The sequence below is a fragment of the Flavobacterium sp. GNP011 genome (assembly GCF_056428925.1).
Map to the genome: position 1 here is coordinate 57,672 of NZ_JBWJVJ010000002.1, position 57,671 is coordinate 115,342.

Here is a 57,671-nt window from a genome sequence, read left to right on the forward strand (position 1 = left end):
TAATTATGCTTTACGAATGCATTTGTTTTGGTGTTAGCATGCATTAGAATAATGATGTATTATTTAGGATTAAATAATGACCAACTCCTTGACAATTTGTTTTGTTATTTCATTTGGTTTCATTGTATTTATCAATTCTAAATTCTTGCTCTAAAATCCAATTTATTCTTTCTGCTACAACATTTTCATAGTTCCTGAATTTTGAGTCATAAAGCATTAAACCTCATTTTTAACAAGTTCTTCATGATATTTATTAGCACAATAATACATACCTCAATCTTGATGATGTATCAATGATTAACCACAATTCTTTCTCTGTTAAAGTGCCATTTTGAATGCCATTACACTACTTTGAATATTTAAATTGTCAGCTACATAATACCCCATTATTTTTTAGAATATGCATAAGTTACCAAACTTAAGTAGGACAGATTAACTCTTTTTCTAATAAAAGTATTATCAGATACTAAAACTTGTTCTGTTTTATTTATTTCTAAATTCAAAATTAGATCCTTATGTTTTCTAAAGCGATGATGAGAGTTGGTTGTGATTTGGCAAGAACGTTTTGGATATATTAATAAATGATTAGCTCTAAGAATATCCAAGAATTTATCTCTTCCTATTTTCATAGGCTGTAGTTAACTCTCCAAAAGTTAAAAGAGTTTTCGAGTACCTATACTAGGCATTGATTTTCTAATAACTGCAATCATTGTAACGACATGTTCCCCTTTACTTTGCTTAACTGTATTTCTATAAATGTTTTGATAATAAACCTTTCTATCTATCCCGAATAAATAATAGGTAAAAGTTACTGTTTGTTGCTCTTTTTCTTTAAAATAGTCGATTGCTCGGGTACAGCGTTTTTTCGGATATCAATATGATAGTCTTGTTCAGCTAAATCAATCATCATATCAAACAAGATATCTTTCTTATCAGTAATAAAGGCCTGGCGTTCTAAAAAAGCTTTTTGTTTCTCTAAAAGCTTGACTTGAGCTTCAAGTTCCATGATCTTTTGTTCTGGTAATTTTGCCATAGTCAAAAAATTTGGTTCTACCAATCAAAGTTACCAAATTTTTTAAGCCACTCCAGAACTGTCTTTCTACATTGAATACTATAATTTTTTGAAGCTTCTTTACTGGTGAGTTGACCATTTTCTATTTCTTAAACAATTTGTATTTTAAAAGAAATCGAGTAGTCTTTTTGAGTACTCTTTACATAGCGACTTTCTTGATGATCCACCATAACGATACTTTTTGTGTTTCGCTATTTCAGGAAACACCCTATAAACGAAAAACCCTCCAACACATATGTGTTAGAGGGTTTTTCTATGTACTCAGAGCGGGACTTGAACCCGCACGAACATTGCTGTTCACTGGATTTTAAGTCCAGCGTGTCTACCAATTTCACCATCCGAGCTGGTTGTGGTACCTCCAGGGATCGAACCAGGGACACATGGATTTTCAGTCCATTGCTCTACCATCTGAGCTAAGGTACCTTACTTGTAAAAAGTAAATGATAAAAAAAAGCCCATCCGATTAGAATGGGCTTTCAAAGAAAGGCGACGACATACTCTCCCACATAACTGCAGTACCATCTGCGCAGGCGGGCTTAACTACTCTGTTCGGGATGGGAAGAGGTGAGCCCCGCCGCAATAACCACCTTAAGATTATTGTTTAAGGAGTTTCAAGTTTTTATAGTTTCAGGTTTTTCAACCTGTAACATTAAACATCAAACTTTAAACGCAGCTTTGCTGCAATATCTTAACATACTGAGATAAAGAATATAAAAAGTGTATTAGAAAGTTTCTCCCTCCCGATTACTCGGGAGGAAAAGGGTGTACATAAGCTTACGGGTTATTAGTACTACTCGACTATGACATTACTGCCTTTACATCTATAGCCTATCAACGTGGTCATCTCCCACGACCCTTAAAAGAAATCTCATCTTGTGGTGGGTTTCGCGCTTATATGCTTTCAGCGCTTATCCCTTCCAAACGTAGCTACTCTGCGGTGCCACTGGCGTGACAACAGATACACTAGAGGTTTGTCCAATTCGGTCCTCTCGTACTAGAATCAGATCCACTCAAATTTCTTGCGCCCACAGTAGATAGAGACCGAACTGTCTCACGACGTTCTGAACCCAGCTCGCGTGCCACTTTAATGGGCGAACAGCCCAACCCTTGGGACCTTCTCCAGCCCCAGGATGTGACGAGCCGACATCGAGGTGCCAAACCCCCCCGTCGATATGAGCTCTTGGGGGAGATCAGCCTGTTATCCCCGGCGTACCTTTTATCCTTTGAGCGATGGCCCTTCCATGCGGAACCACCGGATCACTATGCTCTACTTTCGTACCTGATCGACCTGTATGTCTCTCAGTCAAGCTCCCTTATGCCATTGCACTCTACGCACGGTTACCAAGCGTACTGAGGGAACCTTTAGAAGCCTCCGTTACTCTTTTGGAGGCGACCACCCCAGTCAAACTACCCACCAAGCAATGTCCCCCACATTATGGGGTTAGGCCTCAGATAAACAAAGGGTTGTATTTCAACAATGACTCCACAACGCCTAGCGACGCCACTTCACAGTCTCCAACCTATCCTACACATCATTTATCCAAGGTCAATACTAAGCTATAGTAAAGGTGCACAGGGTCTTTTCGTCCCACTGCGGGTAAGCGGCATCTTCACCGCTACTACAATTTCACCGAGCTCATGGCTGAGACAGTGTCCAGATCGTTACACCATTCGTGCAGGTCGGAACTTACCCGACAAGGAATTTCGCTACCTTAGGACCGTTATAGTTACGGCCGCCGTTTACTGGGGCTTCAATTCAATGCTTCTCCGAAGATAACATCTCCTCTTAACCTTCCAGCACCGGGCAGGTGTCAGGCCCTATACTTCATCTTACGATTTTGCAGAGCCCTGTGTTTTTGATAAACAGTCGCCTGGACCTCTTCACTGCGGCCAGCATTGCTGCTGGCGACCCTTCTCCCGAAGTTACGGGTCTATTTTGCCTAATTCCTTAGCCATGAATCTCTCGAGCACCTTAGGATTCTCTCCTCGACTACCTGTGTCGGTTTGCGGTACGGGTACTTATTACCTGAAGTTTAGAGGTTTTTCTTGGAAGCCCTTAGGCGCACTATCTCTTCTACCGAAGTATCCGAGTACTATCGTATTTCCCCAAAACCCGTGGATTTGCCTGCGGGTCTTATAGGTAGGTACTTCAACGAACTATTCCGTCAGTTCGCGGCGCTTTCATCACTCCGTCACCCCATCACAGTAATAACTAGTACGGGAATATTAACCCGTTGTCCATCGACTGTCCCTTTCGGGTTCGCCTTAGGTCCCGACTAACCCACAGCTGATTAGCATAGCTGTGGAAACCTTAGTCTTTCGGTGTGCGGGTTTCTCGCCCGCATTATCGTTACTTATGCCTACATTTTCTTTTCTAACCAGTCCAGCATGCCTTACGACACACCTTCAACCCTGTTAGAATGCTCCCCTACCACTCCATAATTTAATATGAAATCCATAGCTTCGGTAATACGCTTATGCCCGATTATTATCCATGCTCGTCCGCTCGACTAGTGAGCTGTTACGCACTCTTTAAATGAATGGCTGCTTCCAAGCCAACATCCTAGCTGTCTGGGCAGACAAACCTCGTTCTTTCAACTTAGCGTATATTTGGGGACCTTAGCTGATGGTCTGGGTTCTTTCCCTCTCGGACTTGGACCTTAGCACCCAAGCCCTCACTGCACGGAAACATTATATAGCATTCGGAGTTTGTCAGGAATTGGTAGGCGGTGAAGCCCCCGCATCCAATCAGTAGCTCTACCTCTATATAACTTTATGCCGTGCGCTGCACCTAAATGCATTTCGGGGAGTACGAGCTATTTCCGAGTTTGATTGGCCTTTCACCCCTACCCACAGGTCATCCGAAGACTTTTCAACGTCAACCGGTTCGGACCTCCACACTGTGTTACCAGCGCTTCATCCTGCCCATGGGTAGATCACACGGTTTCGCGTCTAACACTACTGACTAAAGCGCCCTATTCAGACTCGCTTTCGCTACGGATCCGTGGCTTAACCACTTATCCTTGCCAGCAACGTTAACTCGTAGGCTCATTATGCAAAAGGCACGCCGTCACCCCACGAAAGGGCTCCGACCGCTTGTAAGCGTATGGTTTCAGGATCTATTTCACTCCGTTATTCACGGTTCTTTTCACCTTTCCCTCACGGTACTGGTTCACTATCGGTCTCTCAGGAGTATTTAGCCTTAGCGGATGGTCCCGCCAAATTCAGACAGGGTTTCACGTGCCCCGCCCTACTCAGGATACCACTATTCATTATACTCGTTACCCATACGGGACTATCACCCTCTATAGTGTCACTTTCCAGTAACTTCCGGTTCCTTGTACATAAAATATCGTGGTCCTACAACCCCAACATTGCCGTAACAACATTGGTTTGGGCTAATCCGCGTTCGCTCGCCACTACTTACGGAATCACTTTTGTTTTCTTCTCCTCCGCCTACTTAGATGTTTCAGTTCAGCGGGTTTGCCCACCTATCGGTGTACTATCTCTTCAAGATAGTGGGTTGCCCCATTCAGGTATTTACGGATCAACGCATGTGTGCTGCTCCCCGTAACTTTTCGCAGCTTATCACGCCTTTCATCGCCTCTGAGAGCCAAGGCATCCCCCATACGCCCTTATTTTGCTTATTGTACCAATCTTAAATTTAATTAAGACCGTTTTCTTTGTCTTTTACTATAAATAGTAAAAAACGCTTTCTACTTTTTATTATTTCTTATCTCAATATGTCAATGAACTTTATTTAGGTCGAAAGTTATAAAGTCTAAGGTCATAAAGTCATACTTTTGACTTTCAGACTTTAGTCTTTCGACTAAATTTGTGGAGAATAACGGAGTCGAACCGTTGACCTCCTGCGTGCAAGGCAGGCGCTCTAGCCAGCTGAGCTAATCCCCCGTTTTTAGTTGGCAGTTATCAGTCGCAGTTCGCAGTTGGATAACGTGCTCACTTTAACGTGATTTCACTCTTCTTCTAAAATTTCCTTATTTAAGTCTAAATAGTTGTCTCGGACAGACTCGAACTGTCGACCCCTACATTATCAGTGTAGTACTCTAACCAGCTGAGCTACGAGACACTCTTATTCTTAAATTTTTATTCTTTTTTTTTAAATTAACAGCAAGAGTAATAAAATGTTGGTATCTGTTTCCAACTTGAACTTTCGTCTTCTTTCCCTAGCGTGTATTACTACTAACACTAAGGCTCTAGAAAGGAGGTGTTCCAGCCGCACCTTCCGGTACGGCTACCTTGTTACGACTTAGCCCTAGTTACCAGTTTTACCCTAGGCAGCTCCTTGCGGTCACCGACTTCAGGCACCCCCAGCTTCCATGGCTTGACGGGCGGTGTGTACAAGGCCCGGGAACGTATTCACCGGATCATGGCTGATATCCGATTACTAGCGATTCCAGCTTCACGGAGTCGAGTTGCAGACTCCGATCCGAACTGTGACCGGTTTTATAGATTCGCTCCTGGTCGCCCAGTGGCTGCTCTCTGTACCGGCCATTGTAGCACGTGTGTAGCCCAAGGCGTAAGGGCCGTGATGATTTGACGTCATCCCCACCTTCCTCACAGTTTGCACTGGCAGTCTTGTTAGAGTTCCCGACTTGACTCGCTGGCAACTAACAACAGGGGTTGCGCTCGTTATAGGACTTAACCTGACACCTCACGGCACGAGCTGACGACAACCATGCAGCACCTTGTAAATTGTCTTGCGAAAAGTCTGTTTCCAAACCGGTCAATCTACATTTAAGCCTTGGTAAGGTTCCTCGCGTATCATCGAATTAAACCACATGCTCCACCGCTTGTGCGGGCCCCCGTCAATTCCTTTGAGTTTCATTCTTGCGAACGTACTCCCCAGGTGGGATACTTATCACTTTCGCTTAGCCACTGAACTTGCGCCCAACAGCTAGTATCCATCGTTTACGGCGTGGACTACCAGGGTATCTAATCCTGTTCGCTACCCACGCTTTCGTCCATCAGCGTCAATCCATTAGTAGTAACCTGCCTTCGCAATTGGTATTCCATGTAATCTCTAAGCATTTCACCGCTACACTACATATTCTAGTTACTTCCTAATAATTCAAGTCAGACAGTATCAATGGCCGTTCCACCGTTGAGCGATGGGCTTTCACCACTGACTTATCTGACCGCCTACGGACCCTTTAAACCCAATGATTCCGGATAACGCTTGGATCCTCCGTATTACCGCGGCTGCTGGCACGGAGTTAGCCGATCCTTATTCTTACAGTACCGTCAAGTCTCTACACGTAGAGGTGTTTCTTCCTGTACAAAAGCAGTTTACAATCCATAGGACCGTCATCCTGCACGCGGCATGGCTGGATCAGGCTTGCGCCCATTGTCCAATATTCCTCACTGCTGCCTCCCGTAGGAGTCTGGTCCGTGTCTCAGTACCAGTGTGGGGGATCTCCCTCTCAGGACCCCTACCCATCGTTGCCTTGGTAAGCCGTTACCTTACCAACTAGCTAATGGGACGCATGCTCATCTTTCACCGTTGTGACTTTAATAGTGGTTTCATGCGAAACTGCTATACTATGAGGTATTAATCCAAATTTCTCTGGGCTATCCCTCTGTGAAAGGTAGATTGCATACGCGTTACGCACCCGTGCGCCGGTCTCTAGGTCCGAAAACCTATACCCCTCGACTTGCATGTGTTAAGCCTGCCGCTAGCGTTCATCCTGAGCCAGGATCAAACTCTTCATCGTATATTGTTTGTTCGCCGTGGCGAACTATTGTTATTCGACTCAGTTCTAGTGGTTTTTTCAAATCTTCCGATTCTATTACTCTTATTCTTTATGTTCTGTTCTTGCGAACAAAACGGCTGTCAATTCAATATGTCTAGGAACGTATTCTTACTATTTTTTCGCCTTTCGTTTGTTTCTCAAAGCGGGTGCAAAAGTAGCTATTCTTTTTTTAACTGGCAAGAAAAAATTGAAGTTTTTTTGAGATAATTTTTACCTCGTTTACTTCTCTATTTCTTATCAATCTTTCAAGGAACTTCCGTTGTTTTGCGGGGTGCAAAGATAACTTTCATTTTTAAATCTCACAAGCTTTTTTTAAAGTTTTTTTTTAAAGAGTAAATCCCTAATCACTTCGTTTTTCTTGCCAGTATTTTAAAGAACGTCTGCGTCATTGCGGGTGCAAAACTACAACCTTTATTCGCTTTTACAAGCTTTTTATTCGCCTTTTTTTAATCTTTTCTTAACTTTTAAACTAAAGTACTGATTAAACGACTCTTAAAACCTAAACTTTTTTTAAGTTATTTTGAGTTTTAATTGCCAAACAGTGAAATCAAGCCTTTGGAGGGTATTTGACACCATTCTATATATAAGGTGTAACGGTTTATATCTACTCAATAATAGAATCTTTATCTATTAAATATAGGTAGCACCTTTACCACAATAACAACATCACAAACTTTTATATATAGGTAGTGCTTATCTTCTCCAACAAAAAGGACTTATACATTCTCAAACCGCATTAGGGATAGCAGCGAAAAGCCCACAGTGACGACCAAAAGGAAAGAACGAGGACTTGTAGCGTAGAGCCCGACCTTATATAAAACAATAAGAGTAGCAGGATCAACTGCTACTCTTGTTGTTTTATATAAGGAAACGCCCAGCTAAAAAAATTTAATATTCCCACCTACGGGTTTTGTTTAGTTCCTATTCTTCTTAAATGATCTCAGCAGGTATTACTTTTAAGAACGATGCATGTTGCTCAATTGCATATTCTACTTTTTTTACAATTTCATCGATGGTGTCATTTTCATAATTGATATCAAGTGGTTCTTTGATGATAAAAGACTGAAGAATGCCTTTCTTTTTCATGCGCAATCCTTTTTGTAAAACCTGACATCTGATATGATTAAAGATAAATACTTAGATCAATCATAGCGAATTGCACGTATTGGAGAAATCTTTGTAATTATGTAAGAAGGTATCACAAGGACTACCAAGCAAACTAGTACAGTTAAAAGATTCAATAACAAAAAATACAACCAATTTATATAAACTGGAGCTTGATTTACATAATAGTTTTCGGGCGGTAGCTGGATAACTCCAAATTGCTGCTGCACCAAAAGTAATGAGACACCAATAAGATTACCCCAAAACAACCCTTTTACTATAAGATATGAAGCGTTATACAAAAATATTTTTCTAACTGACCAGTTATTTGCTCCAAGCGATTTAAGAATCCCTATCATTTGCGTTCGCTCCAAAATTAAAACTAAAAGAGCAACAACCATGTTTATTGTCGCAACAAGAATCATGACAATAAGTATGACAATGATATTAAAATCAAACAATTTTAACCATTCAAATATATAACTGTATTTCTCTGTAATGGTTTTTGAATCAAGTGTAGACCCAGTTTGTTCATAAACTTGTTCGCCAATTGTTTCAATAGCATCAAAATCATCAACAAAAACTTCAAATGAACCAACTTGATTTGGTTTCCATTTATTGATTCTTTGCATGTGCCTTATGTCTCCCAAAATATAAGTAGCATCAAATTCCTGAAATCCTGAATTAAATATTCCAACAATATTAAAGTTCCGTAAGTTATACCCATTGTCCTTCATGAAAAAGGTATTAAAAGAATCCCCTACTTTTAAATTTAAACGGTTGGCTATAAACTGAGAGATCACAACTTCTTCATTTAAGCTTTGGGTTGTGTTTGGTATTCTTCCTTGAACCAAGTACTCTTTTATATTATCCCACTTATAATCTTTTCCTACTCCTTTGAAAATAATACCCTCAAAAGCATTCTCAGTCCTAATGATTCCAGCTTTGCTTACTACAGCTTGAATGTGTGTAACAGAGGGAACTGCTGAAAAATTTGGATAAAAATCTTGTTTATTGGTAATAGGCACCAATGTCATATCCGATTTATTGGTATCATAATTGGAAATCACTATATGACCATTGAAGGCTGCGACTTTCTCACGGATTTTTTGTTGCAATCCAATACCTGTTGCCACAGAAACAATCATCATGATCATACCAATTGCAATTGCCGAAATAGCAATTTTTATAATAGGCGATGATATGCTACTTTTATAATCCTTAGATGAAACGAGGCGCTTAGCGATGAAATATTCTAAATTCAAAGTAAAATGGACTTTTATATGTTATGAAACTAGTTTGGAATAAAATTATTACCTAGGACTATACTATAAAGGTATTTTTTTTTTCATCTCTTCTACAATATTGAAGGCAGCTGGACAAATAGTAACATTCACTAAGGTAAGATCGGTGATTTGCTGAAATTTTTTTCGATCAGTATGCGGAAACTCTCTACAAGCTTTTGGACGCACATCGTAAATCATACAAGCATTATCATTATCTAAAAATGTACATGGAACGCTTTGCAAAACATAATCTTTATCTTCATCTATTCGTAAATATTGATCAATGAACTGTTGTGGTTTTTGACGTAAATATTTTGAAACCCGTTCAATATCGGCATCTGTAAATAATGGCCCAGTGGTTTTACAACAATTAGCACATTTTAAACAGTCCGTTTTTTTAAATTCAGCGTTGTGCAGGTCTTGCATTAAATAATCTAAATTCTTTGGAATCTTCTTTTTTAACTTATCAAAATACTTTTTGTTTTCGATATGCTTATCTTTGGCCTCTTTGGGAAGATTGATTATTATATTTTTCAAGTTGCAGATTTATAATTTGAATTACAAAAGTAACAAACTTGACATCTGAAAATGATAAAGAATTAAAAAAATGATGAAAGACCTTTTTGGCATAGCCATACTCGATTATGTTACCAATAATTCGCCAGAAGATTTAATTACAGAAACTTCAATATCCGACGAAGATGAGATGAATATTGCCTACTTGTTTCGTTCTTTTAATGAGATGCCTATTATTGAACAAAAAGCAATGCAGTTATCAAAAGGACTTGTTCTAGATGTGGGTTGTGGTGCCGGAAGTCATAGTTTGTATTTACAAAACGAATGTAAACTAAACGTACAATCTATTGATATTTCGAATAACGCCATTGAGGCCTGCAAGTTAAGAGGTCTACATCATGCAAGCGTACAGAATATTTTAGATTTAAACATCTATGAAAATGAAACACTGTACGATACCATTTTATTATTAATGAACGGAACAGGTATTTTTGGCACTATAAAAGAAATACCTAAATACCTTAAGCAACTAAAAAAATTACTGAGCCCTAATGGCCAAATCTTGATAGATTCTTCGGATATCATTTATATGTTTGATAACGATGAAGACGGAGGGAAATGGATACCTAGCAATGGCTATTATGGCGAAATTACATTTAAAATAAAATATAAAAACGAGATAGAGAACCCATTTCCTTGGCTCTATTTAGATTACAATACGTTACAAAATGCTGCGTACGCAAATGGATTTAAATGTGAATTAATTCAAGAAGGGGAACATTTTGATTATTTAGCAAAACTCACACATTTACCTTAAAACAAAAAAGTTTCTATTCAAAATGAAGAAAAACTGCATTATCAAATACTGCTTCTTATGGGATATTCAAATATTTGTGTGTTTGCAAAGAAACGCGCCATTTTGGATTTTGCATCACATAATCTACGATTAATGGAGTCATTTCTTCTTTTTTACTCCATTCTGGTTGAAGAAATAAAATAGCATTAGCCGACACTTTTTCTGCTTGCTCTTCGGCAAAAATAAAATCATGCTTGTTATAAATTATTACTTTTAACTCATGAGCAGCCTCATAGACTGTTGAAGTAGGTAGTTTATTCTTCTTTGGCGATAAGCAAATCCAATCCCAAGAACCTGTTAAAGGATACGCACCAGAAGTTTCAATATGAACTTTTCTATTATTGTCTCTCAATTTTTGCGTCAATAAAGTCATGTCCCACATTAAAGGTTCACCACCTGTAACCACAACAGTTTCTGCATATTTACTAGCATTACTTACAATTAAATCTACTGAAGTAGGCGGATGCAACTCTGCATTCCAACTTTCCTTAACATCACACCAATGACAACCTACATCACAACCGCCAATTCTAATAAAATAGGCAGCAGTTCCTGTATGAGAGCCCTCTCCTTGAATGGTGTAAAATTCTTCCATCAACGGGAGCATTGCCCCTTTATTAACCTCTAACTGTATTTCTTTTGATAACATTCTGATTTTTTAAAGTGCAAAGATAACGAATTTGAAAAGAGAAGTTTTAAAAACAATTGTCTAATATAAATTGTAATTCATGAAACCTAATCATTGTTAATGAACAAAGATAAAGGCATAAAAAAACCGGTAGCAATTACTACCGGTTTGTAACATTTTTTGAAAAATTATTTTAAAATTTTCAAAGACTCAGATGCGTAACTATTTGCAGCATCAAGAGCAAGTGTTTTGTTGAAATATTCAATAGCTTTAGCTTTATCAGTATTTGCAAAACTTGCAGCTATATTATTGTAAGCTTCAATAAACTTAGTCTTAACAGCTGGTTTTGCAAGTTCAGCATCACCAAGAGCAGTTGTTTTAGCTACATAATCCTCGTAGTTTTTAACCATAACGTCATCTTTTTCAAGTAATCTGTTTGCTCTAGCTCTGTAAAGGTAAGCTTCCAAATAAGTTGGTGAGGCTACTAAAACTCTTTCAAATGCAGCATCAGCTTTTTGTAATGAAGCAGTATCAGCTTTACCTTCTTTTGCTTTATTGATGTTTGCATAATAAATAGCTAAACCATAATAAACGTTGTCATCTAGATAAGTAGTAGACTCTTTAGTATTTGCTCCAAACTCAAAAATACCAGATGCTTCATTGTACAATTTTTGAGAGAACATTTTTTTACCTACTTCACTTAAACTTTGAACAGCAAGCGGTTCCATTTCAACACCTTTTTTAATATCAGCTAAACCTTGAGTATATCCTGCTGGATCAACTGAAAGCCCGTCAGCACTAGTTGCTTTTTTAATTCTACTTAAACCTAAATTCAAATAATCTAAAGCAATAATTTTATTACCTGGTGTTCCAATAAAATCCTCTAAAGCTTTAATTGCAACATCTAAATTACCATTCTTATAAGCCGCATAACCTAAATAACGGTAAATTCTTGGATTCACTTTATCCAATTCACTCATTTTATTCGCTTCCACTTCAAGTGCAGCATAATCCTCAATTAAGATTAAGAAATCTGCACGACGCATTCTTGAGTTAAGTGAATAATCTGTCAAAGACATATACTTATCATAGTGACCTAATGCAATTTTATAATTTGCAGCAGCTTGTGATGGCTTATTACGTGCAATTTTATAATACGTTTCAGCTAATTCTCTGTAAACTGGACCGTAATTTGGGTTTAAAGCAATTACTTCGTCATACGCTTTTAAAGCTTCATCATAAGACTTTGCACCTTTTAACAAAACACCTAACTGCATTTTTGCTTTTAATAGTGTATTATCTAACTGAAAAGCGCTTCTGTAAGCAACATAAGCCTCATTTTGTTTTCCATCACCATAATAAGCATCTCCAAGAGCTAATTGCAATTGCGCATCCTGATTATTTTTAATAGCAGGATTGGTCAAAGTTGTAATAGCTGTTTTATAATCTGGTTTTTCAGCATTCATATATGCTCTTGCCACATAAATAAACTCCTGAATATCCTTCTTTTTCATGTCCTTTAATGCAAGAGCAAACTTTGCTTGCGCTGAAGTTAAATCATTTTTATCCAAATCCATTTGGCCAAGACCAATATTATTTAGTCTTCCGTCTTCTGACGCAGTTAACCCTTTGTCAAAAAATATTTTTGCAGAATCCTGAATGTTTTGTTCTAAATATACATTACCAAGAGTAAAAAATGCAGAACCATTTGTTGGTTTTGTCTTGATAATTGATTTCAAGATAGACTTAGCGCTTTCGAATTGCTCTGCATCGATAGCTTTTTTTGCTTGATTAATATCTTGAGCTTGTGTAGTAAAAGCTGTTGCTAAAATAGCCACGCTCAATGTTGAGAATTTATTCATCTTAATTGTAGTTAATTTATTTTTCATCTTTTTGACTATTAGTTATTGTAAATTTCCTTGTGGGAATACGTACAGGTAACAAACCTGATTTTAATACTATTCTTTGTCCAATATCTCCACCGACGAAGGATGCAAATCCCATACCTAAACCAGAGAATCCCTGACAATTTATTATATACAAATCACGTGCCAAAGGATACTTCTTCTCTGCTATATCATTTTGAGAAGGATAAAAATACCCATTCCCTTTTAATCCTTTTACACTAAGGATACGCACTTTTTCAATAAAATCAACCATGGCAGGCTTAGGTTGAGTGAGCCAGTTAACACCTACAACACCTATCAGGCCATCGTTTGAAGCTACATGTTTTATCACTTCATCATTTGTTTTAAATGAAAAAACACCATTTTTAGGAATTGATTTAATTCCTGATAAATCACTTAAATACCTAATCGTACTTGAATTTAAATTATCAAATACCAAACCCTTAATTTTAGTACCTGTTTTACCTTGCATAAATTGTAATACATCTTGTAACGCTACAAGAGAATCTTTATTACTTGCGTTTGAAATGAAAGCAATTGCATCAGTAGCAAAGGGAGTAATCTTAGGATTGATTTTCCTTTGTTTAAATATCTTAACTTCTTCAGGAGTAAGACTCCTTGAAAGAATTGCAATAGTAGAAGTTTTATTGAAAAGTGTATTCAAAGTTTCAGATTCTGATTTTGAAACCAAATTAATTTTTGCATCATACTCACTTTCAAAAACAGCTACTTGGTCTTCAACAATAGGAGTTAATGTTTCATCGACATAAATTGTAGCATTACCCTTTAAAATAGTCTCTTCTTTATTTGACTTATTACAAGAATAAACCACCGCTACAAGAACGGCTAGAGACAATAATAAAATAGATACCTTTTTCATATACTAATTGTTACTGTTTATAATTCTAAAAAACCTAAAGGATGCATACGATATTAATATAACACCAAAGGCAACGCGATAAATCCTATCCATATCTAACGGAAAGTTATTCATGAATATTATAAACAATCCCAAAATTAGATAAAGTAGAAAAAACAAAATTCCTAAAACAAGAAGAAATCGCTCTCTAAGCGATTTCTTCTTAATATTGCTAACTATGTTTTTTAACATTATTCTGCTGCTTGAATATTTATTGGCAAAGAATATAAAACCCTTACTGGTTTCCCGTTTTGAACACCAGGAGACCATCTTGGAGATTTTTTCAAAACACGTATTGCTTCTTTACCAGTACCATAACCAATATCTCTAATAACTTTGATATCAGTTAAAGACCCATCTTTTTCAACAACAAATGATACGAAAACCTTACCTTTTAAACCATCTTCTTCTGGTGTTACATAATTGTTACCAACAAATTTGTAAAACTTATCCATACCACCTGGAAAATCAGGTTTCACTTCAATACCTGCAGTACTATATACAGTGTTATCTGGAGCTTCCTCAACTACTGCAGCAGTACCTGTACCTACAGGCTCAACACTAAGAACAGCATCTGGATCTCCTTTGATTGTCTCAGCACCCAGTTTTTTGTCTTTAATTTCCTCTGTTTTAGGTGGCTCCTCAGTAACTTCTTCTGCTTTAGCCACAACTGGCTTAACAAACTTTACCTGATCCACCTTTGGTGGAGGTGGTGGAGGTGGCGGAAGGTTTTTCTTTACTTCTTCTTTTTTAGGAGGCAACTTGATACTAACAATTTTAGTATCTAAAGTATCATCCCCATCTGAAGAATCAGGAAGTAAACCTAAAATAAGTGGCATACTAACCGCAAAAGAAAATACTATTGCTCCTATTATAAGTGCTTTAGTAGCTGTACTGTTATTTGTTTTTCTAAGTTCGTAAGCACCGTATGCTTTGTTACGACCTTCGAAAACAATATCTAGCCATTGGTTTGTGAATATATCTAATTTCATTTTTCTTGCTTATTAGGTTATTGAGTAATTTAAAATATTAATTACTTTCTAACAATTTTAATTCTTCTGGAGAGAAATCATTAACAATAGCATTTGAAGGAACTTTAACAATTGCCATTTCATCAAGTATATCTACAAGATTGCGGTAATTTGATTTCTTACCTGGTTTAATAATTACAATTAACCCTTTGTCTTTGTCACGCGTATATTCAACTACTGATTTTTTTCTTTTTAATAATTCAGCGCGAATACCATCTTTACCGTAAGCAATCTCTTTAGGACCAGCAATTGGCGAAGCTAACAATCCCATGTAATAAACCATTTTATTATTGTCTCCTAACATTACTGTTAAAGTACGATTTTCATCCACTTTAATTGGTTTTTCATCAGGATTATCTTGTTTGTCAGGTAAACCCAGAGGCATCGATTGTGGTTTTGACAAAGTAGTAGTCAACATAAAGAACGTAATTAATAAGAAGGCCAAATCCACCATTGCAGTTAAATCTACTTTTGAGTTGGATTTTTTACTTCTTACCTTACCACCTTTTTTGCCATCACCGTCGCCAGTATTTAATTCAGCCATTTTAGTGTTTTTTTTTAATTAATTCTCAGTTGCTCTTAAACCAGTAACCAAATTGAAGTTATTGATTTTTTGGTCTTGTAAAATATCCATTACTTTTTTAATAGCAGGATACTCCTCTTTTGCATCACCTTTTATGGCTATTTGCAATTCTTTGTCATTCACTTTGATATTTGCAATTCTAGAATTGTAAATCCATTCTTTTAATTGATTATCAAGAGAATCTTTAGGCACACCTGGCTGAACACCTGGTTTGTTTCTATCCGCAGTTTTCATTGCAATAAGCTGTTTCAGGTTAGCGATTGGAACTCCAATACCTTCCATCAAAGCAAATGTTTCAGTTTCACTTTCAGTAAATTCAACACCGTATTTTTGACCCATCAATTGCAAAGCTTCTTTACGAACTTCTCTACCTTTTAAATCATAAAATACTTTTCCTTTACCTATGGTAACGGTTGCTAAATTATCTTCTGGCAATTTAGACTGAACTGTTGATGCAGGGGTATCAACTGGCAATGCTTCCGGGATTTTTGCAGTTGCAGTCATTACAAAGAATGACAACAATAAAAAAGCCACATCACACATAGCAGTCATGTCCGTAGACCCTGCTTTTTTCTTCATTTTTATAGCCATTAATATATTTTTTAAAATTTACAAGAAAGCAGCAGCAAAAATCGAGCTACTTTCTTGTAAAATAAATTATTAATTATTTTTGAGCACTTCTGAAGTGTCTGTATGTGTTCACAATTGTATTACCAGCCTCATCAATAGAGTAAGTCAAAGTATCAATTTTAGAAGTAAAGAAGTTGTAAGCAATAATTGCCAAAGCAGAAGTAGAGATACCTGTAGCCGTGTTAATCAAGGCCTCAGAGATACCATTTGCAAGAGCAGCTTGATCAGGAGTACCTGCAGCAGATAATGCACTAAATGCTTTAATCATCCCCGTTACTGTTCCTAACAATCCTGCAAGAGTTCCTAAAGATACCATTGTAGAAAGTACAGTCATGTGTTTCTCTAACATTGGCATTTCTAATGAAGTAACTTCTTCAATTTCTTTGTGGATTGTTTCAGCAGCAGCTTCACTATCAAAACCTTCTTTTTTAACTTCTTGGTATTTCAATAAAGCAGATTTGATTGGGTTAGCAACAGAACCTTTTTGTTTGTCACAAGCAGCAATAGCTCCTTCAATATTTCCAGCTTTAATATCTTTTTGTAAGTTAGTCATGAACTGATCAAGATTTCCTTTACCAGCTGCTTTTGAAATTACAGCATAACGCTCAAATGAGAATACAACAACCATTAAAAGTAATCCTAACAAAACTGGTACAATTGGACCTCCTTTGTATACCATTGCTAACATGTTTCCTGGCAGTGGGTGACCTGTATTAACACCACCTTCAAAGTTAGAGCCATCACCCATTATGAAATTCCAAATTAACCATCCAACAAAGATACATGCTACAATAATGATTCCTGAAATCATTCCCCCTCCGTTCGCCGCTTTTTCTTTTTTAACGTTTGCCATTTTTTTTTTAATTTTAATAGTTTTAAATAAATTTATCTTAGTTATATTAAACTTGTAGTTAGGCAAATTTATATTTTTAGTTCAAATAAAAAAACTTTTTTTTATTTAATTGTAATTAAATTTATTTCAATAACACATTCGAAGCACTTATATACTCATTTCAGTTCATATTCATAAATAAATCGACTGTAATGTGAAAAATAATTTATCATTTTAAGACAATTAAGTGTAATTTTTCAATAATAACTCATTCTCTAAAAAAAACATATTTTGATTTTTTTACAACAAATAAGCGTTATCACTGCAGTAAACACTAAAATTGTTGGTTTTATAAAAAAATAATACCTTGCATTAGAATTAAATTCAGATACATTATGAGCAAAAAAGATGATTTTACATCGTACATAACCCAAGGTTTTCAATCAAAAGGTGAAAGCATCACTCTAGGCAGCGCTATTTTAGATAGAGAAGCAGTACCAAATACTTATGTAAAAATACCGTTAAAAACACTTAACCGCCACGGATTAATTGCTGGCGCTACCGGTACTGGGAAAACTAAAACAATACAAGTTCTATCTGAACAGCTTTCCTCTTTTGGTATTCCCGTATTAATGATGGATATAAAAGGTGATTTTAGTGGGATTGCTAGAGAAGGAGAAGAAAAAGATTTTATAACTGAACGTCATACTAAAATAAACATTCCTTATAAAACACAAAGCTTTCCTGTTGAACTATTGACCTTGTCTGAGCAAAACGGTGTTCGGTTGCGAGCCACTGTATCAGAATTTGGCCCAGTACTTTTTTCTAGGATATTAGATTTAAATGATACTCAAACTGGAGTTGTAGCCGTGATTTTTAAATATTGTGATGACAATAAAATGCCTTTACTCGATTTAAAAGACATCAAAAAGGTAATCAATTACATAACCGATGAGGGGAAAGAAGAGATTGAGGAATTATACGGAAAAATATCAACAGCTACTACTGGGACTATCCTACGAAAAAAAATTGAACTTGAACAACAAGGAGCCGATTTGTTTTTTGGCGAAATGTCATTTGACATCAATGATTTGATGCGCATAGATGAAAACGGCAAAGGATACGTGAATATATTACGCCTCACAGACATACAAGACAAACCGAAATTGTTTTCGACTTTTATGTTGAGTTTATTAGCCGAGATCTACCAACAGATGCCTGAACAAGGAGATGCTGAACAACCTGAACTTGTCATTTTTATAGACGAAGCGCATTTGATATTTAACGAAGCTAGCAAAACATTATTAGAACAAATTGAAACTATTGTAAAACTAGTTCGATCAAAAGGTATTGGAATTTATTTCATAACTCAAAACCCAATGGACATTCCTAGTGGTGTTCTTGCTCAATTAGGTTTAAAAATTCAGCATGCATTAAGGGCTTTTACAGCCAATGACAGAAAGGCCATTAAACAAACTGCTGATAATTATCCTACCTCTGAATATTACACCACTGAAGATGTCCTTACAAGTCTAGGTATTGGAGAAGCGCTTGTTACAGCCTTAAATGAAAAGGGTATCCCTACTCCTCTTGCTGCAACCATGATGCGAGCACCTATGAGTCGAATGGATATTTTAACCGATAATGAAATTGAAACTATTAACAACAACTCTAAACTTGTAAATAAGTACAGCAGTGTCATAGATAGAGAAAGCGCCTATGAAATGCTGCAAAAAAAGATTACCGAGGTAAATGAAAGCGTAGCTGAAAACATTGAGGAAGAAACAGTTGAAAAAGAGAAAAATGAAGAACCAAGCACGGCTAGCGTTGTTGGGAAATCTGTTTTAAAAGTGCTTACAAGTGCCACTTTCATCCGAGGAGTTTTTGGAGTTTTGACCAAGATCTTTAAAAAATAACGCTATAAAATCAAAATATGAAAAAATATTTAGTTCAAAATAAACCTTTTGTAGTCCCAACCACAGACGGCAAATTGATTGAAGAACACCATGGCTTAATTGCAACTCAAAACAACGACATCTCAATTGCTCACATGGTGGCTCCCCCAAAGTGGAGTGAACCATTTCAAACTCCTCAATTTGAGGAGTATACTTATATTATCAGTGGTAAAAAACAATTTATAATAGACGACGAAATTGTTATTCTTGAAGCGGGTCAATCTATAAAAATTGAAAAAAATACACGAGTGCAATATTCCAATCCTTTTAACGAGCCTTGTGAATATATTGCTATTTGCAAACCTGCATTTTCAATAGAAAAAGTTAATAGAGAGGAATAAACCGTATACTATTATTATCTTTAAGTCTTAAAATACGATATTTATGTCCACTCCAAAAAAAATTGTTATTGTAGGCGCAGGATTTGCAGGTTTGCGTCTAGCCCAAGATTTAGAAAACACCAATTATGATGTATTACTAATAGACAAGAACAATTACCATCAATTTCAACCTTTGATGTATCAAGTGGCTACCGCTAGACTGGAGCCTGCAAGTATTTCTTTTCCTTTGAGAAAAGTATTTCAACATTCAAAAAATGTTCGTATCCGTATTGCTAATGTTAATAGTGTGAATACTCAAAATAAAACTCTCCAAACCTCCATTGCTGATTTTGATTATGATCACTTAGTAGTTGCTTTTGGATGTACCACAAATTATTTTGGCAATACTGAAATTGAGAAACATGCATTCCCAATGAAATCAGTACCGGAGGCGATACAATTGCGCAACCAAATTTTACAAACCTTTGAAGACGCCTTGATTGCACCTGCTGATGAATTGCAATCTTTAATGAACTTTATTGTAGTAGGAGGCGGACCAACCGGTGTTGAACTTGCGGGGGCACTTGCAGAGATGAAAAAAAACATACTCCCAAAAGATTATCCTGACAAAGATTTCTCAAAACTTACCATTTATTTACTGGAGGGTTCACCCAATGTTTTGAATCCAATGAGTGTTGACTCCCAAAAAATGTCTAAGAAATATCTTGAGGATTTAGGAGTGATTGTAATGACCAATACCCTTGTAAGTCATTACGACGGGAAAACGGTAAGCTTACAAAATGGAGAAATCATCCGTTCAAAAAATGTAATATGGGCTGCAGGTATTACTGGAAATACTCTAGAAGGAATACCAACAAGTGCATTAACAAGAGGCAACCGTTTTCAAGTAGACCGTTTTAATGGCATTGCTGGATTAGATTCTGTTTATGCTCTAGGGGATATTGCATTTATGACAACCCCAAAATATCCAAACGGACACCCACAAGTAGCAAGTGTAGCTATTGAACAAGCCAAAATTCTAGCTAAAAACTTCAAATTAGCTTTAAAAAATGGAAAGAAAATTGAATATGAGTACCACGACAAAGGTTCCATGGCCACAGTAGGTAAACGGAAAGCAGTTGTCGATTTGCCTAAATTTAGTTTTCAAGGACGATTGGCCTGGTTCACGTGGATGTTTATTCACCTCATGTTAATTTTGAGCGTAAAAAACAAACTCTCTATTTTTGTAAACTGGATGTTTAGTTACTTTAATAATGACAGTACATTGCGTGTTTTATTAAAACCCGCCACAAAAAAATAACTAGAAAAAACAACAAAGGACTCTAAAAAAGAGTCCTTTGTTTTATTGTAAAAGTTCCAATATTTTATCTTCTACTTTTTTGGAATCCCAGATAGTAGCAATATCATCCATCTTTAAAATTTCTTCCATTATTTTGTTTTGGTATTCCCCTAGCGCCAGCGCTTCGGCATAAGGTGTAAGACTAAAAGTGACCAAACTATAAAGAGGAGTCCATTTATCAGGATGTTTGTCTGAGAACCATTTTTCAATTTTCTTTTGCAATAAAAAATTCTCGTCAGCAGTTTTTGAGCTCATTTCCATGAAGTTTCTTTCTGCTAATTCTGCAATTGCATCCGCATTTGGTTTGCGAAGTTGCTCATATTCTAAGAAAATTGCTCGCCAGTTGTCTCCGTGTTTATCAATACAGTCTTGTAAAATAGTAATATCTTCAAATCCCGCGTTCATCCCTTGACCATAAAAAGGTACTATTGCATGAGCGGCATCACCTATTAAAGCAACTTTATCCTCATAGGTCCAAGGATAGCATTTCATTTTTACCAAATAACTGGTTGGATTCTTAAAAAAATCTTCCACCAGATTCGGGATTACAGCTTTTGTATCAGGGAAGAATTTAGCGAAAAAATCAACTAAGTCTTTCTCCGTTTTTAGCTTTTCAAATGAATTATCTCCCTCAAAAGGCATAAAAAGAGTACATGTAAAACTACCATCAAGATTAGATAAACCCATTAACATAAAATCTCCTCTTGGCCAAATGTGTAATGAGTTGGCATCTATTTTATGTGAACCATCAGGATTTGCAGGAATATGCAATTCCTTATACCCTATTTTCATGAACTCTTGAGAATAATTGAACATCGATTGACGTTGCATTTTGTGTCTAATGCGTGAAAAAGCACCATCAGCTCCAAAAACTTTGTCAAATTTAATCTCTGTCCATTCACCACGCTCCGTTTCACCTATGTGTAAAGTAGCATCATTTAAGGTGACGTCCCATATTTTTTGATTAAAAAAGAATTCCACCCCTTCCTTTTCGGCAAGATCTATCATTTTACGGTTTAAAATCCCTCTTGAAAGTGAAAAGATTGCCTCTCCCTCCTTACCATAATTTTGAGTTACATAACTTCCGTCTTGTAAATGTATTCCTCGTTTGTCTACAGGAATACCGATAGCACGTATTTCATCATCAAGACCTATATCTTCTAATGTTTTCCATCCTCTATTAGACATTACTAAGTTGATAGATCGACCAGAAAATTGAATATTGCGTATATCCGGACTTCTATCATAAACATGAACAGTATGTCCTAATTTTTTTAAATATATTGCCAATAGAGTCCCTACTAAACCTGAACCAACTACAGCAATTTTTTGAGGTGTTTGCATTATTTTTGATAATATGTTAAGCAAAACTACTCATTAATTAGTTTAAGCTCTTAAAAATTAAACATTATTTACTAGGAGTAAAAATTAATTTAGTAGAAGTCCTTTGAATTTCCTCCTTATTTAAAAGCATCCTCCTAAATTTACCTGTATTGTACAACTCCGCTTGGTCATCATAATGGGCACTCATGGGATTCCCTGATTGTCCAGTAGGCAAAATGCTCAAACTGTTTTCAATATCCGAAAAATCTATAACTCTTCGGGTAGAAGGCCCGCCTTTTACATCATAAACCCCACTGCTATTATAACTGAAAAATAAATTATTAATAACCTCGCTAGAACCTGATACCTCAAAAGGACCTACATTGAAAATGTTTTTCAAAACAGCAACTTTACTCAAAGGATGTTGGTGTTCTAAAGTATGAACTCTATTCCAAGTCCAAGCCAATACGTCTGGGCCCAATTGTTTTTCAAGCGCAGATATAGCCTCTTTAAATGACTGTAATACTATATTCTCTCTAGTTTCTTTATTGTTTTTAGTATTAATGTTATCCCACCAAACCGAATTTTTATTTTGTATTTGATTCGCAATTGTCTGTTTCATGACATGGGTGCCCAGGAACATTTCAAACTTTTCCTTTCCTAACTCGTCTTCAAAAGTGTTTTTCATATATTGATATACCCATTTGTTGTAAATTGTAGGAGCAACATCATCCAGATTATTAGAGCCTTTCCAATCTTTTAAAATAGAAATTGCTTGTTTTTGAGTACCCGAAAGTGCTTTAGAACTACAATTTGCAATCAACTCTTTGACTACATTTGGCGCAACCGATGAAACATTATCAAAAATCATATTCCCCACAGCTTCTTTATCCCAAGAGGAATTAGAATCTAATAATTGAGCAATTCTTTTGGCGCGATCCTCTGGCAAATAATATCCAGGATAATTAAATCCATCTATAGGTTCCGGCTGATTATTTGCTGAATAAACGTAATTCCATCTTGGGTTTACTGCCGAAGGATTTTTGGAGAAATCCAAAAACGAAACAATATCATCCTTACCCGAAGCTCCATCTAAGATAAAGTTTGGATTTACTCCTTTATTATGTTTGTACAATTTACCAGTAGCCCACCATGCTACATTTCCTTTAGCATCGCCGTACATTACATTTAATCCTGGAGCAGTTATTAATGCAACCCCTTTTCTAAAATCAGCTTTGCTTTTTGCATGCGAAAGAAAATAAACTGCATCTAGAATATTGATGGGTTGTTGTGTATAAATCCAAGATAAGGCTACGGGCTTATTAGCCTCTAAACCATCCATTAAGTCATTCATAATAGGCCCATGACGTGTTAATTTCACATTCAAAACACAATCTGTTGAGTCTTTAATTTTTATTGTTTTTTTTCTAATTTCATATGTCCCATAACCACTAGGAGTTTTATACTCTTTGTTATTCTTGGGATTGGATTGTTCTTGATATAAATCGATATCATCATTTTCAAACATGGTCAATCCATAAGCATAATCTCTGTTGTGCCCTAATAAAGGATAGGGTGTTCCTGCTAAATAACAACCATATAACTCAAAATCTGGTACAACAATATGAGCTTCATACCAAGTTCCCGGTTGAGAAAACCCAATATGTGGATCATTAGCAAAAATAACTTTTCCGTTTTTAGTTTTCTTTGGCGCAATAACCCAACTGTTACTTCCTATAAAAGGAGACACAGGTGATTGGTCTAAAAGTTTTGCAATAGACTTAGATATAGCTGCATACTCTTGGGGATTTTCGGATGCGTTATTTATTTTCGTAGTATTAAATTCACCATTTATTCCTAAATCCTTAAGGTATTCGGCACCATATTTATTGCGAATATCTGTTAACAAAGGATCTGATTTTTGAGCCATTGCAAAACTAAAAGACATGTATCCAAAAATATTATACACATCTTTTATAGTAAACTTTTCTTTCTTCACTCCAATCAAACTAAACTCTATCGGCGTTTTCCCCTGGTCTAAATACTGATTAATCCCATCAAGATAAGACATCGTCAATTGGTAACTTGGACTATTTTTATCTAATGCTGCTATTGCTTTGGCTGAGGCTTCTTCAATCCCTAAGCCGGCAAAAAATTTATCATTTTTCAATGCTACTGATCCAAAGATTTCTGACAACCTTCCAGGAGCTATGCGGCGCATTAGTTCCATTTGCCATAATCGATCCTGTGCATGGACATACCCTAATGCAACCATGGCATCTTTTGAATTTGCTGCATAGATATGAGGAACACCAAATTCATCAAAATGAACGGTTGTTTCTTTTTGAATATTTTTTAACACTACCTCACCCTCATATGTAGGTTTTGAGTATAGCGCATACAAAAAAATGGAACCTGCTAAAACGGCTACTAGTAGAAGCAAAATAAAAAGAGATTTTTTTAGTGTTTTCATCATGGGATAAATTGAAAAACAAATATATAGGATTTGGAAGTGATATGAAACAAATAATTACGACTGGAGTACGATGCAATAAAATAATTTAAAATCTCTATATTTTGTTTAATTTATTTCTTGATTAATTAAACAAAAAGTATCTTTGTTTAAAATAATACGACTTATGAAACATATTTCAAGAGATATCATATCTCAAATGGAAAAAATTGAAAGATTAAACTTAATCAATTCGTGTACGGGATATAAATCAGCAAATCTATTGGGAACAAAATCTATAGACGGAAAATCAAATGTTGCCATTTTTAGTAGCGTAACCCACTTGGGGAGTAATCCTGCAATGATTGGGTTTATTATGCGCCCCACTACGGTTCCTAGAGATACATACAAAAACATTAAAGATACTGGCTACTTTACCGTAAATCACATCACAGCAGATATGATTGAGGCTGCACATCACACCTCGGCCAATTATGAATTAGGAGTTTCTGAGTTTGACAAAACAACACTTGAAGAGGAATTCAAAGAAGGTATCCCTACTCCTTTTGTTAAGGGGAGTCCTGTACAACTATTGTGTAAATATGTTAATGAATATCATATTGTAGAAAATGACACCATACATGTTATTGCATCAATTGAACATCTTTTTTACAAAGAAGAATTAGAACATAAAGATGGCTGGTTGCAAATAGATCGTGGAAATGTTGTTGCTATAAATGGTTTAGACGGGTATTGTTTACCCAAATTACTGGATCGTTTCCAATACGCACGCAAAGAAATTCCAACAACTTCCTTTTTCAAAAAATAAAAATGAAAAAACTACGGTTAATCCTTGGTGATCAGTTGAATGCGACGCACTCTTGGTTTCAAGAAAAAGACGAAAATACCATTTATATGCTTGCCGAAATGCGTCAGGAAACAGATTATGTCAAGCACCACATACAGAAAGTTGTGGCATTCTTTCAATCCATGAGGCATTTTTACACAGACCTTAAAGATAAAGGTCATCAAGTACTCTACTTCGAAATTACAGCCTCAGACAATCCTCAAAATTTAGATCAATTGATTGACTTTTGTATTGAAAAATATGGCATTGCCAAATTTGAATATCAACTACCTGACGAATACCGTCTGGATCAGCAATTAAAATTGATTTGCTCAAAACTTACCATTGAGACCCAAGCATTCGATACGGAACATTTTTATACCAAGCGAGAGGAGTTGACCGATTTTTTTGAAGGTAAAAAGTTATTGTTGATGGAAAATTTTTACCGACACATGCGTAAGAAACACCATGTTCTAATGGATGGCTCAACACCAGTTGGCAATCAATGGAACTTTGATGCTGAAAATCGAAAAAAATACAAAGGAGAAGTTCCAGTTCCTGCAGCAAAAAAATTTGGGACCGATATTGAAGCGCTTCTCTCTCAAATTGAAAAGGCTGGCATCAATACATTTGGTACAATTGACCCAAAAAACTTTGACTGGCCTACAAGCCGACGGCAAGCATTAGAGCAACTTGGTTATTTTTGTGATCATTTGCTTCGCCACTTTGGAGATTACGAAGACGCCATGCATACAGATGAAAAATATCTGTTTCATTCACGTTTATCGTTTGCTATGAACAGCAAAATGCTTTCGCCAAAAGAAGTGATTGAAACTGTAGTTGCATATTATCATGAACATGAATCCAGCATTTCCATTTCACAGGTTGAAGGTTTTGTTCGGCAAATTTTAGGTTGGCGTGAATACATAAGAGGAATTTACTGGAAAGAAATGCCTAACTATTCTAAAATGAATGCTTTAAACAACACCAATAAACTGCCTGATTTTTTCTGGACAGGTCAAACTAAAATGAATTGCATGAGTCATGCTATTAATCAAAGTTTGAAGGATGCCTATGCACATCATATTCAGCGTTTGATGGTAATAGGAAACTTTACTTTATTAACTCAAATTCATCCTGACGAAGTAGACAATTGGTATCTAGGTGTTTATATTGATGCCATCGAATGGGTAGAAATGCCCAATACAAGAGGTATGTCACAATACGCAGATGGCGGAATTATCGCAACAAAACCTTACGTTTCCTCAGGAAGTTATATCAATAAAATGAGTAACAATTGCGTTAAATGCCATTACAATGTGAAGGAAAAATTTGGAGATAAAGGCTGCCCATTTAATACGCTTTACTGGAATTTTTTGGACGAAAAGAAAGACTATTTTAAAGGAAACCAGCGCATGGGAATGATGCTTAACCTTCTTAAAAGAATTGATCCTGAAGATTTATACAAGATCAAGCTTAAGGCAAATGATATTATAAACAATATGGATTCGTATTAAACTAGAAAAGCGTCTCAACTCCTCACAGAATTGAAACGCTTTTATTATTTTCTAAAAACGAATTTAGTTTTTCTTACTACCGTCAATAATTGCACCTGTTCCTGCGCCCACTCCAGCACCTGCAACACCACCAATAATAGCTCCTTGAACTTTTTTCTTACTGATAATTGCTCCAGTTGCTGCTCCTACTCCTGCACCAATTACTGCTCCTTTGGCTGTGCTACTCCAACCTTTCTTTTTAGTTGTGGTAGTTGTAGTCGTTGTTGCTTGAGGAGCTTGTTGATTAACTACAACAACTTCTTTCTTGGTTTCTAATTTTTCCTCTTCTATTTTCACCATCACTTGCTGCATGGAGTCAATCACTCTTTGCTTTTCCATTTCTACTTTCATAGAATCAACTGTTGCTGCTTTTACTTTTGCAACATCCATTTTGCCTTGATTTTGACAAGAAACTACTGCCAAAGCAAGTAGCATAAAGTATACTATTTTCATAATTAGTTTTATTTTATTGTTAAAAAACAAAGTAACAACATTTAAACCCTTCTTCAATTATCAAATTCCAGGTTAAATTTACATAATTCATCGACTCGCTTTCTCTAAAATTCCTTTTTTTAAAATTTGGCCAAACTCATACATGTCAACGTAAGAGGTATATAAAGGCACTGGCGCTAAACGAATCACATTAGGTTCACGCCAATCTGTAATTACCCCATTTTTCATTAAATAATCAAACAAACTGCGTCCTTCACCATGCAGTAAGACAGAAAGTTGGGAAGCTCTTTCTAATGGGCTTTGTGGTGTAATGATTTCAAAAGTACTCTCAACTTCTTTATCGATTTCATGTAAAATAAACTCTAAATACGATGTGATACTGTCTCTTTTTTGAATTAGAGCATCCATTCCTACTTCGTCAAACATAGTCACCGATGCCAAATAAGGAGCTAATGACAATATGGGTAAATTACTAATTTGCCAACCATCTGCACCATGAACGGGATCAAAAGTTTGTTCCATCTTAAAACGACGTTCTTTGTTATGTCCCCACCACCCTGCAAATCTTGGAAGCTCACTATTGTTATGATGTTTTTCATGAATAAAACAACCAGATGCATTCCCTGGTCCTGAATTCATGTATTTATAACTGCACCATGAAGCAAAGTCTACATTCCAATTGTGCAATTCTAGCTTTACATTTCCCGCAGCATGAGCCAAGTCCCATCCTACGTAAGCACCTGCTTTGTGTCCTGCTGCAGTTATCGTTTTCATGTCAAAAACTTGACCAGTGTAATAATTGACACCTCCAATGAGAACCAAAGCCAACTCATCGCCTACTTCTTCAATTTTTGCTAACAGATCTTCAAGACGGATGTTTTGTTCCCCTTCGCGTCTTTTAATTTCTACTAATGCTTCATGGGGATCAAAACCTACCGATCTTGAATGAAAATCAACTTGGCTTTGAAACATATATTGATCCGAAGGAAATGCTTTCTCCTCACAAATAATTTTGAATTTGGTTTTTGTAGGTTGGTAAAAAGAAACCATCAATAAATGAAGGTTTACGGTCAAGGTATTCATCACGGTTACCTCTGAAGGAAGTGCACCAACGATTTTACTCAACGGATTAGCAAAACGTTCGTGGTAATCCCACCAAGGTTTATCACTATAAAAATGCCCTTCTACAGCTAGGTTTGCCCAATCGTCCATGACTTCATCTACAAAAGCTTTGGTACGTTTTGGTTGCAATCCAAGTGAATTTCCGGTAAAATAAATTACTTTTTTTCCGTTTACTTGAGGAAATATAAACTCGTCTTGGTATTTGTTTAAAGGATCTTGGATATCTAGTTGCCTTGCAAATTCAAGGGTATTTTGAAATTTCATACGTTCAGTTTTGATTGGTAAATGTACAAAAAATGCAGCGATAGTAGCAAGTGTTTAAACCAATTAGGAACTTCATGAAATCCAAAAAAAAAGAGACATATTACTGAGCTTTATTATTAAAAATCTTGATAGGAGAGGATCGAGTTTTGCGGACGGGTTTGTGTGAGGGGTTGTAGCGGCATCCTTTATTTTCTTTCTTTAAGAAAATAAAGATATAGCGTAAAACCCGACCCGACCTTTTTCGGGGAGGGTCACACCAAAAAAAATCTCGCCACGAATGACGAGATTTAATACTTATGATATGATTTTGTTGTATTATAGAATCAACATGGCATCACCGTAAGAGTAAAATTTATATTTCTCCTCGATTGCTTCGGCATATGCTCTTTTCATTAAATCGTGTCCACAAAAAGCGGAGATCATCATTAATAAAGTTGATTTTGGAGTATGAAAATTAGTGATCATACACGTTGGGATAGCAAAATCGTGCGGTGGAAAAACAAATTTATTTGTCCATCCGTCAAACGGATTAAGTGTGTTTTGTGATGAAACAGAACTTTCTACAGCGCGCATAGAAGTTGTCCCTACGCAACAAATACGTTTCTTTTTAGCTTTGGCTGCGTTTACGATATCACAGGCTCCTTGAGTAATTTTTAATTCCTCAGAATCCATTTTGTGTTTCGATAAATCTTCAACCTCAACAGGATTAAAAGTTCCTAAGCCTACGTGAAGCGTAACCTCAGCAAAATTGATTCCTTTTATTTCTAGTTTTTTCAATAAATGCTTAGAGAAATGCAAACCGGCTGTAGGTGCTGCTACAGAACCTTCCTCTTTAGCATAAATTGTTTGGTAACGCTCCGCATCCTCAGGAGTTACATCTCTAGAAATGTATTTTGGGATTGGAGTTTCACCAAGTTCTGTTAATTTATTACGGAATTCCTCGTAAGAACCATCATATAAAAAACGTAGGGTTCTACCACGAGAAGTAGTATTGTCAATAACCTCAGCAACTAGAGAGTCATCGTCACCAAAATATAGTTTGTTTCCAATTCTAATTTTACGCGCTGGATCCACAAGAACATCCCAAAGTCTTTGCTCAGAGTTCAATTCTCTCAATAAAAACACTTCAATTCTTGCTCCAGTTTTTTCTTTATTTCCGTATAAACGAGCCGGAAAAACTTTAGTATTATTCAAAATTAAGACATCGCCTTCGTCAAAATAATCGATAACATCTTTGAACATTTTGTGTTCTATGGTTTGTTTTTTACGGTCAATAACCATTAAACGTGCTTCGTCTCTGTTTTCGGCAGGATACTCTGCAAGAAGTTCTTTTGGTAAATCGAATTGAAAATGTGATAATTTCATTTGAAAAAGTTATATGTTATGATTTATGCAGTACCTATTTAAATGATACTAGATATAAATCGTGTGCAAATATACGATTGTGAGACAGGCGTTGTCAAGTGTTTTAGGGTTTATTTTTAAAAGTCGTTGTTTAGCGGGCACTTAGAGGGCTATTTCATCATGACAATGCAACCCAATAGTTCTTAAATCATCCCAAAAATCAGGATATGATTTTGAAACTACTTCGGCATTTTCAATAATTATGGGAACTTTTATGGCAAGCGGTGCAAATGCCATTGCCATGCGGTGGTCATTATAAGTGGCTATAGATACATTTGGGATACAATCCTTTGTGGCTATTAGCGTTAAACTATCGTTTGTCACTGAAATAGTTGCTCCTAATTTTGTTAATTCAATTCGCAGTGCTTCTAGTCTATCTGTTTCTTTAATTTTTAAGGTATGAAGCCCCGTAAGGTGACAGCCAATTCCTAGGCCCAGACAGGTAACTACGATGGTTTGAGCAACATCAGGAGTGTTGTTTAATTCAAAATTGATTTGTTCTGGCAAACTAAAATCTGGTTGCTTGCTCAAGGTCATCTGGTCCCCGTTAAAATGGGTAACAACTCCAAGTTCTTTGTAAATTTCGACCAAAGCGGAATCGCCCTGAAGACTATCTTGTTTGTAACTTTTTAAGGTTATTGAAGCCTTACTGGAAAGTGCTACTAAACTGAAGAAATACGATGCCGAACTCCAATCAGATTCGACTGTCATAGACTTTGCAGCTACTTCATTTTTAGGATAAACCGTAATTACATTGCCTTCAAACTTTGTTTTGACTTCTAAATCATTCAATAACGCTAATGTCATTTTGATGTAGGGAACGGAAGTGATTTCACCTACCAATGTAATTTCGATTCCGTTCTCTAGTTTTGGCGCCACCAATAACAAAGCCGAAATATACTGACTACTTACATTAGCCGGGATAGACACTTTTGAGGCGGTTATTTTTTGACCACTGATTTTGATTGGCGGATAACCTACTTCTTTCTCGTATGTTATTACGGCTCCTAACTGTTGTAGTGCTTCGACCAAAACTTGTATTGGGCGTTCCGTCATGCGTTGAGAACCAGTCAGTATTACCTCATGACCTTCATGCACTGCATAATAAGCCGTCAAGAAACGCATGGCCGTTCCTGCATGATGAATATCAACTATTTCTGCATTGCCTTTCAAGGCTTTTTGCATGACCTCGCTATCATCAGAATTAGAGGTGTTGTTGAGCGTAATATTAGGAAACAAAGCCTGCAACAATAGCAGGCGATTGGTTTCGCTTTTGGAACCTGTTATGTTTAATTGTACATCGTCAATCGTGAAAGGTGAATTTGTAGTTACTTTTAAATTCATTTTTGTAATTATAAGTTGTGAATTATGAGTTATGAATTAAATAACCCAAATGCGCAATTTACTACTACTCATTCACAATTCATAATTTACAATTGACAATTTATTTTAGTTTTTCATTGTTTTTGTGACGGTCTTTATCTCTAACGGATTTTAAATCCATCTTTTTATCGAAAGCAGCTTGTAAATCAATCCCCGTTTGATTAGCTAAACACAATACTACAAAAACGACATCAGCAAGCTCCTCGCCAAGATCTTTGTTTTTATCACTTTCTTTTTCGGACTGTTCCCCGTAACGGCGGGCAATAATACGGGCCACTTCACCTACTTCTTCGGTAAGTTGTGCCATATTAGTTAATTCGTTAAAGTAACGAACACCATGTTCTTTGATCCAGGTGTCTACTTCGAGTTGTGCGTTTTTTATGTTCATTGGTTATATAATTACTCTCTATTTTTACTGTCTATGATGATGGTTACAGGTCCATCGTTTAGTAATTCCAATTTCATATCGGCACCAAAAACTCCGGTTTGTACTTTTTGGCCTAGATCCTGTTCTATTTGGGCTACAAATTGTTCATACAAAGGAACGGCAATTTCTGGCTTTGATGCTTTAATATAAGATGGGCGATTGCCTTTTTTGGTTAAGGCATGAAGGGTAAATTGAGACACCACAATAATATCGCCTTTAATATCTTTTACAGAAAGATTCATGACGTCATTTTCATCTCCAAAAATACGGAGATTAATAATTTTGGAACTCAGCCAGCTGCTATCTTCTTGCGTATCCGCATCTTCAATACCAACCAATACCAACAGTCCTTTTTGAATATCGGCTACAATTTGATTATCAATTGTGACTGAAGCTTGTGAAACTCTTTGGATTACTACTTTCAAAATAGTTATGAATTATGAATGGTGAATTATGAGTTGTGAAAGCTGAACTATAAAAATAATAGCTATTTTTTTAAATTGTTTTTAGTTGAAATGATAATTGAAGCTATGATTTTTTTCAGTTCAATAATATCACGATTCAAAGAGTCATATTGCGATTCGTTCAAATATTCAGATCGAAACAATAATTCCAACCAATAGTCGCTTACATTGGCTTCTTTTTGTGCAATTGCAAGTTTATGAATAAAATCTAATTTACTTTCCGCATGTTCTGATTCTCTGACTAACGCCCCAACTGAGGTACCGCTGCGGAGTAGCTGTTTACTTAAAACAAATTCCTTCTTTTCAGTACATAAGAATTGATACAATTTCACGATTCGTAACGCAAAATCAAATGATTTTATTTTTATGGTATTACCTGACATAACTCATAATTCATAACTCATAATTGAAATATTACTCTCTCGTTTTATCGCTTATAATTCGATCTTCGTTATGAATGTCAGTTCGGTAATGTTCATCGTCACCCTCTAAAATTTTAAGGTAGCTGTTGTAGCGTGACCAAGCAATTTCATCTCGATCTAAGGCTTCTTTTATGGCACACTTAGGCTCTTCTTTATGCAAACAATTATTGAACTTGCATTGCTCTTTCAATTTAAAAAACTCGGGGAAATATCCACTAATTTCAGCCGGCTCCATATCTACCATCCCAAATCCTTTGATTCCGGGTGTGTCTATAATACTGGCGCCAAAAGATAAGTCATACATCTCTGCAAAAGTTGTGGTATGTTGCCCTTGTTTACTGGCGTCCGAAATGGTTTTGGTTTTCAAATGCAAGGCAGGTTCCATAGCATTTACCAATGTAGATTTTCCCACACCAGAATGTCCAGAGAACATGCTTACTTTTCCTATCATTAAGGCTTTTAATTCCTCAATTCCTTTCATTTCGGTTGAGGATGCGCGCAAACAAGTATATCCTATTTGCTGATACACATGCTGCATGTACAATTGTTCGTCTAAGGTCGCTTCGTCAAAAGTGTCGATTTTATTAAACACCAAAACCGTTTCTATTCCGTACGCCTCAGCAGTTACAAGAAATCGATCAATAAAATTAAAAGTTGTTGGCGGATTGTTCACAGTGATCAATAAAAAAACACGATCAATATTTGAAGCTATAATATGCATTTGATGCGATAAATTAACCGACTTGCGTACGATGTAATTTTTTCTTTCATGAATTTTAAAAATGGTACCCGTAACCGCATCTGATGTTTCCTCAAGCTCATAATCTACCACATCGCCTACTGCAATGGGATTGGTACTTTTTATTCCCTTAATCCGAAATTTCCCTTTCATACGGCATTCTATAAAATCACCTTGTTCAGATTTTACGGTGTACCAACTTCCTGTAGATTTATAAACGATTCCTGTCATAGGGCAAAGGTAAAATTTTGTTTCAAGTTTATCCCGACACTTCGAGATAAAATTTGGAGTTTTTTTGTATTATCCTAAAACAAAAATCCCAAAGCGAATAGTCTTGGGATTTTATTACATTATTGCTTATCAATTAAATATTGTCTTTCGTTAAGCATTCAACACCTTATCTTGATGGCTGATACTTTCTTGGTGAATAGCCTTGAATAATTTTAAAACAAACTCTTCTGAAAGTCCTTTGGTTTCTCCATCCAAAATCATTTTACCTAAAATTTCATTCCAACGGTTATTTTGCAAAACAGCTACGTTAGCCGCTTTTTTCACTAAACCAATTTCATCAGCTACTTTCATACGTTTGCCTAAAAGCTCTAGCAAAGTGGCATCTAAAACGTCAATATTAGCTCTTAGTTTTTTCATTTTCTGAGTAAAATCATCAGATACATCATCAATTTTTCGCACTTTCAAATCAATAAAAATTTGCTTCAACGCATCTGGTGTTACTTGCTGCGCCGCATCACTCCAAGCATTATCTGGATCAATATGCGTTTCAATAATCATTCCGTCATAATTCAAATCTAAAGCTTCTTGCGTAACCTCCAAAATCATTTTGCGATCACCTGTAATGTGCGAAGGATCTATAATTAATGGCAAATCAGGGAATTTATTTTGCAATTCAATAGCTATTTGCCATTCTGGAATGTTGCGGTATTTGGTTTTCTCATACGTCGAGAAACCTCTATGAATCACTCCTAATTTCTCAATTCCTGCATTGTACAAACGTTCTACTCCACCTAACCACAAAGATAAATCTGGATTTACAGGATTTTTCACCAAAACAATTTTCTTTGTTCCAGCCAATGCGTCTGCAATTTCCTGAACTGCAAAAGGGTTTACCGTTGTTCTAGCTCCTATCCACAACACATCAATGTCATATTCTAAAGCTAATTTTACATGAGCAGCATTCGCCACCTCAGTTCCCATTAGCAAACCTGTTTCTTCTTTAGCTTTCTTCAACCATTTCAAACCTATTTCGCCCACTCCTTCAAATCCTCCTGGACGCGTTCTTGGTTTCCAGATTCCTGCTCTAAAAACACTTACATCAGAATCCTTTAACTCATGTGCAATTTTCAACACTTGCTCTTCGGTTTCAGCACTACATGGCCCTGCTATTACTAATGGATGAGTCAAATTGAACGCCTCCAACCAATTTCTCATTTCTTTCTTATTTTCCATCTTTTCTAATTTTATTTTTTTGTATAGTTTTTTTATTTTTACTTATTTTTTATTTTTTTTTCCTGATCACTCAAAACTATGACTGAATACTAATAAATCCCTAATTATGTTTTGTCTATTTACTGTTAACTGTGACTGAAAACTGAAAACTGCAACTGAAAACTACTCACTTCCTCACATTCATCCCGTTCAATATTTCTTTTATCTTATTCACGCTTTCCATTTCATTGTAAATTGCCTCATAATCCTCATTCTCTAACAGTTCTTTAAATTTAGATAAATTCGAGATGTATTCATTCAAAGTTTTTACAACTTGTTTTCTATTTTGCTTAAAAATGGGTGTCCACATTGCGGGCGAACTTTTAGCAAGACGCACCGTACTTTCAAAACCAGAACCTGCCATATCAAAAATATCCTGCTCGTGTTTCTCCTTGTCAATTACTGTTTTTCCTAACATAAAAGCACTAATGTGGGACAAATGCGACACATACGCAATGTGCTTATCGTGTGATTTAGGATCCATATACCTAATGCGCATTCCCATTTCTTGAAACAAGGCCAAGGCGCGCTCTTGCAATTTGAAAGTCGTTTTCTCTACCTCACAAATAATGTTTGTTTTGCCTTGAAACAACCCTTTTATCGCTGCCGATGGTCCCGAAAATTCCGTTCCAGCAATAGGATGCGTGGCTATAAAATTTCTCCTTTTGGCGTGGTTGGCTATAGCTTCACAAATTGGCAATTTTGTTGAACCCACCTCAAAAACAACCGTTTGGTCTCCTATTGCTTCCAAAACTTGGGGCACAACCGTTAGCGCTACATCTACAGGAACCGAAACAATCACAAAATCAGCATGCATTAAATCTGTAAATGTTGCCATTTCATCAATAACACCCAATTCAATTGCCTGATCTAGATGTTTTTCATTGGTATCAATCCCATAAATCGTGGCGTGCGGATACAAACCTTTAATATCCAACACCATCGAACCACCTATCAAGCCTATGCCTATTACAAATACTTTCATTTTTTTATTTTTATCCGAAGCTTATCCTGCTATCCGTTGCAATCTTTCCTGCCGAACACCGGCAGCAAAGGATTTCCGCTGCTATCAGGGCTAGGGGATTTCGTTCTCGAGAACATTTATTTTCTTAAAAACGATCTTTATTTTTCAACTCTACGACGTGAAAAATCAATCAAGTCCTTACGAAAATCGACTGATTGCCTCTCTTATTTTTTCTTCTTCAACACACAAAGCAAACCGAATGTACCCTTCACCGTTACTCCCAAAAATAGTTCCCGGTGTAATAAAAATTGATTTCTCATGCAAGATTTTATCAATAAACGCCTCTGCTGATGTAACTCCCTCGGGTAATTTTGCCCAAACAAATAAACCAACACCTTCTTTATACACTTTACAACCCAGTTTTTCAGCAAGTTCCTCTGTTACAATTCGTCTTTTTTTATAGATCTCATTCATAGCATCAAACCAAGCTTTATCACTTTTTAAAGCTTCAACAGCTCCTTTTTGAATTCCGTAAAACATGCCGCTATCCATATTGCTTTTTACTTTCAAAACCGCATCAATAGCATTGGCGTTTCCTAACACCATTCCTACTCTCCAGCCCGCCATGTTAAAAGTTTTACTTAAAGAATTCAGTTCTAAAGCCACATCCTTTGCTCCTTCTACCTGCAATAAACTCATCGGATTGTCATTCAAAACAAAACTATATGGATTGTCGTTGACCAGTAAAATTTCATGTTTTGCAGCAAAAGCCACTAATTTTTCAAACAATTCTAAGCTCCCTCGAGATCCCGTGGGCATGTGCGGATACCCAATCCACATGATTTTCACTTTGCTTAAATCCAATTGTTCCAAAGCTTCAAAATCCGGCTCCCACTGGTTTCCTTCTTTTAAATCATAACATACTGGCACCGCTCCTACTAAATTGGTCACTGATGTATACGTTGGATAACCCGGATTCGGAATCAAAACGTGATCGCCTTCATTCAAAAAAGCTAGCGAAATGTGCATAATTCCCTCCTTGGAACCCATCAAAGGCAAAATTTCTTTTACAGGGTTGAGTGCTACACCATAATTTTTGGCATAAAAAGCAGCCATACCCTCGCGCAACTCCGGTAAACCTTGATAACTCTGGTATTGATGCGCATTTTCATCTTGCATCGCAGCTACAATTGCAGCTACAATTGCAGACGCCGGTTGTAAATCTGGACTCCCAATTCCCATATTAATGATGGGTTTTCCTTCGGCTACGAGTTGCCTTACTTCTCTCAATTTGGAGGAGAAATAGTACTCTTCAATGATATGGAGACGCTTTGCTGTGGTAATCATGTATAAATTTTTATATCTGTGTAATTTGGTAACTTGAGGCTATTTATATTTTAGTATTCTTGTACTCACCCAAGACTTTAAAGTATTCGGCCATAATATTCAATAATGATTTTGCTTTAGCATAATCTTCGTATTTCTCAAAAGTGACATCCACAAAAAAGGAATATTTCCAGGGTGTTTCAATTTTGGGCAAAGATTGAATCTTGGTTAAATTCAATTTGCAATCGCTCATCACGTTTAAAACTGCTGCTAAACTCCCGCGTTTGTGATCTAGTTCAAATTTTATCGATGCTCTGTTGATTTCACTTTCGGGAACAAATGAATTTTCTTTTTTGATAATCACAAAGCGCGTCATGTTGTTCTTAATCGTCTGGATTTCTGGCGCAATAATTTCCAAATCATACATTTCCGAAGCTGTTTTGCTTGCAATCGCCGCTATTCCTTTCAGTTGCTTTTCTTGAATTCTTCGTGCAGTTTCAGCGGTATCTTTGTCTTCAACCAATTTAATATTGGGATATTTTTTCAAGAAATCCATGCACTGCAACAATGCCATCGGATGCGAATGTACTTCAAGAATATCTTCTATTTTCTGACCTTTCAACGCCATTAAATTTTGATGAATACTCAAATAATGCTCTCCAATTATGTGTAAATTATTCTTGTCAATTAAGGCATAATTGGGAATAATAGGCCCTGCAATAGAGTTTTCAATAGCCATCACCGCTTGATCTGACTTACCTGATAACAAGCTATCTACCAATTCCTCAAAAGACAAACACTCGTCAAGAATAAATTCATGATTGAAATATTCTTGTGCCACTTGATGATGAAACGAGCCCATAATGCCTTGTATTCCTATAGTTGTATTCATTTTACACACTTTTAAGCAAAAAAAAATCCCGATTTGCATCGGGATTGTATATTTATAGTATCAATTTAATTTTTGAATTAAATAACCATGCAACAATCCCTTTCTACCTTCCAGAAGAAATAATAAGAGTTGCTAAAATAAAATCGGTTACTCAACATGTTGTTGTTTTTTTGTATTAATTACTTTGCGAATGTATACATAATTTTTAACTGCACCCAAAAAAAAGTTGATTTTATGACACAAAAAAGAGATTCGCTAAAAAGTTGGTTATTAATTATGTAATGTTTAAAAAAAAGCTTTAAAAATACCATTCATACAACAGCAATTCTTGTATTGTAAAGTACAAACAAGCCTCAGTTATCTTGCAACACACAATATTGAAAGTGATTTATAGTAGTGCTTTTTCAGAAAGCCATTTTTTTCCTTCGGCGATTCTTGCCACCAGCATTGCCGAAATTAAATCTCCATTAGCATTTAATAAAGTTGCCATTGGATCCACCAAAGTTCCAATAATCATTGCCGCTGGTAAGGCTTGTTCCATGGGGAAACCATAAACGGTTATCGCCAGGATTTCGCCTATGTAGCCACCATTAGGAATACCACCTTCAACAACAGAAACCACAACTGTAATTCCTAAAGCGGTAAGTATCGTAATTGGATCTGTAAAATCCTTTCCAAACATGGCAAAAATAACGGCTATCTTAATAATGGATGACATACTCGAACCATCTTTATGCAAAGGTGCGCCCAGTGGAATAACGACATTCCTAATGTGAGCAGGAATATTCATTTTTTCGGCACCATCAAGATTTGCTGGAATGGTAGCAATACTGCTGCACGTACCAATAGCTGTTAACGATGGTGTTATATTATTTTTCCAAAACACTTTAAACCCTAATTTTCCACCCGCCATGTAGGCATACAAACTAAAAAACACAATAAAGTAAAAAGCACAAACAGCATAGTAAAGCCCTAGCGGCTTGGCATAAGCACCAAACAGTTGCGGACCAAAAATACCCACCTGATAAGCAAAATAGGCACCTAAACCTACGGGTGCTGTTTGCATAATAATGTGTAGCAATTGTTTCATTACTTCGTTACCAGATCGTAAAAACCTAGTGAAATCATTGCCTTTTTCGCCAGATTGCAAGCTGGCAAAACCTACTAAAAAGGAAAAAAGAATGAGTGCCAGCATGTTTTTTCGGGACAACAATTCATAAAAATCACCCGCGGTGAGCAATTGCGTAATCTGAGAGCCAGTGCTATTTTCGGCTACAATTTCTAGCGGAATTTTAGAAATGATAATATCTTGATTGATTGGAAAAATCAAAACTCCTGCCACCATAAGGATTGCAGAAACCAAGACCGTAAATAAAAAGACTCCAATTACGATTAAGAATAACTTTCCTAGTTTTTCGGTTTTTTCTAAAGTAGCAATTGATGCCGATATGGTAAAAAACACTAACGGAATAATGGCCGTAAACAACAAATTTAGAAAAATGTCTCCCAAAGGTTTCAAAACCTCCACCTCTTTACCAAAAACCAATCCTAATACACTTCCTGCAAGGATACCCCCAAGAAGTAGCATAATACTTTTGTAATTTTTCACGAAACCTCCTGATCCTATGTCTTTCATGTGTCTTTTGAACTATTTTTAGTAAATATAGAAATCTAAATGATAGCGGTGCAATCACAATGCTTCTTTTTCATCATTTCGAATAGAAGTGCTCGCAACTATTCGTGAAAAAATTATTCGTGAATTAGTAGGCAATCGAACAACAAATCCATTCATTTTCTGTTTACTTTTGCAACAAATAATTCATCATGTCAATAGCAGTAAATAATATTTCCAAAAGCTACGGTGCTCAAAAAGCATTAGATAACATTTCATTTTCAATTAACAAAGGAGAAATTGTTGGTTTTTTAGGTCCAAATGGAGCTGGAAAATCGACTTTGATGAAAATTTTAACTACCTACATTACCGCTGATGAAGGAACTGCCGCGGTAAACGGGCAGGATGTAAACACCAATCCAAAAGCCGTACAACTTTCTATTGGGTACTTGCCAGAACACAATCCATTGTATTTGGATTTGTATGTTCGTGAATATTTAGCCTTTAACGCCGATGTGTACAAAGTTGCCAAATCTAGAATCGAAGAGGTAATTCAACTGACTGGTTTAAGTACCGAAAGCCACAAAAAAATAGGCCAACTCTCTAAAGGGTACCGCCAGCGTGTAGGTTTAGCAAATGCGCTACTTCACAATCCTGATGTTTTAATCCTGGATGAACCTACAACTGGTTTAGATCCAAACCAGTTGATGGAGATTAGAAACGTAATTAAAAACGTGGGAAAAGACAAAACTGTTTTTCTTTCAACACACATTATGCAAGAGGTTGAGGCTATTTGTGATCGTGTGATCATCATCAACAATGGAAAAATTGTTACCGATAAAAAACTGGATAACTTAATTTCTGAAGATAAGGAACAAGTCATTGAAGTGGAATTTGATTTTCAAGTCGAAGAACAATTGATTTCTAAAATTGAAAATCTGGTTTCGTATGTGAACGTTCACGATATGATGTGGGAACTGACTTTTAAATCAGATAAAGACATGCGTTCTGTTGTCTTTGATTTTGCTCAAAACAATGGTTTGAAAACCTTACAACTCAATCAAAAGAATAAAAATTTAGAAGCAGTGTTTAGAGAGATTACGAAATAGTTAGCAGTGTTCCGTTTTTAGTGTTAAGATATATTTCGAATAAAAAATAAACTCTTTTTAATCATCTAAAAAAAGCTTCCAGCCTTCAAGAGGCTGGAAGCTTTTAAACTATAAAGAATAAATTGCTAAAAAAGCTGACTCGCTATTTGACGGATATTTTCAGATTTTCCCATAGAGTAATAATGCAAAACAGGAACTCCAGCAGCCTTTAGTTCACGGGATTGCTGAATAGCCCATTCAATTCCCACTTGTTTTACATCTGCATTTGTTTTGCATTTATCTACTGCATCAATTAAATCTTCTGGCAAATCAATTCGGAATATTTGCGGTAAAATTTGCAAATGTCTTTTTACCGCCAATGGCTTGATGCCAGGAATAATAGGTACTGTAATTCCCATTTCTCTGGCTTTGGACACAAATTCAAAATATTTGGCATTGTCAAAAAACATTTGTGTTACCACATAATCAGCACCCGCATCAACTTTTTCTTTCAAACGTTTTAAATCAGATAAAAGAGATGGAGATTCCAAATGTTTTTCAGGATATCCAGCCACACCAATACAAAAGTCAGCCTTATTGTCAACATGCATCACTTCATGCAAATACTTGCCTTCGTTCAACAATTTGATTTGCTGCACTAGATCAATAGCAAAGTTATTTCCACCCGCTTTTGGAACAAAGGATTGTTCGTCCTTCATAGCATCACCGCGCAACGCCATTACATTATTGATTCCCAGATAATGACAATCTACTAGTAAATACTCTGTTTCTTCCTTGGTAAAACCGCCACACAAAACATGAGGAACGGTATCTACATTGTATTTATGGGTTATCGAAGCGCAAATTCCAAGGGTTCCTGGTCGCATTCTCGTTAGCTTTTTATCCAATAAACCATTGCCTTTATCCACATAAATAAACTCCTCGCGTGAGGTAGTTACATCAATAAATGGCGGTTTGAACTCCATCAAAGGGTCAATGTTGTCATACAATTCTTGAATACTTTTCCCTTTTTGAGGCGGAATAATTTCAAATGAAAACAAAGTTTCTCCTTTGGCTTTTTCTATATGTTGTGTTACTTTCATTTTATTTTTTGTTTCATGTTCCAAGTTTAAAGTTTAAAGTTCTCCCAAGTAACTTGAAACCTTAAACTTGAAACAAAATTCCTAATCGGCAATATTCGGGTTCAACCATTTCATGGCTACATCAGTAGAAACATTTCTTCTTTTGGCGTAGTCAATTACTTGATCTTCTTTAATTTTTCCGAGTCCAAAATACTTGCTTTCTGGATTCCCAAAGTAATAACCAGATACTGATGAAGCCGGCCACATGGCCATACTTTCGGTTAAGGTTACTCCAATTTCTTCTGCAACATTTAATAACTTCCAAATCGTGGGTTTCTCTAAATGATCCGGACAAGCTGGATATCCTGGCGCTGGTCGAATCCCTTTGTACACCTCATCAATCATATCTTCGGTGGATAAATTCTCATCAGCGGCATAACCCCAGATTTCTTTACGGATTTTTTCGTGTAGATATTCAGCAAAAGCTTCTGCAAAACGATCAGCCAGTGCTTTCACCATGATCGAATTATAATCATCTAAATCCTTTTCAAATTCAGCCGCCCATTCGTCTACTCCAAAACCAGTAGTCACGCAAAATGCTCCCATATAATCCACTTTTCCGCTATCTTTTGGGGCAATAAAATCAGACAAAGCGATGTTTGGCGCTCCTTTGGTTTTTTGAGATTGTTGGCGCAAAGTCAAAAAGAGCCCCCTAACCCCCAAAGGGGGAACTATCTCCTTTGTAGACAACTCCTTGCTGATTTTTTCAATTGTTTCATGTAAATTATTCAATACCTCTTTATTAGTGTATCTAACAACTTTAAAACCCTTAGATTCCAACCATATAGTTCTCTCTTTATCATGTTCAATTTGTTCGGGATAATTATGAATAGATCCATCTACTTCAATAACTAGCTTTTTTTCCAAACACACAAAATCAACTATATATTCCCCTATTACATGTTGCCTTCTAAATTTATACCCTTCTACTCCTCTATTAGATAAAACATTCCATAGCATTTTCTCAGCTTCTGCTGATTTGTTTCTCATCTCTTTAGCGCGTTCTTTTAAAACATCATACAAAATAGGATTTGCTGTTTCCCAAGTTTGTTTTGCTGTTTCGAGAGTAGCTCCCCCTTCGGGGGCGGGGGGGGCTTCGTATAGTTCAATATCATCATCATTAATTTGATTCGCAGGAAAAATGCCGTAAATACCTTTGGCAGTCAATTTTTTCTCCTCTAAAATAACTTTCAGCATCGCTTGTGCATCAGCAAAAACCGAAGTCGCTTGTTCGCCCACTACCTCATCAGTTAAAATAGCTGGATATTTCCCAAACAATTCCCAAGTTCTGAAAAACGGTGTCCAATCGATATAAGGCACCAAAGTTTCTAACTCAACTTCTACGATTTGCTTGCCAATTACTTTAGGTTTCACGGGCGTGAAATTATCCCAATCCAATTGCAATTTATTTTTACGGGCTTGCTCAATGGTCAAGAAATTCTTGTCGCGGGAACGATTCAAAAACGTTTCTCTAAACGCATCGTATTCTGCACGAATATCACTGGCATATATTTTTCGGTTGTGATCCAATAAATTACCCGCTACCGTTACCGCTCTCGAGGCATCGTTCACGTGAATTACCGTTTGGCTGTATTGAGGAGCAATTTTCACGGCCGTATGCGCACGCGAAGTTGTTGCACCACCAATCATTACTGGAATTTTCAGTCCTCTTTTATCCAATTCCTTAGCGAGATACACCATTTCGTCAAGCGATGGCGTAATCAATCCGCTCAATCCAATAATATCTACATCGTGTTCAATAGCTGCAGCAATGATTTTTTCTGGAGGCACCATTACACCTAGATCTACGATCTCATAGTTGTTACAAGCCAGTACAACCGAAACTATATTTTTTCCAATATCATGAACATCTCCTTTTACGGTCGCCATCAGGATTTTTCCGTTCCCAGATTTATCCCCAACTTGCTTTGCCGCTTCAATAAACGGCAAAAGATAAGCTACTGCTTTTTTCATTACACGTGCCGATTTCACCACTTGTGGCAAAAACATTTTACCCGAACCAAACAAATCACCCACGACATTCATTCCCGTCATCAAGTTGATTTCGATTACTTCAATGGGTTTTGTTGCGGCTTGTCGCGCTTCTTCAACATCTTCTTCTATAAACGCATCCACTCCTTTTACTAATGAGTGCGTGATTCTTTCTTGAACCGTTCCAGAACGCCATTCTAATACCGCCTTTTCATTTGTTTTAGATCCATCGCCTTTTACATTCTCAGCAAAATCGAGCAAACGTTCAGTCGCATCGTCGCGTCTGTCCAGAATCACATCTTCAACATGTTCCAATAAATCTTTCGGAATCTCATCATAAATCGACAACATTTCTGGGTTTACAATCCCCATTGTCATTCCGTTTTGAATGGCGTGGTACAAGAAAACCGAGTGCATCGCCTCACGAACCGTATCATTTCCTCTGAACGAAAACGAAACGTTACTCACCCCACCGCTGATATGTGCATGCGGTAAATTTTCGCGAACCCACTTGGTTCCTCTAAAGAAATCCAACGCATTCAAGCGGTGCTCTTCCATACCTGTTGCTACTGGGAAAATATTCAAATCGAAGATGATGTCTTGTGGCGGAAATCCAATTCCCACCAAAATATCATACGAACGCTGACAAATTTCAACACGCCTTTCGTAATTATCCGCCTGACCCACTTCGTCAAAAGCCATCACAATCACCGCCGCTCCGTAACGCTTTATCAATTTAGCATGATGTACAAAAGCTTCCTCGCCTTCTTTCAACGAAATCGAATTCACAACACATTTCCCTTGTACAACTTTCAAACCGGACTCAATGATTTCCCATTTTGAACTGTCAATCATAATCGGAACTCGCGAAATATCCGGTTCAGCCGCAATCAAATTCAGGAATTTTGTCATCGCATATGCGCCATCAAGCATTCCTTCATCCATATTGATATCGATGATTTGTGCACCGCCTTCTACTTGCTGGCGCGCAATATCAAGCGCCTCATCGTATTTTTCTTCCTTAATCAATCGAAGAAATTTTCGCGAACCTGTCACATTGGTTCGTTCCCCTACATTCACAAATACACTTTCGGGCGTAATGATTAAGGGCTCCAATCCTGATAATACTAGGTTTCTTCTTTTTTCTGCCATTTCTTTATTTTCAGTTACTCCGTTACTAAGACACTTAGACTGAGTTTTTATTTTTTTATTTATTGCAAAGTTTTCGAAACCTTACCATTTTATTTTAATTCTTTTTTGGGCGTGTCCCTCCAAAAAAAGTCGGGTCGGGCTATTCGTTCTATCTTTTGTTCCGCTATCGCTTCACAAAAGGATGCCACTGCTATCCCTCACGCGGGCGTTGTGCTATTCAACCCATTTTTATTTCAATGAAACGATTCCATTTTTCTAATTGATAACGGAATGAATTTTCCTCTTACATCCCAACGGATTAAAATCCGTTGCTATAAAATAAGTCGTTCCTACGGAACTTTTATGCTGCGAGCGGGACGCTCGCGGTAGCTGGGTTAACTAGCAGATATAATTCATTTATATTTTTCTTGAATTGATTTACAATTACTATTCAAACCAGGATAAATACTTTCTTCTGAAATTCCTAACCATCTTAATTCTTTTTTAATTTCATTTTTCTTGCATCCATCAATAACTATACTTCTCAAAAACATATCCTTATTAGAGTTATTTAGCAAACCATTAATTTCATTTCCAAAAATTGTAAAGCAAGATTTTTGTGCTTTCATTCTTTCGTCAAACAGATACGGATAAATTGCTAATGGAAAAGCCTTTTTATTTGATTCAAAATCCATTTCTAAATATTTCCTGCAAAATTCATCTATAACCAATTTTCCATCTTCATATAAATCTTCTTTTTTTGAACTTTGTGGAAAATAAATCATAGTCGAATTAATACTTGTATAATTACTATATGTTGTTTGGTTCAATTTGTGAGGATCTAAAACCCATATTTTAAAATCATCTTTATTATTATCATCTTTAACTGCAAAATATATTGCAACTAATGCACTTTCGGTCCAATCTAATAAACGGGTTCTTAATCCATAATGCTGCATTAAAAAATAATTATTCCAGCTATTATTTTCAATTCTGTTTTGATTTAAAAACATCATTGAATTTCTTAAAAACTCTGCTTTTAAATTATTTTCAACGTCTTTTGTATTCCTAAATATATCATTATAATCTTCTTCATCAACCCGACCTACACACCTATAAGCATTAGGGAGTAATGGAGTAAAAGGTACTAAATCAATTTTATTTTTTAAAGATTCTCTATTTTCTAAAGGAGTAAAATCTTTTTCAGCTCTAAACCAAAAATTCTGTATACCGCCAATATTATTAAATGAACTAAATTGATATTTAATTAATTCAATTATTTCTGAAAGGCTTTCAGCTTTTTTATCCATTTTACTTTAATAAATAATTAAAAACAATAAATTATTCTTTTACATCACCGCATTAGAAACCCTAGGTTTGTATTCCTTAGCGATATCTGCAATTAACTTGATGTGTGCTGGTGTTGTTCCGCAACAACCGCCTATAATGTTGACCAAATTATCGTCTAAATATTCTTTGATAAAAGCTTGCATCTGTTCTGGTGTTTCGTCGTATTCTCCAAAGGCGTTGGGCAATCCTGCATTAGGATGCGCCGATACGTTGAACGACGTGTTCTGTGACAAGGTTTGTAAATACGGTTTCAATAAATCGGCACCAAGTGCGCAATTGAATCCTACGCTCAACAACGGTATGTGCGATACTGAAACTAAAAAAGCCTCAACCGTTTGTCCCGAAAGTGTTCTTCCAGATGCATCGGTAATCGTTCCTGAAACCATAATTGGAATATCAAGATTACGTTCGCCTTTTACCTCTTCAATGGCAAAAAGTGCTGCTTTGGCATTTAAGGTATCAAAAATAGTTTCTACCAAAAGTAAATCGCAACCACCATCCATAAGCGCTTCTACTTGTTGCTTGTACGCAATGCGCAAATCATCAAAAGTTACGGCTCTGTAACCTGGGTCGTTTACATCTGGCGACATGCTTGCTGTTCTGTTCGTGGGTCCAATGGAACCCGCAACAAAACGAGGTTTGTCTGGATTTTTAGCGGTAAAATCATCGGCTACTTCTCGGGCTATTTTTGCCGACTCATAGTTCAATTCATACACATATTCTTCCAGATAATAATCGGCCATACCGATCGTGGTTCCTGAGAAGGTATTGGTTTCAACAATATCAGCTCCAGCTTCAAAATAAGCGGCATGAACGTCTTTTATGGCTTGTGGCTGAGTGAGCGACAATAAATCGTTGTTTCCTTTTAGCGAATGCGGAAAATCTTTGAAACGTTCTCCTCTAAAATCCTCTTCGGAGAAATTGTAACGTTGCAACATGGTTCCCATAGCTCCATCAAGGATGAGTATTCTTTCTAAAAGAGCCCCCCTAACCCCCGAAGGGGGAGTTACTGCTGATGCTTTCATAATATTTGACATAACTTATGATAATTAAAATCTAGAAAATATTCTAAATCTATACTTTTGAATAATAATTACAAAAGTTCACTATTTTAACTCTTTAGCCCCGATTGCAGTGAAAATCCTTTTATTTTTTTCTTTAAAAAATAAAAGATTACTTCACTAAACTTTCATTTTAAACGGAGTTCAGTGAACTTCGTTTGTAACGGAAAGCGGGAACGATTATGACTGAAAAGCGCCATTTATCTGCTCTAAAAAATTCGATATGTTGTCAAGAAAAGGTTTGAGAAATACTGTAGAAGTATTCTTGTGTTATCTATCTTTGATACTGATTGTATAAAGTAGAATGTAGCACCTTCTTTAAAAAATAAAGGGTTGCTAAGGTTTCATTGGGTCTTTCCCTCCGCCTTTCGTGATAACTTTCAATAAATATAGGAACAGTGCAAAGGAACGACATAGCGCTAACAATTGCAAGTATTTTTTTTAAAGATTCTTAGGTAGTTTGTTGCAAAACTTTAAAATAAAAAAAGGTTCTGAATTCCTAAGATTTTAACCAATCTTAGCAACTCAGAACCTTTGTAACTCTGCAACTTTATTTACACTATTGCTTTTACAACCGCTTTTGGAGCTTCTTTACGAGTTCCGTCAAAACCATCTACACCAGAAACGGTAGTATATTTTAACACATAACGCTTTCCTGGATTAATGATTTGGTAGGCCGCTTGACACATTAAAGTGGCTTCATGGAATCCACACAAGATCAATTTTAATTTTCCTGGATAGGTATTTACGTCACCAATGGCGAAAATTCCAGGAATATTGGTTTGGTAATCTAAAGAGTTATTTACTTTGATGGCGTTCTTTTCGATTTCTAATCCCCAGTCACCGATAGGACCTAACTTTGGCGTAAGACCAAAAAGCGGAATAAAATAATCGGTTTCGATGGTACGTTGTGCGCCGTTTTCCTCGACTACAACTGCCTCAAGATGTTCGGCACCTTTTAAACCTATTACTTCACCTGGTGTAATCATTTTAATTTTACCAGAAGTCTTTAACTCTTGTACTTTTTCTACAGAGTCTAAAGCTCCACGAAACTCGTTGCGACGGTGAATCAAAGTCACTTCTGAAGCTACATTTGCCAAGAATATACTCCAATCTAAAGCCGAATCTCCACCTCCAGCGATAACTACGCGCTTATCACGGAATTTTTCTGGATTTTTAATGAAGTATTTAATTCCTTTATCTTCGTAAAATTCGATGTCCTCAATCAATGGTTTTCTTGGTTCAAAACTACCTAATCCACCAGCAATAGCAATAACTGGTGCATGGAATTTCTTGCCTTTGTTTGAAGTCACAATAAATGTTCCGTCTTCTTGTTTTTCGATGGTTTCGGCACGTTCACCCAAGGTAAATCCTGGTTCGAACTGCTTGATTTGCTCCATTAAATTATCTACTAAATCACCAGCTAATACTTCTGGAAATCCAGGAATATCATAAATAGGTTTTTTAGGATATAACTCTGATAACTGCCCTCCTGCTTGTGGCAAAGCATCTAATATATGGCATTTTAATTTTAATAATCCTGCTTCAAAAACTGCAAATAAACCTGTTGGCCCTGCGCCAATAATGAGTATGTCTGTTTTAATCATTTTGATTTAATTTAGTATCCTTTGTTTTGCTTCCAATTGTAATTGTAGGCTGTAATGGAAATTGTTAATTGTGTTTATATATGTTATTGTATTGAACCTAGGAGCTCAATACTTTTATTTTAAATTGAGTACAAATATCACCATTCTGTTTAGTTAAAAAAACAGAAACTGATTATTAAGAACTATTACATCTTAGCTTTTTTCTATGAACTTGAGATTCTGTCTTGTGTTTACTTTGCTTTAAGCGTCTCGGTGATTTCATTCATTTTTTGAACTTTTTCCTCAAAATTACCTTTCAGCGTTTTTCGGTATTGATTGAGATTATCGACCATTTTATTGATATCGTCTGGAATTATTTCTTCAAAAAACTCTCGCAATCGTTTGGCTGTAGTGGGTGATTTTCCGTTGGTTGAAATGGCAATTTTTACATTCCCTTTGGTTACAATTCCGCCCAAATAATAATCACACAAAGGCGGTGTATCAGCAATATTACAAATCAAATATCTTTTTCGGGACAAATCATAAATCCTCTTGTTCACCTTCAAATCATCGGTGCAGGCAATCACCATGTGGCGTTTACGGAGCATCCAGCGATTGAATTTTTTGTAGGTCAACTTCACTGTTGGGTGGCTTGCCGCCAAGGTTTCTAACTCTGGTAAAAACCAAGGTGCTACTACCTCAACATTGGCATTAGGACTGGATTTCAACAGAAACGATAGTTTTTCTAAACCCACATTTCCGCCGCCCACAATGAGCACATTGAGGTTGTGTAATTTTAAAAAAATAGGATATAATTCGTTTCTCTCCACTGTTATTTTAATTCTTTGGCTATAAATTCTTCGTAAAAACCTTTTAATTTATTGCTCTCTTTAACCACCTCGCCAATGACGATAATGGCAGGCGAACTTAATTGTTGTTGCGTCACCACTTGCTCAATGGTGTTGATGGTTCCCACGCCAATTTTCTCTTGAGCGGTAGTTCCATTTTGAATAATGGCAACCGGTGTTTCACCTTTAGATTCATTTTGGAACAAATCGATAATCTGAGTGAGTTTGCTCATTCCCATCAAAATAACCACAGTTGCTGATGATTGTGCAGCCAAAGCCACATCATTTGACAATTTCCTGTCAGAAGTTGTGCCTGTAATTACCCAAAAACTTTCAGAAACGCCTCTTTTGGTCAATGAAATCCCTTGATAAGCCGGAACAGCAATAGAGGATGAAATTCCAGGCACCACCGCTGTAGGTATGCCAAAACTTTCTATAAAATCAATTTCTTCACTTCCGCGTCCAAAAATAAAAGGATCGCCTCCTTTTAAACGAACTACATGACCGTACGTCAAAGCATTGTCTACAATTAATTGGTTGATTTGATCTTGCGAATATTCATGACAGCCTTTGCGTTTGCCTACAAAAATCTTAATGGCTTTTTTGGGTGCATACGTCAAAATCTCCTCGTTGGCCAAGGCGTCGTACAATACCACATCCGCTTCTGCTAATGCTTTGGCGCCTTTGATCGTCAGTAAATCAGGATCGCCAGGACCTGCACCAACTAATGTTACGATGGGTTGTTTCTTGTTAAGCATCAGCTAAGTCTTTATTTCTATACGCTTCGATGGCATCAAAAAACACAATGGCATCTTGAATGTACTTTTTAGCAAATTCGGCAGAAGGTTCATTTTGATTGATTTGATACACAAGTTCTCGTAAAGAAGATTGCAATTGAATTGTATTTGTAGCCACAAAAACGGTATCAAACAAATCGATTATTCCCGCTTGGTGGTTTGTTTTTTGGTTTTCAGCCAGTAATAATGCTTTGGCTCCATTGACAAATCCGGCGTACGCCAAATAAATAGCATCCGACCATTTTGCATCTTCATAAGCTTCTTGAGCAAAAGTCAATTTTTCTTTCGCTTCAAATAATAAAGTAGCTACCAAGTCAATTACAACTCCCGCACATTCTCCTACCCCAACTGCTTTTACATAATTATCTGCATTTCCCCAGTCAATAAAATCAGCTTCGGTAAGATTGGTTACATCGGCTAATGGTTTCAAAAATTCGTAGAAATATTTTTCGCCTTGAGCGTCATAATAATTCAAGAACGATTGTCCGTTTGCATTGGCTTCAAAATCATTTAAAATCAATCGCAAAGCATCTGGACCTCTTCGGCTCGGGATTTTGATTACTTTATCAGAGAATCTTCCAGATCCGTTTCCTAAGTTTCCACCGCCTAATAAAACTTGCAAGGCTGGGGCTACTAATTTTCCCGCATTGATTGACATTCCTTGAAATCCAATTTCGGCCATATTATGTTGCCCGCAAGCATTCATACAACCACTAATTTTAATAGTAATTTCACGGTTGTTGCTGTACTGCGGATATTCAGTAGTTAAAACGCGTTCTAACTCTACTGCAATTCCAGTGCTGCTCGCAATTCCTAAGTTACACGTATCAGTACCTGGACAAGCTGTAATATCAGCAATCGTGTTGTAGCCTGTGGTTACAAAATCTAATTTGGCTAATTCTTGGTAAAAGAAAGGAAGGTTTTCCTCTTTTACATGACGAATTAAAATATCTTGGCGCAACGTAAAACGCAATTCGTTTGCTGCATAATTTTTTATCAAATGCGCTAATTCTCTCGCTTTATCAGTATAAAAATCACCTAATTGTACTTTGATTCCAATGGCCACATAACCCGCTTGTTTTTGCGGAATTACATTTGATTTTTTCCACGCTTCAAAAGCTACTGTATCTTCAATTTCGACTTTTGGAACTTCTAATAAAGGCGCTGCAATAGCACCCTCAAAAGCAGTGGTGTCAATTTCGACTGTATGCAGTGACAACGCTTTTTTCTCTTCGTCTACCAATCGTAAAAATTCGTCTTTCCCTATTTCTTTCAACAAAAATTTCAAACGTGCTTTTAAACGTTTGGCTCTTTCACCGTAGCGGTCAAAAATTCTTAAAATCCCTTCGGTAGTTGGAATGATTTGATTGGCCGGAATAAACTTTGTCAGCAATTCAGCATGACTCGGTTGTGAACCTAAACCTCCACCTAACATTACTTTGAAACCTTTTACACCGTCTACAATTTTTGGAATAAATCCTAAATCGTGTAAATAACTCAAACCGGTATCTTTATCTGATGATGAAAAAGACATTTTGAATTTACGTCCCATTTCTTGACAAACCGGATTTCTCAAGAAAAATTGAAACATCGCATGCGCATACGGAGACACATCAAAAGGTTCCTCTGGATCAATTCCTGCTGTTTCGCTAGCGGTAATATTTCGAACTGTGTTTCCACAAGCTTCTCTTAAGGTAACATCGTCTTTTTCTAACTCAGCCCAAAGTTGCGGTGTTCTATCTAAACTCACGTAATGAATTTGGATATCTTGACGCGTTGTAATGTGCAAACGCCCTGTTGAATACTCATCAGAAACTTTTGTGATGCGCACGAGTTGCTCGCTAGTTACTTTACCAAAAGGTAATTTAATACGAATCATTTGCACGCCTTCCTGACGCTGCCCGTAAACGCCTCGTGCCAAACGCAGACTACGAAAACGCTCGTCATCAATTTTTCCGTCACGGAATAAAGCAATTTTTCTTTCTAAATCGATTATGTCTTTTTGAACAATCGGATCTTCAATTTCGGTTCTAAAACTTTCCATTTGTTATAAGCTATTAGCTATTAGCTTTGGGCTGTTAGCTGTTTATGAAATTCATTTTACATTTTTGCTGAAGGCTTAAAGCCAATAGCTAAAGGTTATTTTATAAATCCTACTCCTGCTGTTGTGTTGGTTGTTGCATCAATTAAGATGAAGGCGCCGTTTGATTTATTATCGTTATACGCATCAAAATAAATGGCTTTGCTTAACTTAATATTTACTTCGCCAATTTCGTTGATGGCTAGTTGAGAAGCTTCTGTTGTTCCTGAGAAATCAGTTGCAATCACATTTTTCACACTGTCAATCTTAGCCAAAACTCTGTTGGTATTGTGTTGTACAAAATATTTAGCACCAGGAACCAACTTTTTACTGTCCATCCAGCATACGGTGGTGTTGATGTCTTTCTCTACTTTTGGCAATTCAGATGATTTTACAATCATGTCGCCTCTAGTTACATTGATATCATTTTCTAATTCAATGGTTATCGACGAGCCCACAGTTGCTTCCTCAAATTGCTTATCAAAAAAGTGAATATTTGTCACCACTGATTCTGTTAAAGAAGGCAGCACCGTTACCGCATCACCCACTTTGATATTATTTCCATACAATTTTCCGGCATAACCTCTAAAATCGTGGTATTCTTCTGTTTTTGGTCGGATTACGGTTTGAACAGGGAAACGCGCTTTACCTTTTTCATAAACATCGGCTGGTTCTAAAGCTTCCAGATGCTCCAGAATGGTTTGTCCTTGGTACCAAGGCATTCCTCCTAATGATTCTACTACATTATCACCTGTCAAAGCACTTAACGGTATGTAACTCACGTTTTGTTCTTTGAAAGTACTTTTAGCATTTAAGGCTTCAAAATCCGCTTTGATTTTATTAAAAACTTCTTCTGAATAATCCACCAAATCCATTTTGTTGATCGCCACAATAACTTCTTTTACTCTCAATAAATTATTGATAAAAAAGTGGCGGTAGGTTTGCTCAATTACGCCTTTACGAGCATCAATTAAAATGATCGATACTTGCGAGGTCGAAGCTCCTGTAACCATGTTACGCGTATACTCTACGTGACCAGGAGTATCAGCAATGATGTAACTTTTTTTGGCTGTCGAAAAATAAATATGCGCCACATCAATGGTAATTCCTTGTTCTCTTTCGGCTACTAAACCGTCCGTAGCCAAAGAAAAATCTAAATAATCATATCCTTTTTGCTTGCTGCTTTTTTCGATTGCTTCCAGCTTATCTGTTGTCAACGATTGTGTATCATACAATAACCTCCCAATCAAGGTACTCTTACCGTCATCTACACTTCCTGCTGTTGCTATTTTTAAAACTTCCATTTTAATATTTTTGTTTCAGGTTTAAAGTTTCAAGTTTTAAAAACTCCTTACCTTAAATCTTTTAATTTTTAAATCCTTAAATCTTTCAATTGGTATTCTAAAAGTATCCTTGTTGTTTTCTTTTTTCCATCGCTGCTTCTGAACGTTTGTCGTCGATTCTAGCGCCTCTTTCTGAAATTGTTGAAGATCTGATTTCACCCACTACTTCAGAAATTGTTGCTGCGTAAGAATCAACTGCTGCCGTACAACTCATGTCACCTACCGTTCTAAAACGAACAATACGTTCTACAATTTCTTCGTTTTCTTCTTGGTAAACAAATGGAGAGTGAGACCAAATCATACCATCACGTAAGAATACTTTACGCTTATGCGAAAAATAAATCGATGGAATTTCAATTTGCTCTTGTTCGATATAACTCCACACATCTAGCTCAGTCCAGTTCGAAATTGGAAAAACACGTACGTTTTGACCGTTCTCTATTTTTCCGTTCAACAAATCGAACAATTCAGGACGCTGATTTTTTTCATCCCATTGACCAAAATCATCTCGTACCGAAAAAATTCGCTCTTTGGCTCTGGCTTTTTCCTCGTCACGACGTGCTCCACCAATACATGCATCAAATTTAAATTCTTCGATAGCATCTAAAAGTGTTGTGGTTTGCAAGCTGTTTCTGCTAGAATATTTTCCGGTTTCTTCGACAACTTTTCCTTGATCAATCGCATCTTGTACATTGCGCACAATTAGTTCTAATCCTAGCTCAGCAACCAATTTATCTCTGAACTCAATGGTTTCAGGAAAATTATGCCCTGTATCTACGTGCAACAATGGGAACGGAATCTTAGCTGGAAAAAAAGCTTTTTGCGCCAAGCGAACTAACGTAATCGAATCTTTTCCACCCGAAAAAAGCAACACAGGTTTGTCAAACTGAGAAATTACCTCTCTGAAAATATATATCGCTTCGCTTTCTAAAGCGTTTGTTTTTAATACTGAACTCATATTTTTATTGTAAAGATTTAAACGATTGAAAAATTTAAAGATTCCAACAATCATTTATAATTTATAATTCATAATTATTTCTGGTGCAACCCGCATTCTTTATGACTGGATTCCCACCACCATCTTCCGGCTCTGATGTCTTCATCTGGAGTGATGGCTCTCGTACAGGGTGCACAACCAATGCTCACAAATCCTTTTTTATGTAATGCATTTTGCGGTACATTATTTTTTTCTAAATAATCTTCTACTTCTTGCAAAGTCCATTTTAAGAGGGGATTGAATTTAATAATCTCAAAATGTGCATCGTATTCAAAAAGTGCCAAATCATTTCTGTTTTCGGATTGCTCTGCTCTCAAACCAGTTATCCAGACCGAATTTCCTTTTAAAGCTTTGCGTAAAGGAACTACTTTTCGAATGGAGCAACATTCTTTTCTATTCTCAACTGATTCGTAAAAACTATTAGGTCCTTTAGTCTCTAATAAATTTTCTACTGCAGCTGCCTCTGGAAAAAATACTTTAATATTTTGATTGTATTTTTTTTGAGTTTTATGAAAAACATCATACGTTTCTTGAAACAATCGACCTGTATCCAATGTGAAAATTTGAACCCCAGCACCACTATTGGCAATCATTGCTGTAACTACTTGGTCTTCTTGACCAAAAGAGGTCGAAAAAACAACTTTATCTTTATATTCTGCAGCTAAATAAACAAACGTTTCCTCTAAACTAAGGTCTTTTGTATGCACTACTAATGCCGCTACTAATTCTTTACTCATAATCTTATTTCGTTTTACAGCAGTTTTGACAAGGTTTTTAAACTCAAAAGAATAATTAAAACACCTACTAATATCATCATTGATTTCCTTGGAATCTTATTCACTAAAAATGCGGCTAACGGAGCTGCCATTACTCCTCCTAAAATCAATCCAATAATTACTTGCCATCCTTGAATACCTCCAAAAAGCATAAATGTTACTCCACTTGAAAAAGCTACTGCAAACTCTGCTGCATTCACCGAGCCAATTGTATATCTTGGATTTCGTCCATTTCCTAATAAAGTAGAAGTCACTATCGGTCCCCAACCTCCGCCTCCTACAGCATCCATAAAACCACCAAAAGTTGCCAGAATACCTAGTTTTTTAGTTTTCTTTTTTACCAGATTCTTTTTTAATGCTTTCCTAATAATGATGACTGCTAACCCAATCATGTACAAAGCGATAAATGGTTTTATCACTTCTCCATCAATCACATCCGACAACAAATAGGCTCCAGTAATAGAACCCAAAACACCTGGAATTAACAAATGTCTTACTAGCTTTTTGTTGATATTTCCAAAACGATGGTGTGAAATTGCCGAAGCTCCAGTTGTAAACATTTCAGCAACGTGAACACCTGTACTACTAATAGCAGGCGGAATTCCGTAAGCTAATAAAAATGAAGTTGAAGTTGCTCCGTAACCCATTCCTAACGTTCCATCTACTAACTGTGCAAATACTCCAATACAGAAAAAAATTAAAAACTCTTGATCAAAACCGGCTATCAAGCCATCCACTGAAAATTCATCATGGTGGTTGTACACTAATGTTGCCAATAATCCTATCAACAAAATTGCAGGAACAAGCACCCATAATCGTTCTACAAAACTTGTCGCAGGGCTTTCGGTATTATTATTCACTTTTAATTCTTTATTCATTCCTTTCAATTCAACAAAATTCAATTTAAAAACTTTTACCCTATCGGGTTACTAGATTATTGTGCAAAAATAACATATTTACTTTAATTACAAAACATTTTTCTAATTAAAACTTAAAATGCAATATCAGCTAAACTATTATTTTCCAAAACCATAAGCGTATTATCACGCACTTCGGTCATTAATTTACGAACGGCGCAAGTGGCTTCATTTGTACAATCGTCACAAGGCTCATAAAAATTATGACTGGCACACGGCAACAAGGCGATAGGCCCTTCAAGAATGCGATATACTTTGGCCATGCTGATGTCCTTCGGTTCTTTTATCAAGTAATAACCGCCGCCTTTTCCTTTTTTGGCTCCCAAAAAACCAGAATGGCGCAACAACAATAAAATACTCTCTAAAAATTTGAGTGAGATATTTTCAGATTTGGCAATATCCGCAATCGCAACAGGAGTTTGGTCTTCTCGGCGCGCCAAAAAGGTCAATGCTTTGATACCGTATTTTGTTTTTTTTGAGAGCATAATCTATTTTTGATTGTGGATTAACGATCATTGATCTTTGCGTTAACAAAAACGAATAACGTTCGATTTAATTTTAGAGAAAGTATACCAACACCAAAACTACAATCTAAAATCGTTAATCCCAAATCTGAAATCTTACGAAAGAGCCTGCT

The 57,671-nt window shown here is 36.4% G+C and carries 46 protein-coding genes, 4 tRNA genes, 3 rRNA genes, 1 pseudogene and 1 riboswitch (1 of these 55 only partly in view); of the genes and pseudogenes, 7 read left to right on the forward strand and 47 right to left on the reverse strand.

Translation table 11 applies throughout. From position 1 onward, the window contains the following. Positions 1-808 precede the first annotated feature (808 nt). The 11 genes and pseudogenes from AC061E_RS02860 to AC061E_RS02910 all read right to left on the reverse strand — a co-directional run bounded on the left by AC061E_RS02860 (position 809) and on the right by AC061E_RS02910 (position 9,773). The gene (locus tag AC061E_RS02860; protein ID WP_478284915.1) at positions 809-1,033 is read right to left on the reverse strand and encodes a hypothetical protein; all 225 of its coding nucleotides are present in this window, start codon (positions 1,031-1,033) and stop codon (positions 809-811) included. Between the two features lie 297 nt (positions 1,034-1,330). Next, positions 1,331-1,416 (reverse strand) — tRNA-Leu (locus AC061E_RS02865). Positions 1,417-1,422: 6 nt separating this feature from the next. After that, positions 1,423-1,495 (reverse strand) — tRNA-Phe (locus tag AC061E_RS02870). Positions 1,496-1,553: 58 nt separating this feature from the next. After that, a 5S ribosomal RNA gene (gene rrf, locus AC061E_RS02875) occupies positions 1,554-1,663 on the reverse strand. A gap of 173 nt (positions 1,664-1,836) precedes the next feature. Beyond that, positions 1,837-4,722: ribosomal RNA gene (locus AC061E_RS02880) — 23S ribosomal RNA — on the reverse strand. Positions 4,723-4,910: 188 nt separating this feature from the next. Then, positions 4,911-4,984 (reverse strand) — tRNA-Ala (locus tag AC061E_RS02885). 104 nt (positions 4,985-5,088) lie between these two features. Continuing rightward, positions 5,089-5,162: transfer RNA gene (locus tag AC061E_RS02890), tRNA-Ile, on the reverse strand. Between the two features lie 131 nt (positions 5,163-5,293). Further along, a 16S ribosomal RNA gene (locus AC061E_RS02895) occupies positions 5,294-6,807 on the reverse strand. Together the 16S, 23S and 5S rRNA genes with 4 tRNA genes alongside form the textbook arrangement of a ribosomal RNA operon. Positions 6,808-7,734: 927 nt before the next feature. Further along, positions 7,735-7,947 (reverse strand): annotated as a pseudogene (locus tag AC061E_RS02900) (1-acyl-sn-glycerol-3-phosphate acyltransferase); the annotation flags it as partial. A 41-nt stretch (positions 7,948-7,988) separates the two neighbouring features. Beyond that, the gene (locus AC061E_RS02905) at positions 7,989-9,215 is read right to left on the reverse strand and encodes an ABC transporter permease (RefSeq protein WP_478284916.1); all 1,227 of its coding nucleotides are present in this window, start codon (positions 9,213-9,215) and stop codon (positions 7,989-7,991) included. Positions 9,216-9,278: 63 nt separating this feature from the next. Then, complete coding sequence (locus tag AC061E_RS02910; protein WP_478284917.1) at positions 9,279-9,773, reverse strand: YkgJ family cysteine cluster protein; 495 nt, start codon at positions 9,771-9,773, stop codon at positions 9,279-9,281. Positions 9,774-9,846: 73 nt separating this feature from the next. Here AC061E_RS02910 and AC061E_RS02915 point away from each other — a divergent pair, with 73 nt between their 5' ends. Then, a complete protein-coding gene (locus AC061E_RS02915; RefSeq protein WP_478285111.1) occupies positions 9,847-10,569 on the forward strand; it encodes a class I SAM-dependent methyltransferase in 723 nt (240 codons plus the stop codon). A 55-nt stretch (positions 10,570-10,624) separates the two neighbouring features. Here the strand turns inward: AC061E_RS02915 and AC061E_RS02920 are convergent, their stop codons facing one another. From AC061E_RS02920 to AC061E_RS02950, 7 genes are all read right to left on the reverse strand, one after another. Then, on the reverse strand, positions 10,625-11,257 hold the full coding sequence (locus tag AC061E_RS02920) for a 7-carboxy-7-deazaguanine synthase QueE (RefSeq protein ID WP_478284918.1): 633 nt from the start codon (positions 11,255-11,257) through the stop codon (positions 10,625-10,627). Between the two features lie 167 nt (positions 11,258-11,424). Next, positions 11,425-13,125 carry a tetratricopeptide repeat protein gene (locus tag AC061E_RS02925; protein WP_478284919.1) on the reverse strand — a complete coding sequence of 567 codons (1,701 nt, stop codon included), beginning with the start codon at positions 13,123-13,125 and terminating at the stop codon, positions 11,425-11,427. Beyond that, positions 13,115-14,023, reverse strand: a complete 909-nt coding sequence (locus AC061E_RS02930; protein ID WP_478284920.1) for a PstS family phosphate ABC transporter substrate-binding protein — start codon at positions 14,021-14,023, stop codon at positions 13,115-13,117. Before AC061E_RS02930 ends, AC061E_RS02925 begins: the two co-directional genes overlap by 11 nt. A 230-nt stretch (positions 14,024-14,253) precedes the next feature. Beyond that, positions 14,254-15,054, reverse strand: coding sequence for an energy transducer TonB (locus AC061E_RS02935; protein ID WP_478284921.1), 801 nt, complete (start codon positions 15,052-15,054; stop codon positions 14,254-14,256). Between the two features lie 37 nt (positions 15,055-15,091). Beyond that, a complete protein-coding gene (locus tag AC061E_RS02940; protein WP_478284922.1) occupies positions 15,092-15,637 on the reverse strand; it encodes an ExbD/TolR family protein in 546 nt (181 codons plus the stop codon). Positions 15,638-15,655: 18 nt separating this feature from the next. After that, on the reverse strand, positions 15,656-16,255 hold the full coding sequence (locus tag AC061E_RS02945; protein ID WP_478284923.1) for an ExbD/TolR family protein: 600 nt from the start codon (positions 16,253-16,255) through the stop codon (positions 15,656-15,658). Between the two features lie 85 nt (positions 16,256-16,340). Further along, positions 16,341-17,159: a MotA/TolQ/ExbB proton channel family protein gene (locus tag AC061E_RS02950; protein WP_478284924.1), complete on the reverse strand. Its 819-nt coding sequence runs from the start codon at positions 17,157-17,159 to the stop codon at positions 16,341-16,343. 374 nt (positions 17,160-17,533) lie between these two features. On the opposite strand from AC061E_RS02950, the gene AC061E_RS02955 reads away from it, so the two are divergent. The 3 genes from AC061E_RS02955 to AC061E_RS02965 are packed head-to-tail and all read left to right on the forward strand — an operon-like array spanning position 17,534 to position 20,734. Then, a complete protein-coding gene (locus AC061E_RS02955; RefSeq protein ID WP_478284925.1) occupies positions 17,534-19,054 on the forward strand; it encodes a helicase HerA-like domain-containing protein in 1,521 nt (506 codons plus the stop codon). Positions 19,055-19,071: 17 nt separating this feature from the next. After that, positions 19,072-19,434, forward strand: a complete 363-nt coding sequence (locus AC061E_RS02960) for a cupin domain-containing protein (RefSeq protein WP_478284926.1) — start codon at positions 19,072-19,074, stop codon at positions 19,432-19,434. A 43-nt stretch (positions 19,435-19,477) separates the two neighbouring features. Then, a complete protein-coding gene (locus tag AC061E_RS02965) occupies positions 19,478-20,734 on the forward strand; it encodes an NAD(P)/FAD-dependent oxidoreductase (protein ID WP_478284927.1) in 1,257 nt (418 codons plus the stop codon). 42 nt (positions 20,735-20,776) lie between these two features. Here AC061E_RS02965 and AC061E_RS02970 read toward each other — a convergent pair whose 3' ends face one another. Together AC061E_RS02970 and AC061E_RS02975 are read right to left on the reverse strand one after the other, a co-directional pair. Beyond that, positions 20,777-22,117: an FAD-dependent oxidoreductase gene (locus AC061E_RS02970; RefSeq protein ID WP_478284928.1), complete on the reverse strand. Its 1,341-nt coding sequence runs from the start codon at positions 22,115-22,117 to the stop codon at positions 20,777-20,779. Positions 22,118-22,181: 64 nt separating this feature from the next. Further along, the gene (locus tag AC061E_RS02975) at positions 22,182-24,569 is read right to left on the reverse strand and encodes a penicillin acylase family protein (RefSeq protein WP_478285112.1); all 2,388 of its coding nucleotides are present in this window, start codon (positions 24,567-24,569) and stop codon (positions 22,182-22,184) included. A 166-nt stretch (positions 24,570-24,735) separates the two neighbouring features. Between AC061E_RS02975 and AC061E_RS02980 the strand changes: the two genes are divergently transcribed. Further along, positions 24,736-25,377, forward strand: a complete 642-nt coding sequence (locus AC061E_RS02980; RefSeq protein ID WP_478284929.1) for a flavin reductase family protein — start codon at positions 24,736-24,738, stop codon at positions 25,375-25,377. A gap of 2 nt (positions 25,378-25,379) precedes the next feature. Next, positions 25,380-26,912 carry a cryptochrome/photolyase family protein gene (locus AC061E_RS02985; protein ID WP_478284930.1) on the forward strand — a complete coding sequence of 511 codons (1,533 nt, stop codon included), beginning with the start codon at positions 25,380-25,382 and terminating at the stop codon, positions 26,910-26,912. 63 nt (positions 26,913-26,975) lie between these two features. On the opposite strand, the gene AC061E_RS02990 is transcribed toward AC061E_RS02985, so the two are convergent. From AC061E_RS02990 to AC061E_RS03050, 13 genes are all read right to left on the reverse strand, one after another. Continuing rightward, a complete protein-coding gene (locus AC061E_RS02990) occupies positions 26,976-27,404 on the reverse strand; it encodes a YMGG-like glycine zipper-containing protein (RefSeq protein ID WP_478284931.1) in 429 nt (142 codons plus the stop codon). Between the two features lie 87 nt (positions 27,405-27,491). After that, positions 27,492-28,790 carry a kynureninase gene (kynU, locus tag AC061E_RS02995; RefSeq protein ID WP_478284932.1) on the reverse strand — a complete coding sequence of 433 codons (1,299 nt, stop codon included), beginning with the start codon at positions 28,788-28,790 and terminating at the stop codon, positions 27,492-27,494. Positions 28,791-29,105: 315 nt separating this feature from the next. Then, entirely contained in the window at positions 29,106-30,155 is a 1,050-nt protein-coding gene (queA, locus tag AC061E_RS03000; protein ID WP_144891626.1) for a tRNA preQ1(34) S-adenosylmethionine ribosyltransferase-isomerase QueA, read from the reverse strand. Positions 30,156-30,296: 141 nt separating this feature from the next. Next, a complete protein-coding gene (locus tag AC061E_RS03005; protein WP_478284933.1) occupies positions 30,297-31,538 on the reverse strand; it encodes a 3-phosphoshikimate 1-carboxyvinyltransferase in 1,242 nt (413 codons plus the stop codon). 100 nt (positions 31,539-31,638) lie between these two features. Continuing rightward, positions 31,639-31,965 carry a nucleotide pyrophosphohydrolase gene (locus tag AC061E_RS03010; protein WP_086452949.1) on the reverse strand — a complete coding sequence of 109 codons (327 nt, stop codon included), beginning with the start codon at positions 31,963-31,965 and terminating at the stop codon, positions 31,639-31,641. Between the two features lie 11 nt (positions 31,966-31,976). Beyond that, on the reverse strand, positions 31,977-32,429 hold the full coding sequence (dtd, locus tag AC061E_RS03015; protein ID WP_478284934.1) for a D-aminoacyl-tRNA deacylase: 453 nt from the start codon (positions 32,427-32,429) through the stop codon (positions 31,977-31,979). 62 nt (positions 32,430-32,491) lie between these two features. Continuing rightward, positions 32,492-32,851 (reverse strand): four helix bundle protein, encoded by a 360-nt coding sequence (locus tag AC061E_RS03020; protein ID WP_478284935.1) that lies wholly within the window; start codon positions 32,849-32,851, stop codon positions 32,492-32,494. Positions 32,852-32,882: 31 nt separating this feature from the next. Continuing rightward, positions 32,883-33,860 (reverse strand): ribosome small subunit-dependent GTPase A, encoded by a 978-nt coding sequence (rsgA, locus tag AC061E_RS03025; protein WP_478284936.1) that lies wholly within the window; start codon positions 33,858-33,860, stop codon positions 32,883-32,885. Between the two features lie 150 nt (positions 33,861-34,010). Beyond that, positions 34,011-35,093, reverse strand: coding sequence for a chorismate mutase (locus tag AC061E_RS03030; RefSeq protein WP_478284937.1), 1,083 nt, complete (start codon positions 35,091-35,093; stop codon positions 34,011-34,013). A gap of 166 nt (positions 35,094-35,259) precedes the next feature. Next, positions 35,260-36,117 carry a prephenate dehydrogenase gene (locus AC061E_RS03035; protein ID WP_478284938.1) on the reverse strand — a complete coding sequence of 286 codons (858 nt, stop codon included), beginning with the start codon at positions 36,115-36,117 and terminating at the stop codon, positions 35,260-35,262. A 177-nt stretch (positions 36,118-36,294) separates the two neighbouring features. Next, positions 36,295-37,443, reverse strand: a complete 1,149-nt coding sequence (locus AC061E_RS03040) for an aminotransferase class I/II-fold pyridoxal phosphate-dependent enzyme (RefSeq protein WP_478284939.1) — start codon at positions 37,441-37,443, stop codon at positions 36,295-36,297. Between the two features lie 43 nt (positions 37,444-37,486). Beyond that, on the reverse strand, positions 37,487-38,314 hold the full coding sequence (locus tag AC061E_RS03045) for a prephenate dehydratase (RefSeq protein ID WP_478284940.1): 828 nt from the start codon (positions 38,312-38,314) through the stop codon (positions 37,487-37,489). Positions 38,315-38,702: 388 nt separating this feature from the next. Beyond that, positions 38,703-39,950: a dicarboxylate/amino acid:cation symporter gene (locus AC061E_RS03050; RefSeq protein ID WP_478284941.1), complete on the reverse strand. Its 1,248-nt coding sequence runs from the start codon at positions 39,948-39,950 to the stop codon at positions 38,703-38,705. A gap of 188 nt (positions 39,951-40,138) precedes the next feature. Between AC061E_RS03050 and gldA the strand changes: the two genes are divergently transcribed. Next, positions 40,139-41,035 (forward strand): gliding motility-associated ABC transporter ATP-binding subunit GldA, encoded by an 897-nt coding sequence (gene gldA, locus AC061E_RS03055; RefSeq protein ID WP_478284942.1) that lies wholly within the window; start codon positions 40,139-40,141, stop codon positions 41,033-41,035. 125 nt (positions 41,036-41,160) lie between these two features. On the opposite strand, the gene metF is transcribed toward gldA, so the two are convergent. From metF to AC061E_RS03125, 14 genes are all read right to left on the reverse strand, one after another. Then, on the reverse strand, positions 41,161-42,117 hold the full coding sequence (gene metF / locus AC061E_RS03060; RefSeq protein ID WP_478284943.1) for a methylenetetrahydrofolate reductase [NAD(P)H]: 957 nt from the start codon (positions 42,115-42,117) through the stop codon (positions 41,161-41,163). Between the two features lie 81 nt (positions 42,118-42,198). After that, positions 42,199-45,300 (reverse strand): vitamin B12 dependent-methionine synthase activation domain-containing protein, encoded by a 3,102-nt coding sequence (locus AC061E_RS03065; RefSeq protein WP_478284944.1) that lies wholly within the window; start codon positions 45,298-45,300, stop codon positions 42,199-42,201. A 392-nt stretch (positions 45,301-45,692) separates the two neighbouring features. Further along, positions 45,693-46,589 carry an FRG domain-containing protein gene (locus AC061E_RS03070; RefSeq protein WP_478284945.1) on the reverse strand — a complete coding sequence of 299 codons (897 nt, stop codon included), beginning with the start codon at positions 46,587-46,589 and terminating at the stop codon, positions 45,693-45,695. 39 nt (positions 46,590-46,628) lie between these two features. After that, positions 46,629-47,654, reverse strand: coding sequence for a homocysteine S-methyltransferase family protein (locus AC061E_RS03075; RefSeq protein ID WP_478285113.1), 1,026 nt, complete (start codon positions 47,652-47,654; stop codon positions 46,629-46,631). A gap of 303 nt (positions 47,655-47,957) precedes the next feature. Continuing rightward, positions 47,958-48,070, reverse strand: a riboswitch (SAM riboswitch). Positions 48,071-48,244: 174 nt separating this feature from the next. Next, on the reverse strand, positions 48,245-49,297 hold the full coding sequence (locus AC061E_RS03080; protein WP_478284946.1) for an NAD(P)/FAD-dependent oxidoreductase: 1,053 nt from the start codon (positions 49,295-49,297) through the stop codon (positions 48,245-48,247). A 230-nt stretch (positions 49,298-49,527) separates the two neighbouring features. Next, on the reverse strand, positions 49,528-50,106 hold the full coding sequence (locus AC061E_RS03085; protein ID WP_478284947.1) for a precorrin-2 dehydrogenase/sirohydrochlorin ferrochelatase family protein: 579 nt from the start codon (positions 50,104-50,106) through the stop codon (positions 49,528-49,530). A gap of 2 nt (positions 50,107-50,108) precedes the next feature. Then, positions 50,109-50,882 carry a uroporphyrinogen-III C-methyltransferase gene (gene cobA / locus AC061E_RS03090; protein ID WP_478284948.1) on the reverse strand — a complete coding sequence of 258 codons (774 nt, stop codon included), beginning with the start codon at positions 50,880-50,882 and terminating at the stop codon, positions 50,109-50,111. Next, on the reverse strand, positions 50,875-52,965 hold the full coding sequence (locus tag AC061E_RS03095; protein WP_478284949.1) for a ferredoxin-like domain-containing protein: 2,091 nt from the start codon (positions 52,963-52,965) through the stop codon (positions 50,875-50,877). The genes cobA and AC061E_RS03095 overlap by 8 nt, the downstream gene beginning before the upstream one ends. 95 nt (positions 52,966-53,060) lie before the next feature. Next, entirely contained in the window at positions 53,061-54,305 is a 1,245-nt protein-coding gene (locus AC061E_RS03100) for a sulfate adenylyltransferase subunit 1 (protein WP_236363956.1), read from the reverse strand. Between the two features lie 97 nt (positions 54,306-54,402). Beyond that, on the reverse strand, positions 54,403-55,302 hold the full coding sequence (gene cysD / locus AC061E_RS03105) for a sulfate adenylyltransferase subunit CysD (RefSeq protein WP_086453338.1): 900 nt from the start codon (positions 55,300-55,302) through the stop codon (positions 54,403-54,405). A gap of 74 nt (positions 55,303-55,376) precedes the next feature. Continuing rightward, on the reverse strand, positions 55,377-56,081 hold the full coding sequence (locus tag AC061E_RS03110; protein WP_478285114.1) for a phosphoadenylyl-sulfate reductase: 705 nt from the start codon (positions 56,079-56,081) through the stop codon (positions 55,377-55,379). An 11-nt stretch (positions 56,082-56,092) separates the two neighbouring features. Next, entirely contained in the window at positions 56,093-56,995 is a 903-nt protein-coding gene (locus tag AC061E_RS03115; RefSeq protein ID WP_166136111.1) for a sulfite exporter TauE/SafE family protein, read from the reverse strand. A 113-nt stretch (positions 56,996-57,108) separates the two neighbouring features. Further along, the gene (locus tag AC061E_RS03120) at positions 57,109-57,519 is read right to left on the reverse strand and encodes an RrF2 family transcriptional regulator (protein ID WP_478284950.1); all 411 of its coding nucleotides are present in this window, start codon (positions 57,517-57,519) and stop codon (positions 57,109-57,111) included. 135 nt (positions 57,520-57,654) lie between these two features. Further along, a protein-coding gene (locus AC061E_RS03125) for a trans-sulfuration enzyme family protein (protein WP_478284951.1) crosses the window boundary here: on the reverse strand, positions 57,655-57,671 show its 3' portion. Its footprint extends 1,156 nt past the window's final position; the window shows 17 of its 1,173 coding nt (coding positions 1,157-1,173); the start codon falls outside the window, past its right edge; the stop codon is at positions 57,655-57,657.

Coding starts and splice junctions, on each gene's coding strand:
- AC061E_RS02860 (WP_478284915.1), bottom strand. CDS start 1,033: ATGGCAAAATTACCAGAACAAAAGATCATGGAACTTGAAGCTCAAGTC.
- AC061E_RS02915 (WP_478285111.1), top strand. CDS start 9,847: ATGAAAGACCTTTTTGGCATAGCCATACTCGATTATGTTACCAATAAT.
- AC061E_RS02920 (WP_478284918.1), bottom strand. CDS start 11,257: ATGTTATCAAAAGAAATACAGTTAGAGGTTAATAAAGGGGCAATGCTC.
- AC061E_RS02925 (WP_478284919.1), bottom strand. CDS start 13,125: ATGAAAAATAAATTAACTACAATTAAGATGAATAAATTCTCAACATTG.
- AC061E_RS02930 (WP_478284920.1), bottom strand. CDS start 14,023: ATGAAAAAGGTATCTATTTTATTATTGTCTCTAGCCGTTCTTGTAGCG.
- AC061E_RS02935 (WP_478284921.1), bottom strand. CDS start 15,054: ATGAAATTAGATATATTCACAAACCAATGGCTAGATATTGTTTTCGAA.
- AC061E_RS02940 (WP_478284922.1), bottom strand. CDS start 15,637: ATGGCTGAATTAAATACTGGCGACGGTGATGGCAAAAAAGGTGGTAAG.
- AC061E_RS02945 (WP_478284923.1), bottom strand. CDS start 16,255: ATGAAGAAAAAAGCAGGGTCTACGGACATGACTGCTATGTGTGATGTG.
- AC061E_RS02950 (WP_478284924.1), bottom strand. CDS start 17,159: ATGGCAAACGTTAAAAAAGAAAAAGCGGCGAACGGAGGGGGAATGATT.
- AC061E_RS02955 (WP_478284925.1), top strand. CDS start 17,534: ATGAGCAAAAAAGATGATTTTACATCGTACATAACCCAAGGTTTTCAA.
- AC061E_RS02960 (WP_478284926.1), top strand. CDS start 19,072: ATGAAAAAATATTTAGTTCAAAATAAACCTTTTGTAGTCCCAACCACA.
- AC061E_RS02965 (WP_478284927.1), top strand. CDS start 19,478: ATGTCCACTCCAAAAAAAATTGTTATTGTAGGCGCAGGATTTGCAGGT.
- AC061E_RS02970 (WP_478284928.1), bottom strand. CDS start 22,117: ATGCAAACACCTCAAAAAATTGCTGTAGTTGGTTCAGGTTTAGTAGGG.
- AC061E_RS02975 (WP_478285112.1), bottom strand. CDS start 24,569: ATGAAAACACTAAAAAAATCTCTTTTTATTTTGCTTCTACTAGTAGCC.
- AC061E_RS02980 (WP_478284929.1), top strand. CDS start 24,736: ATGAAACATATTTCAAGAGATATCATATCTCAAATGGAAAAAATTGAA.
- AC061E_RS02985 (WP_478284930.1), top strand. CDS start 25,380: ATGAAAAAACTACGGTTAATCCTTGGTGATCAGTTGAATGCGACGCAC.
- AC061E_RS02990 (WP_478284931.1), bottom strand. CDS start 27,404: ATGAAAATAGTATACTTTATGCTACTTGCTTTGGCAGTAGTTTCTTGT.
- kynU (WP_478284932.1), bottom strand. CDS start 28,790: ATGAAATTTCAAAATACCCTTGAATTTGCAAGGCAACTAGATATCCAA.
- queA (WP_144891626.1), bottom strand. CDS start 30,155: ATGAAATTATCACATTTTCAATTCGATTTACCAAAAGAACTTCTTGCA.
- AC061E_RS03005 (WP_478284933.1), bottom strand. CDS start 31,538: ATGAATTTAAAAGTAACTACAAATTCACCTTTCACGATTGACGATGTA.
- AC061E_RS03010 (WP_086452949.1), bottom strand. CDS start 31,965: ATGAACATAAAAAACGCACAACTCGAAGTAGACACCTGGATCAAAGAA.
- AC061E_RS03020 (WP_478284935.1), bottom strand. CDS start 32,851: ATGTCAGGTAATACCATAAAAATAAAATCATTTGATTTTGCGTTACGA.
- rsgA (WP_478284936.1), bottom strand. CDS start 33,860: ATGACAGGAATCGTTTATAAATCTACAGGAAGTTGGTACACCGTAAAA.
- AC061E_RS03030 (WP_478284937.1), bottom strand. CDS start 35,093: ATGGAAAATAAGAAAGAAATGAGAAATTGGTTGGAGGCGTTCAATTTG.
- AC061E_RS03035 (WP_478284938.1), bottom strand. CDS start 36,117: ATGAAAGTATTTGTAATAGGCATAGGCTTGATAGGTGGTTCGATGGTG.
- AC061E_RS03040 (WP_478284939.1), bottom strand. CDS start 37,443: ATGATTACCACAGCAAAGCGTCTCCATATCATTGAAGAGTACTATTTC.
- AC061E_RS03045 (WP_478284940.1), bottom strand. CDS start 38,314: ATGAATACAACTATAGGAATACAAGGCATTATGGGCTCGTTTCATCAT.
- AC061E_RS03050 (WP_478284941.1), bottom strand. CDS start 39,950: ATGAAAGACATAGGATCAGGAGGTTTCGTGAAAAATTACAAAAGTATT.
- gldA (WP_478284942.1), top strand. CDS start 40,139: ATGTCAATAGCAGTAAATAATATTTCCAAAAGCTACGGTGCTCAAAAA.
- metF (WP_478284943.1), bottom strand. CDS start 42,117: ATGAAAGTAACACAACATATAGAAAAAGCCAAAGGAGAAACTTTGTTT.
- AC061E_RS03065 (WP_478284944.1), bottom strand. CDS start 45,300: ATGGCAGAAAAAAGAAGAAACCTAGTATTATCAGGATTGGAGCCCTTA.
- AC061E_RS03070 (WP_478284945.1), bottom strand. CDS start 46,589: ATGGATAAAAAAGCTGAAAGCCTTTCAGAAATAATTGAATTAATTAAA.
- AC061E_RS03075 (WP_478285113.1), bottom strand. CDS start 47,654: ATGAAAGCATCAGCAGTAACTCCCCCTTCGGGGGTTAGGGGGGCTCTT.
- AC061E_RS03080 (WP_478284946.1), bottom strand. CDS start 49,297: ATGATTAAAACAGACATACTCATTATTGGCGCAGGGCCAACAGGTTTA.
- cobA (WP_478284948.1), bottom strand. CDS start 50,882: ATGCTTAACAAGAAACAACCCATCGTAACATTAGTTGGTGCAGGTCCT.
- AC061E_RS03095 (WP_478284949.1), bottom strand. CDS start 52,965: ATGGAAAGTTTTAGAACCGAAATTGAAGATCCGATTGTTCAAAAAGAC.
- AC061E_RS03100 (WP_236363956.1), bottom strand. CDS start 54,305: ATGGAAGTTTTAAAAATAGCAACAGCAGGAAGTGTAGATGACGGTAAG.
- cysD (WP_086453338.1), bottom strand. CDS start 55,302: ATGAGTTCAGTATTAAAAACAAACGCTTTAGAAAGCGAAGCGATATAT.
- AC061E_RS03115 (WP_166136111.1), bottom strand. CDS start 56,995: ATGAATAAAGAATTAAAAGTGAATAATAATACCGAAAGCCCTGCGACA.
- AC061E_RS03120 (WP_478284950.1), bottom strand. CDS start 57,519: ATGCTCTCAAAAAAAACAAAATACGGTATCAAAGCATTGACCTTTTTG.